Source organism: Nostoc sp. UIC 10890, assembly GCF_054786515.1.
Genome location: NZ_JBSGKF010000001.1, coordinates 3,530,145 through 3,587,815, shown reverse-complemented (window position 1 = coordinate 3,587,815; position 57,671 = coordinate 3,530,145). Strand labels below are relative to the sequence as shown.

The window sequence follows — 57,671 nt, the reverse complement described above, 5'->3', positions numbered from 1 at the left end:
GTACTTCAGATTCCCACCTCAGTTGCCTTATCAGAATCTTTTCCTGTTAGTAAGTTTTCTACATAAAGATTGCGATCGCAGGAATTGGAGATTTTAGATTAGATTGGTGATCAGAAGCTTTCAGCAGTCATTGGTCATTAGTCATTGGACAAAGCGCAAAATCTGTAGCAATATCCCTCAGGGTGCGCCGACTTCCGGCGATAGAGTAGGGATTCGTCGAGTCCGCATACCCCTGGGGAAAATTAAGCTAGCTACGCACATCGTTTTGTAGAGAGCGTCTGGCAACTCTTAGAGAGACGCTCTTGCTAGCTTGCTTAAGAGTAGAAATTTTGTCAGAGAGAACAAAGGACAAATGACAAGTTGCTACTAGAAAACCTGTACTCCTCAAGGCGGTTTACTATAAGGTAGCTTCATGCTGATAGCTAAAATAAACCTAAAATCTCAGAATCCACGTGCTAAATTTGTCTCAAAATGGGTGTTCTGTGTGGGTTGCTTCTTCAAGTGAAGGGCTACTAACGCCGACTGCTGTTGCCCTTGGCAAGTTTGATGGTGTTCATCTTGGTCATCAAAGGGTAATTCAGCCAGTCTTGCACGCTGGTAGTCACTTGTCAGTAGCCAGTAGTCCGCAGTCAAAGGAAAATCAACTGCCCAATCAAGAATATATCTACTCAACAGTTGTCACCTTTGACCCCCATCCACAGGAGTTCTTTACAGGGCAACCCCGGACTTTGTTAACGCCACTGGATGAAAAAGTCCAACAATTGCGATCGCTTGGCGTAGAACAACTAGTATTACTACCCTTTGACAAAGAATTGTCTGCTTTAACTCCCGAAGATTTCGTAGAAAAAATTCTTGTGCAACAACTGCAATGCCAGCAAATTAGTATCGGGGAAGATTTTTGTTTTGGCGAAAAGCGTAGTGGTACTGCCAAAGATTTGCAATTAATCGCCGCCAAGTACAATATCCCTGTTGCGATCGTTCCCTTACAAACTTATACCGGTGACTCCCCCACCCAAAGTAGTTGTGTTAGTAATACTCCAACTCAAGATGCCCGCATTAGCACTTCATTGATCCGCCAAACCCTTGAGCAGGGCGACATCGAAAACGCAAATCTACTACTAGGACGCCCTTACACCCTCATTGGTGATGTCGTTCAAGGTCAACAATTGGGCAGAACAATTGGCTTTCCCACCGCCAACCTTCAACTACCAAAAGAAAAGTTTTTGCCCCGCCAAGGAGTATACGCTGTCCGTGTTTTCACTCTCGATGAAACAACAGATACCGCTCCTAGTGAGAACTTGGGTGTAATGAATATCGGTAATCGTCCAACTGTAAACGGTACTTATTCATCTGCGGAAGTACATTTATTCGATTGGTCAGGTGATTTGTATGGCAAAAAACTGGTCGTGCAGCTAGTTAAATTTTTGCGCCCCGAACAAAAATTTCCTTCTCTCGAAGCCCTGAAAACACAAATTCAACTTGACTGCGTTGTTGCTAGAGAAGTTTTGAGTGCTTAGTGGGAACAATAGATAGGGCATTGGAAGAGGCAGAGGTGCAAAGGGGCAGAGGGAAAAAACTTACTGCAACTGCTCCTCTGCTCCCCTGCTGCCCCACTCCCCACTCCCCACTCCCCACAACGCATGAGAGAAAAAATCGACGCTCTAACACAAAATCTGGCTCTTACCATCGTTGGCAAAGCTGAGGCAATACGCTTAGTGCTAGTAGCCTTATTAGGTGGTGGTCATGCTCTCCTAGAAGATGTCCCCGGTGTTGGTAAAACCCTGCTTGCTAAATCTCTAGCTCGTTCACTGGATGGCAAGTTTCAACGGCTACAATGCACTCCCGATTTACTGCCAACAGACATTACTGGCACTAACATCTGGAACCCCAAAAGTGGCGAATTTACTTTTCTTCCTGGGCCAGTTTTTACCAATGTGCTACTAGCTGACGAAATCAATCGCGCTACACCCCGCACTCAGTCAGCGTTGCTGGAAGTTATGGAAGAACATCAGGTAACAGTCGATGGTGTCTCTCGTCCAGTTCCCCAACCCTTCTTTGTCATTGCCACTCAAAACCCTATTGAGTATCAAGGTACTTTTCCCCTGCCGGAAGCGCAAATGGATCGGTTTATGTTGTCGCTGAGTTTAGGCTATCCTTCCGAGGCAGAAGAACTCCTGATGCTGCAAAATCTTCAAAATGGTATAAAAGTTGCTGATTTGCAGCCTTGTATTACCTTGGCAGAAGTTCAAGAATTGCGTTACCTCTGCTCTCAAGTAAAAGTAGCAACTTCCTTGCAGCAGTATATTCTCGAATTAGTGCGGGCAACACGCCAAGATGAGGAAATCGCCCTTGGCGTCAGTCCGCGTGGCACATTAGCATTACAACGGTCTGCCCAAGCGCTAGCTTTTCTATCAGGGCGTGATTATGCCATTCCTGATGATGTGAAGTTTCTCGTCCCTCACGTTCTTTGCCATCGCCTTATTGCTAGAGGAGGACGCAATGCCAGAACTGTTGTTGAGCGATTATTGCGATCGGTTTCTATTCCTTAAGGTAACGTACTTCGATGAGCTAAAAAACAGCTATCCGAGATGGCGATAACTCTATTTCTTGCTAGCGATTAAACATGCTTTTTGTTCAGTGTTAATAGTGCCATAGTCGCTAGTAAAAATTGAGCCAATTTATTTCTTTTGAAGCGCAAAAACAAGCACTATTATTTCACTAATAACGCCCGCAAGCATTCCATACGCTGCTGAATTAGCTCCGCTATGTCTGGTAAAAATCAGACTGCCACATACTACTAAAGTAAAAGTTGCAGCAACTACTGTTGCCAAGTTGATCAGCCAGTTCTTGCCTTTGTGAATAAGTAGCCCTTGAAACGTATTTTGCAGTGCTAAGAGCAGGGGTAGAAATGACAGTATTTGTACTACCGGACGAGCTGCTTCCACAAGAGATGAATTATTTCCCAAAAACTGACCAAGTAGTAATAATCCTTTGTCTGTAAACCCAATAAAAATTGGTATTACAGTAAAACCCAAACCGACAAGAACCACAAAAGCAACAAGTGTTCGCCTGGAAGTTTCTTCATAAGTAGAAATTATCACTTGTTGAATCATACGTGTACCGTTAGCGATCGAAAGAAGTAGCCCCCAAGCAGCGGGCCATACAGCAAGTGCGAGGCTGCCATCGAATGAGCGGGCAACGAGACTCAGGAGTATTGCCCTTGCACCCCAAACAATAAGCATTGTTGAGGCTAAGGGAAGATAGTAAAAGGTTACTTCTTGAAAGGTTTGAGGCAGTTTTTTAGTCTCAGAATTTACTTGTTGGTTAAGAATAGAAATAGCACCAAGACGCAAACAAAACCATGTGACCAGTACTGCCTCAATGAGTATTGCTCCCATCATGGTAATACCTGCTAGCAATCCTCCATCTAACCTCAAACTTACTCCCACTGCCAGCGTTACAATTACCCAAGTCAATCGCGCTACACTTGCCCAACCTACAGCTATGCTCTTGTGAGCGCGGATCAGCAACCCTTGAAAGAATCGCCTCCAAGCAATTACGAAAGGCCAAAGGAACATTAATATAAAAGCAGTTCTTCCTTGTGCGGCAATTGATGAGCTAACGCCGAAGACATCAAGCAGTAACCAGTTATACAAAGGTTCCCAAGTGAGTAAAAGAAAGATACCACTAAGAGCTAGTCCCGCAATTACCGTAAACTGCCAAAGTGCGCGCCGAGATTTGGCTTGGCCTCCCAGTGCAGTTGAGGCATGAAGAATCATGATGATGGGGCTTTCTAGAAATACGGCAACTCCTTTGACTACCCCGACTCCGGCTAATGTCTCTTGGGGAAAGGCTAGGCGACTAAGTGCAGAGGTCTGAAGCGGATCGCCGAGAGTCATTGCCACATCAGTTAAGGAAAGAGGTATGAACTGGGCAAGTAACATCAATAGCGATCGCCCAGAAGCTGTTTTATTACCTTCCTGTTCTTGCTGGGGTGAGGTATTCATGAAAATTTTCAGTATTATATGATTATGATGAATTATTAAAAATACACAGGAGTTAGTGAGGCGATCGCATCATCAAGATGCTCTCCTTCTTTAAGGGTAAATCCATAACGGTTAAGCCAATGGTCATCGTAGATTGTCTCAAGATATCTGTCTCCTCGGTCTGGATTGATCATCAAAATCCGCGCACCTGCACCAAGAGAGCGCACCAGATGTAAACCACCAGCTACAATTGCCCCTGTGGAAGCACCAAGAAGCAATCCCTCACGACGGGCAAGTGCATGGCACACTGAGTAAGCGATCGCCTCTGGTATCACATAAGCACAATTAAGCAGCGAAAGCTCCAGATTAGGTGGAAAGAACGATAATCCAACACCTGTCATCTTGTATGGTTTTGCTGGCGTTCCCATAATGACTGAACCCTCAACATCAACGCCAACAATGCGTAGTCCTGGAAATCGCGGTAGAAGATAACGAGCTATTCCCATTATTTGTCCTGCTGTGCTAACACCGACGACCACGGCATCAAGGTTGGAGGAAAAGTGAGCTTCAATCTCACGCGCAGTGTAGTATGAGTGTGCCTCAGCATTCAAAGGATTCAAGTGCTGACATGGATACCAAGCATCAGGAATGGTCGCGGCAAGCTCACGCGCTCGTTTCATTCTTGCCTTCTGCATCGAGCCTGATTCATCTGCCTCATGTAACGGTACATCTACAAGTTCTGCACCGTATGCTTTCAACATTCGTCTAAACGGTGGAGCAGTTTTTGCATCGACAACAATAATGACTCGATACCCTCGCACTGCTCCTACCATAGCCAGACCAACGCCGAAATTTCCTGAACTTGACTCGATAATCGTACCACCAGGCACAAGAAGCCCTTCTTCTTCCGCACGAGTAACGAGGTAGACTGCATTTTTCTCCTTAATAGAACCTCCAGGATTACAGCTCTCTAACTTCAAGAAACATTCTGAGACAACACATACAGGAGAAATATTCTTGAGTTTTACAATCGGTACATTTCCTATTGCCTCGGTAACATCAGAGGCAGTAATCTTTTTCCATTTACCATGATTTTTCCATTGACAGTTAGAAACGTTCTCGAATGATGAAGATTTTGCAAGCTGATTCATATTTACCATCCAAAAAATTTAAAACCTAGTAAGAATTATCAGGGCTGAATGAATTTGCTCATTGGAGCGGATTTTTGCAATATCACTACTACATTCTTTTCTTGACGTTCCGAATTGTAGTGACTATTGCTTATATAGCTAATCACAAATTAAAAGTGTTTCAATTTGTCCAAAAGTAAATATCAATTCGGACTTGGCGATAACTACCTGAGCAAGCCTTTAAGTCATGTCCGCAAAAATATTGATATCCATTATGGAATCAACCTATTTTTTATCTTGAATGATAAATATGAAATCAAGATGAAATTTTCTATTTTGTTTTTAATAATTTTCCAAGTTCAGTATTCATAACGTGTTTTTGTCATCTAATTGACTTCTCGTTATTGTATAACTTGAAGAAAAATTCAGATTCAGAAATCATAATTATGGGAGCATCCTTCTTTGGTGAAAACATCAAATAGCGAGTGTTCTGTTGAGGTAAGCACAACGAACAGAAAGTACTGAATTAACGTTGTCAACTTTCCATTGCGCTCCAGAATTTTTCATCCTTGTACCAAGAAGCTTAATAGCAAATTCCACGAATATACCCTATTTTGGCAAGTTATCTACTGAGTCTTTTTTGTCTGATTATGTATCCGATAAGACCCTAGTCTGCTGTTAGGTCTTGCATAGCTTAATCATAATTTTTAAGAATTTCATTCTAATTTCATAAACTTCTGTCAACCTATTTATAGGGATATCCCTATTGCAAACTATGATTACATCACAAATTTACAACGAACCTTTAACTATTCAATTTGATATGAGGGTGCTGCTAGTCGAAGATGAGCCGGATTTAGGGGCTGCTATCAAGCGCACCTTAAATCAACAAAAGTACTTAGTTGATTGGGTAATGGATGGTAATGAAGCATGGGCTTACTTAGAAAATAGCTCGGCACAATATACAGTCGCAATTCTTGATTGGATGCTTCCAGGAATTACTGGTTTAGAATTGTGCAAAAGACTGCGTAACAAAGTAAATCCTCTTCCTATCCTGATGCTAACTGCTAGAGATAGAATGGAAGATAAAGTAGCCGGACTAGATGCAGGTGCTGACGACTACTTGGTAAAGCCATTCGGTATGGTAGAACTACTGGCACGATTGCGGGCTTTGCAGCGTCGCTCTCCGCATTTCCAACCTCAACAATTGACTGTTGATAACTTAACTCTTGATTATGGTAACAGTACAGTTGTCAGACAAAATACTACAGGTGAACAACAAAAGATTCCTTTAACTAATAAAGAATTCCAACTATTGGAATATTTTATGAAACACCCCAACCAGATTGTTACTACTGAACAAATTCGCAATCAAATTTGGGAAGTTAATGCTGAATCCACTAGCAACGTAGTGGCGGCGCAAATACGTTTGTTACGTCGCAAACTCACCAATAGCCACTGTGCTAACTCAATTGAAACTTTGCACGGTATGGGATATCGTCTTAATCTCAACAATGAATCAGAATAAGCTGTTTCGACTCACCCGTATTCGGTTGGCTCTGTATTATGCCATCGTTATGGGTTTAATTTTAAGCCTATGTGCCTTCGGTTTTTATCGATCTGTGTTCCATGCCCATGTGATGGCTTTAGACAGTGAAATCGAGTCTGTAGCGGGAACATTGCACGACAGTATCGAACTAAAACTACAGTCACCTGGACGTTTAGAACCTTTGGCACATAAGTTATTCCCAAATCTAGATAACTGTGCAACTGGAGCTACTAATTGTATTCAACAACAGCCGCATTCTAAACGTCATCTTCTTGGTATCGTTACTAAGACTAGCTACTATATACGTTTTTTTGATATTTCTGGAAAATTGATTGCTAATGCTGGTTATTATCCAAAGGGATTACCTGACGTTTTTAATCAAAAAACTTGGCAATTTCTTAAAGACAGCAAAGGCAAAGATTACCATCAGATTACTCTAGCACTGCATACTCAAAATTATCAAGACTGGGGATATATGCAGGTGGGGCGAAGTCTGCAAGAGTTTAATCATTACTTGGATAGTGTGAAATTAGTTTCGGTATTAGGGCTGGTAATTGCAATGGGTATGATTGCTGGTGCTAGTTGGTGGTTATCAGGATTAGCTATGCAGCCAATTTATCAATCCTATCGACAAATTCAACAGTTTACAGCAGACGTAGCACATGAATTACGAACGCCTTTAGCTGCAACAGGTGCAACAGTGGAATCAGCACTTTTAATGTCACGAATAGACGAAGAAGATACAAGGGATATTTTGCAAACTATACAGCGTCAGAATCAACGGATAACTACTTTAGTTGTTGATTTATTGATGTTAGCACGTTTAGATAGACAAGCCCAAAAGTTACAATGTGAAGTTTGTTGCCTAAATGATATTGTTAGCGATTTAGTTGAGGAGTTTGAAGCGATGGCAAATGCCGCAGAGGTAAAGCTGACATCTTTAATACAAGTGCATCAAGCTCTGAATATTATAGGTAATGCTGACCAGCTTTATCGCTTGTTTTCTAATTTAATTGTCAATGCAATTCAATACACATCCAGAGGAGGAGAGGTAACAGTTTTTTTAGATCGCAATGACTATAATGCTGTAATTAAAGTTCAAGATACAGGCATTGGTATCCCAAAACACGAACTGAATCGAATTTTTGATCGCTTTTATCGGGTGAGTAGCGATCGCTCCCGCAGCACTGGTGGTTCTGGATTGGGATTAGCTATTGTTCAAGCTATTGTTCAAGCACATCAAGGTAAATTGAATGTACAAAGCGAGTTGGGTCAAGGTAGTACTTTTACAGTTCAATTACTTTTGGATGTTGCTCCACTAAGGAGCGTAGGCGCAGCCCAACCTAAGCATCGCTCTATCTCTCTATGGAAATTAATGTATCGCAATTTACGTAGTTATAAATAAAAATTTTTACCTAATTTATAGATTTTTTATCTTTCGTAGCTATGAATGAGCAGTACATGGTTTCTGTTTTGGCAGTAGCTTTCCAATACTCAACACTCTGTTAGAATCCAACTGTCAATAGGGTTTGAGGCACGCTAACCCTGGACATTTATATTACTGTTATCGATATTAAAAATGTGTTGCTTGACAAAACTACTTACACAAAATTTGAAACACAGCCAATACTGCGTAAGTCTTATGATTAGCACAAGCGCCACTTTTAAATATTTGGGAATGTGAGGAATGTCAATTTTTGTTAAGCGCAAAACCCGCGATGCCTACGGCGGGCTACGCCAACGCCAAGCACTACAGCCAAGCGCGGAACGTGAATTCAAACGCCAATTTTTCGGTTTACTTTTGGTAATTGTAACCTGGAGTCTAGCTATGGGCTGGCTTCTAGCTTTAGCAACTAACGCCCAAAGTGCGACTCCTCCCGCTGAAATTGGCACTATTGACGTAGTACCTGCACAATACCAACTGGGGCAAGAACTGTATTTGGAAAACTGCGCCACATGCCACATCGGCATACCACCAGCAGTTTTGCCTACCCAAACTTGGAAAAATCTCCTGCAAGACTCGCAGCACTACGGCGCACAACTCAAGCCTTTAGTTGATCCGCCGCGTATCTTAGTGTGGAAATATCTTTCGACTTTTTCCCGTGTGCAGCTAGACGACGAAGAAACACCCTATCGCCTCAACAACTCACGTTATTTCAAAGCTTTGCATCCAGGAGTTCAACTACCACGTCCTGTCCAGATTGGCAGCTGTGTCAGCTGTCATCCCAGTGCTAGTGATTACAATTTTCGCCGCTTGACCGCAGAATGGCAGTGAAGAGTGAAGAGTGAGAAGTTGAAAAACTCCTCACTCATAACTCCTAACTCTATTCCCCACTCCCTCTCTGGCCCCATCTGGGGGCAAAATGATACTATGAAGAAAGACTAAATATAAGATAAGAGTTAAAACCAATCAGTTTACTAAGATGATTGGCTAATTTTTCTCCTGTTTTTGAGGTAATTCTCATTTCACACCCATCCACGACCAAGACGGTTGGGCTGGGTTAAATGTTTATAATCAATGCCGACCTTTTAATCCCCATCCCCTTGATTCAGTTCTATAATCTGCCATGCTAAAACTTCTGTTGGGCGACCCCAACGCTCGTAAGCTTAAAAAATACCAACCTTCTGTTACTGAAATTAACCTTTTAGAGGAAGAAATTAAGGTTCTTTCCGATGATGAGTTAAAAGGTAAAACCGTCGAATTTAAACAACGGCTCGCTAAAGGTGAAACTCTAGATGATATATTGCCAGAAGCTTACGCCGTTGTCCGGGAAGCAGGACGGCGAGTCTTAGGCTTGCGGCACTTTGATGTCCAACTCCTTGGCGGTATCATTTTGCACGTGGGGCAAATTGCCGAGATGAAAACTGGTGAGGGTAAAACACTAGTCGCCACCTTGCCAAGTTACTTAAATGCCCTCACTGGTAAAGGTGTACACGTCATCACCGTGAACGATTACCTGGCTCGTCGGGATGCTGAATGGATGGGACAGGTGCATCGCTTCTTGGGGCTGAGTGTGGGGCTAATTCAGTCAAGCATGACTCCTAGCGAACGTCAGAAAAACTATGACTGCGATATCACTTATGTTACCAACAGCGAGGTCGGCTTCGACTATCTGCGGGATAACATGGCGACATCAATGGCAGATGTGGTACAACGCCCGTTTAATTATTGTGTAATTGACGAGGTGGATTCGATTTTAGTTGATGAGGCGCGGACACCACTGATTATTTCTGGACAGGTGGAAAGACCTACAGAAAAATATCTGCAAGCTGCTGAAATAGCATTCACACTCAAAAAAGACGAGCATTACGATGTAGATGAAAAAGCTCGTAACGTTCTATTGACCGATGAAGGGTTTGCAGAATCGGAAAATCTTTTGGGAGTCACAGATTTATTTGACCCAGAAGATCCTTGGGCGCACTTTGTTTTCAATGCAATTAAAGCCAAAGAACTTTTTCTTAAAGATGTAAATTACATCGTCCGCAATGGTGAAGTGGTAATTGTGGATGAATTTACTGGTCGGGTGCTAGCCGGACGGCGTTGGAGTGATGGATTACACCAAGCGATTGAAGCGAAAGAACACGTAGAAATTCAGCCAGAAACTCAAACTCTCGCGACAATTACTTACCAAAATATGTTCTTGCTGTATCCAAAACTCGGTGGAATGACAGGAACGGCAAAAACCGAAGAACCAGAATTTGAAAAAATTTACAAACTCGAAGTTGCGGTAATTCCCACCAACCGCGATCGCAGACGGGAAGATTTATCTGATATGGTCTTTAAGACAGAATCAGGCAAGTGGGGGGCGATCGCCAGAGAATGTGCCGAAATGCACGAACTTGGTAGACCTGTATTAGTGGGAACCACTAGTGTAGAAAAATCTGAACTTCTGAGTAGGCTGCTGAAGGAATTGGCGATTCCTCACGAATTACTCAACGCCCGTCCTGAAAACGTCGAGCGTGAGGCGGAAATCGTCGCCCAAGCTGGACGCAAAGGTGCTGTTACTATTGCTACTAACATGGCTGGTAGAGGTACAGACATCATTCTGGGTGGTAACTCCGAATATATGGCGCGTCTGAAGCTGCGGGAATACTTTATGCCCCGGATCGTCATGCCAGAAGATGAAGATGCCTTTGGCGTGCAAAGAGCAGCTGGATTGCCTACAGGACATGGTGGTGGTCAAGGCTTTGTCCCTGGTAAGAAAGTCAAAACTTGGCGGGCTTCACCAGAAATTTTCCCGACTCAGTTGACAAAAGAAACAGAAAAACTACTCAAAGATGCAGTAGAAATTGCCGTGCGTGAGTATGGCGATCGCAGTTTACCGGAATTGGAAGCAGAAGACAAGGTAGCTGTGGCGGCAGAAAAAGCTCCCATCGATGACCCTGTAATTCAGAAATTGCGGGAAGCTTACAACCGGGTTAAGCAGGAATATGAACAATTTACTACCCGTGAACATGATGAGGTAGTGGGAATCGGCGGATTGCACGTAATTGGTACAGAACGGCACGAATCACGGCGGATTGATAACCAGTTGCGCGGACGTGCAGGAAGACAAGGCGACCCTGGAACCACGAGATTCTTCCTCAGTTTAGAGGATAACCTACTACGGATTTTTGGTGGCGATCGCGTTGCTGGGTTAATGAATGCCTTCCAAGTGGAAGAAGATATGCCTATCGAATCTGGGATGCTTACCCGCAGTTTGGAAGGCGCACAGAAAAAAGTTGAAACCTATTACTACGACATTCGGAAGCAGGTATTTGAGTATGACGAGGTGATGAATAATCAACGTCGTGCTATTTACGCCGAACGTCGCCGAGTCCTAGAAGGTCAAGATTTAAAAGAACAGGTAATTAAGTACGCTGAAAAAACGATGGATGACATCGTTGATTACTACATCAACATAGACTTACCCTCGGAAGAGTGGGAGTTAGAAAAGTTGGTTGAGAAAGTTAAAGAGTTTGTCTATTTGCTAGCAGATTTACAAGCTAGTCAATTAGAAGATATCACAGTCAGCGAAATTAAAGCCTTCCTCCACGAACAGGTACGAATTGCTTACGACCTTAAAGAAGCGCAGATTGACCAAGTTCAACCCGGACTGATGCGCCAAGCCGAACGCTTCTTTATCTTGCAACGCATTGATACATTGTGGCGAGAACACCTGCAACAAATGGATGCTTTGCGCGAATCGGTGGGATTGCGTGGTTATGGGCAAAAAGACCCGCTGATTGAATACAAGAGCGAGGGTTACGAACTCTTCTTGGATATGATGGTTAATATTCGTCGAGACGTTGTGTACTCGTTGTTCATGTTCCAGCCGCAGCCTCAACAGATGGCGCAAGCTTCGTCTGAGATGGTGTAAATAGCGAATATCTCACGCAGAGACGCAGAGGCGCAGAGGCGTTTTTGCGTCTTTGTTTTAGATTTATTCATCCGCTAGTTACAAATAATTAAATTCTGAATTGTGATACCAATTCTGTTTTGTTAAATCAAATCTAATTGCATTACATTCCCTTCAGAAAAACCGAGGCTGGAGTAAACTGGTTTACCCAATGGCGAGGCGTTAAGAACTACTCGCGTGCAACCGATCGCTTTTAAATATTCAATTGCTCTATTAGTTAAAGATTTGGCAATTCCTTGTCTGCGGTAAAGTTGTTCAACATAAACGCCCCAAATATATCCAAATTTACGGTGTTCATCTTTGAAAACATTCGGGTATAAACCGGCAAAAAGTTGACAACTTACAGAACCCACAACTGTATTATCAATCTCTGCAACAAAAGCCTTGTAAAACAAATCTCGACGCGCTTCTTCTATAAATTGGAGGGTAATATTCTGCCACTCAAAGTCGATATTACTCTCATCAACGCCAATATCTAGCCACATTTGATAAAAGTGTTGTGCAATCAGTGAATCTTCTTTGCAGGTGGCTTCTCTGATAATGATATATTTTTCTGTCAGCATAATTTCCAACGAATTTTTGGAACTCACACAAAACTCCTCCCCAAAGTTGGGGAGGAGTTTTTTAGTATCAGCTAAAAACTGGCAGTTTCACAGATATGATTTCAGACTTTCTGTGCAGTTACTTCTTCCGGCTTTTCTTGAGTTTGCAAAGATGCATACAACCTATTAAGCGCATTTACATAAGCTTGCGCGGATGCCACGATGATATCTGTGTTCGCTGCATGACCAGAAAACACTTTAGATTCATAACGTAGACGAATCGTGACTTCACCAATGGCATCAATACCAGCTGTTACTGACTGCACAGAAAACTCAATCAACTCGTTGGGTACATTCACCACACGGTTGATGGCCTTATAAACTGCATCCACTGGCCCAGTACCGATCGCAGCATCGGTTAATTCTTCACCTTCTGGGGTACGCAGGGTAACTGTCGCAGTAGGGCGGGCGTTGCTCCCGCAGGAAACTTGCACCAATTCTACCCGGAACAAATCGGGTGCTTGTTGGATTTCATCGTTAACGATCGCTTCCAAATCCCAATCAGAAATTTCTTTCTTTTTATCTGCTACTTCTTTGAATCTAACAAATGCTTTATTTAACTCGGTATCTGACAGTTCAAAGCCTAATTCTTTCAACCGAGTCCGGAAAGCATTTCTACCTGAATGTTTGCCCAAAACTATTTGATTGTCTGTTAAGCCAATCAATTGGGCATCCATAATTTCGTAGGTGAGTTTGTTTTTTAACACCCCATCTTGGTGAATCCCAGACTCATGGGCAAAGGCATTTGCCCCAACGATCGCTTTATTTGGTTGTACCAACATTCCCGTCAAATTGGAAACTAAGCGTGAGGTTTTGTAAATTTGTCGGGTGTCAATATTTGTCAGGGATTCTTGAGAATCTTCTGGTCTGCCGAGATAAGGGTTAAAGTATTGTCGCCGCACATGCAACGCCATTACCAATTCTTCTAGTGATGCATTTCCGGCACGTTCGCCAATGCCATTGATTGTACATTCTAGTTGCCGTGCGCCGTTTTTGACGGCTTCTAAAAAGTTAGCAACTGCCAAGCCTAAATCATTATGACCGTGAACAGAAATAATCGCTTGGTCGATGTTGGGGACATTTTCGATAATGCCCTTAATCATGGCTCCAAATTCGCTAGGAGTTGTGTAACCTACAGTATCGGGAATGTTAACTGTTGTTGCACCAGCTGCGATCGCTCGTTCTAACACTTGATACAGAAATTCTGGATCGGTACGAGCCGCATCCATCGGTGAAAATTCGATATCTGTCATGAAGGACTTGGCATAGGCTACCATTTCTTCTGCGATCGCTAACACTTCTGCCCGTGACTTCCGCAACTGATACTCTAAATGAATATCAGAAGTCGAAATAAATGTGTGAATCCTGGCATTAACTGCTGGTTTTAATGCTTCAGCAGCCGCTTCAATATCTGCTTTAATGGCTCTTGCCAAACTACAAACTACCGGGCCATTTTCTATCCCAACAACTTGAGCAATCTTCTTAACTGCTTCAAAATCTCCGGGACTAGCAAAAGCAAAGCCGGCTTCAATTACATCTACACCCAGACGCGCTAATTGTTTCGCAATAACTAGCTTTTCGTCTATATTTAAAGTCGCTCCTGGACACTGCTCTCCATCTCGCAATGTTGTATCAAAAATGATGATTCGATCGGTTTTGTTTGTCATTTGCCGTTTGTTGTTTAGTGTTTACGTGTAGCTCAATATATCTTCAACCTTAGTTTTTCTTTTACTCTTACTTTTGTAAATAATTGCTAAGGATATTAACCTTCAGTTTTTTCTATTTGATCTCTGATATCATTTAAATCTATATATCTATCAGTAGCGTTGCGTAACTCTCTCGCGATCATTCCTTCAGTTGATACTACCGTAATATGTGTATTTTTTGAGCGTAATAGTTCGATTGCTCTTTCAAAATCCCCATCACCACTGAATAATACTACTCGGTCATACTGGTCAACTGTATTAAACATATCTACAACAATTTCAATATCTAAATTCGCTTTTTGTGAGTAGCGACCGGAAGTATCATCATAATATTCTTTAAGAATTTTAGTTCTGACTGTATATCCTAGACTAATTAGAGCATCTCTAAAACCTCGCTGATCTTGCGGGTCTTTTAAGCCAGTGTACCAGAAGGCATTAATTAATGTTGTTTCTGATTGCTCATGTTTGAAGTATTCTAAGACTCGCCGCGGGTCAAAAAACCAGCCATTTTTTTGTTGAGCATAGAACATATTGTTTCCGTCTACAAAAATAGACAGACGATTCATTGGAGAACCCATACAAATTTACACCTAATAATATATATGAATTTAGATGGAACAATAGATTATAGCAATTTTCAAATGCCTTGTTTGCTAATATCTATAAAGTAGCTCTTTATCTATAGCTTTTATCCTACCTCTTTCAAGGCATAAAAACGGATGCAACATTGGAGTTGAGATCCTGGGTGCTAACCTTATTCACCTCCGACACTACAAGAGCCACCCGATGATCAAAATCTACCAATAAAATTGACCCAGTAACAGCATTCATCGCTGCATAACACTAAAGTTTACTCCTAAAGAGGTATAGCATAGACTTAAGGTAGGATATAAGTTAATGCCCATCTTTAGGTGAAGCTTTCAGTATCAGGACACGCTTTGTGGGGAGTACCAATGTTGCGCCAAAGACAGAAGACAGTATTGGGACAGCTTTGGGTAAAGCACCCAGTTAGAAGCGTACTTGTTGATTAGGTTAGAGTGAAATCTCACCACAACCAAATGCACAGGCAGAGGATATCCGGCTCTGATCTGTGAGACAATCACTAGTTGTAACTCATTCAACAAAAAAAGAATAATTTAAGTGGTGTTTGAGTAGAAATCTCTTGGGGGCTAGCTCTGCCAATAGAAGTTTGTTGGTGAATAGAAGATACTTTACAAATGTATAAGATTATCATTTAAGTCTTATTTCAATGTGCTTACACTAAAACGTGGTCTGAATAAATAAAAGTGTTGGACTTAAATCAATTAGTAACACGACATGGCAGAAGAACCTACATCTACCTTAACTAAAAACTATGTCTCTGCTGCAAATAGACACTCAAGTAAACCGACAAAAGTAACTTCGACTGCATCGGTTCGCCAGTCCCGGTGGATGGTTCGCTTAGGTCATCTCCTCGCTGGCGCTTGGGTAATGGGGGCAGCAGTGGTGAGTGCTTCTGGTTGGGAAGTGGTTCAATTGCTGGATAATCAGGTGTTTTCTGGCTTTATGCAAGTGCGTGGGCCGATTGTGCCTCCAGAAGATATCGTAATTTTGGCAATAGACGATCAGTCAATATCAGTTCCCGAACAGTACTATAAAACAGATCCAAAACAGTATGCCTACCTAGAAACACTGAAATCTTTTCCTTATCAGCGTGCTGCTTATGGCCAGGTAATCACAAAATTAGTCAAAGCAGGTGCCCGCTCTGTAGCTGTAGATGTAGTTTTTGACTCAGCAAGCAGTTATGGAGCTAATGACGATCGCCAACTTCAGGCAGCATTGCAAAAATATGGTCGCAAAGTTACCTTAGCAGCTATCTATGAAAATTCTGAAACGCACCAAGGGTATTTTACGCAGCTGACAGACCCACAACAAATGTTTCGCACCGGGTCAGTGTCTATTGGCTCAGTTAATTTTCCCTTAGAAGTTGATGGAAAAGTTCATCGATTAGCGAGTGAGTTTCCCAAGTTATTAGGTGAAGATAATTTATTTAGCAAGAAGCGGCTATCCTTTGGTGAAGCAGCGCTGAGGGCAGCACAAGTAAATTATCCCCGACCAAAGGGCGATCGCATTTATTTTTGGGGGTCTGCTGGTACATTTGAGCAAATACCCTTTTGGCACGTATTCGACCCAGAAAACTGGAACACTTATTTGCAGCAGGGAAAGTTCTTCAAAGACAAGATTGTGCTGATTGGTGCAACAGATAAGTTAAACAATGATTATCATCCAGTCGCCATTAGCAGTAACACTCAACCCATGTCAGGCGTGGAAATTCACGCCAATGCGATCGCAACTTTGATGACAGGTAAAGCGATCGCTCAAGGAATTAAAAATCCACTATTGCGGGGTTTGTTTGTGCTAATTCTAGTTGGCAGTACAGCCTTGATGATTAAAAGACGCAAGCGTAGCATCAATAGATTTCTGTATAGTCTCGCCCTGTCTAGCACTTGGTTAGTAATTAGTTATGGGTTCTTTGTCTATAGTCAGTTAATTTTTCCCACTACAGTCCCAGCATTAGCGATCGCGATGACCGGACTTTGCTACCTGGGAACCTCAGTAATGAGGGAAAGCATCAGAAAACGCCAATTAGTAGATATTTTTCAAAAGTATAAAACTTCCCCCGTTGTCCAAGAGATTATCAGCCAACAATATGACTTACAATATCTAATCCAACAAAGGGATTTAGCCTTATCAGGAAAAATACTGGCTGGACGCTACAAAATTGTTAAAGTTCTCGGTTCCGGTGGATTCAGCGAAACCTACATTGCCGAAGATATCCAACGTCCTAGTAATCCGCGATGTGTTGTCAAACAACTCAAACCAGCAAACACTAAACCAGAAGGGTTACAACTTGCTAGGCGTTTATTTAACTCAGAGGCACAAACACTCGAAAGATTGGGAACACATGAACAAATCCCTCAACTTTTGGCGTATTTTGAAGAAGATGAAGAATTTTATTTAGTACAAGAACAGATAATTGGTCATCCTCTAAGTCAGGAACTAATCGCAGGTAGAGCAATTAATGAAATTGCAGCGATCAAAATTGTCAGGGACTTATTGCAAACATTAACATTTGTCCATGAAAACTACGTGATTCATCGGGATATTAAACCCAGCAATATCATCCGGCGACACTCAGACGGAAAACTGATATTGATTGACTTTGGCGCCGTCAAAGAAGTCAGCATCAAACAGCTTGATGAGCAAGAGCAAACCCCTTTCACCATTGGCATTGGTACTCAGGGTTACGCACCAAGCGAACAATGTTTTGGGCGTCCACACTACAGTAGTGATATCTATGCAGTCGGTATGGTTGGGATTAAAGCCTTGACTGGTATCGCACCCCGTGATCTAGAAAGAGATGCTGACGGTGAGATCAAATGGAGCGATGCCTACGGCGGTAAACTACGCACCCAAGTCAGTCACTCCCTAGCTAAGATTTTTAGTAAAATGGTACTGGATGACTTCAAACAGCGATATCAGTCTGCATCAGAGGCTCTTAAGGATCTTGAAGCTTTTGAAGCTTTTGACGATTTGAGAAGCACTCAAAGTAGATACCATATCTCAGAAGATGACTCATCAATGAATACTTTAGCCGAATTAGATCCTCCCACAAAATCTCCCTCAGAACCATTCTCAGAAACTCCTTGAACAGGAAGCGGGAACAGGGGTAAGCGGAGAAAATATTTTAAATTTCTCCGCATCTTCTTGAAGAAGTCGTGCACATGATTTTAACTTAACGACAGAAATTCTTCTCCTGCTGTGGGATGAATGCCTATGGTTTCATCAAAGTCTTCTTTAGTAATGCCTTTGCGAATTGCCACGCCGAGACTTTGAATGATATCTGCTGCGTGTTCACCCACCATGTGAGCACCCAAAACTTGCCCAGAATCAGCATTTACCACTAACTTCATAGTAGTTGACTGACTTTGTTCGATTAGCCGAGACAAGAGTGGTTGAAATTGGGTGTAATAGCATTCTACAGATTCACCAAATTTTTCCCGTGCCTCCGCCTCTGTCATCCCTACACTAGCTACTTCTGGACGACAAAAAACAGCAGAGGGTACATAATCATAATTTAGTTTTTGCGGCTTGTTACCAAAAACTGTATCGGCAAAAGCAATACCTTCTGCCTTAGCCACTGGAGACAATTGCACGCGGCTGGTGCAGTCACCCACAGCAAAAATATTTTTTTGGCTGGTGCGGCTATATTCATCTACTCTAATTGCACCATCTTCGCCAAGTTCAACACGGGCATTTTCCAAACCAAGATTTTTGGTATTTGGAGTGTAACCTGTGGCAACTAAGATGGTATCTGCTGTAATTATTTCCCGTTTCTTACCAGTAATAGTTAACAACAAACTCTCATCTGAGTATTTGATTTCTTGAACGGTGCTGTTGGTAAATAATTTAATTCCGCGTTGACTCAAACCCTGTTGTACCGCAGAGCGAATATCATTATCAAACCCCGATAAAATCATCTCGTCTTTTTCAATTACCGTCACCTGGCAACCAAAAGCGTGCATCATACTGGAAAATTCTACGCCAATGTAGCCACCGCCAATAATTGCTAAACGTTTCGGCAAATAAGGTAGCTGAAACATCTCGCGGGATGTGATGGCATATTCGATACCAGGGATTTTGGGCTTGAGGGGTTGTCCTCCCACAGCAATTAAAATTTTGTCTGCTGTAACTTTGCGTCCATCAACATTGATAGTATGGGCATCGATGAAAGTGGCATGGTGAGAAATTAATTCAATCCCAGCTTTGTGCAATTGCTGAAAATAGGATTGGTTAATTGTGTCAATATGCTGATGTACTGACTTAATAAATAATGTCCAGTCAAAGTATGTTTGACAGTCACTCCACCCATAACTGTGCGCTATTTTATTTTGCAGGGCGAAGTCAGCGGCGTAGACAATCAGTTTTTTCGGAACGCAACCGCGATTTACACAAGTCCCACCGAGGGATTCTTGTTCGGCAATAGCGACACGTACACCGTAACTAGCTGCTTTTTTAGCTGCTGCCAATCCCCCAGGCCCAGCACCAATGACAAACAAATCGTAATCAAATGTCATAAAAATCTGTTCCTTTTTCACTTTTTGGAAAGCAGAGCTATTTCATCCCTTATAGTTATTCAGACAAAACTTAATCTACTGTCTTTGGGTGGACAAATTGAGATCAAACCATCTTGATATGTAGCAGATTGCTGCTTTACTAGCAATTAGATTCAAAAGGAACAGCGTAACCTAGGCATCGCTCAATTATTACTAAGTTATATTACATTATCTTGCCAAATAAGCATCTTGTCTATTTTACAAGAGGTATAAGTGCGATCGCTTTGGGCGGGTGTGCGATCGCGCTTGGGGCAGCAGCCATATTGAAAAACTGGAGATGTGTTGTTTACACATGGTTATGGGGAATTTTGCATTTCCTGTGCATCCCTTGTCATTCCCAAGCGCTCAAAACTATTAATAGCCTGAGTTGACAATTCACAAGCTTTTTGTGCACTTCCCCACCTTCTCTCCCAACGGGCAAGAGAACGTTGATAACGAGCCAAACGCCGCTTATTATTGCTGCTTTTGGCAACAGTTAAGCCTTGAATTAATAGCTTTTGAGCTTCATCGCGATCGCCTTGTTCAATGGCAATATCAGCAAGCCAATTTTGAGCAGAATTAATCACCCGATGCCAATGAATTTTTTCTGCACTTTTCATCACATCTTGAAATAGCTTCTTAGTTAACAAATATTCACCTTCTGAATAAAAGATTTCAGCCCGATGGTAAAGCACGGGAATAAAATAGCGGATGTGCTGTCGCTCCTCTAGATTCGCCTCAATCACCAATTTTTCTTCTACCGCTAGCCAGTGGCGTGCATCTGTATAATTATTCTGTCGGATTCGCAGTCTAGCCACACTTTCGGCTAAGTCAGCTTGAACGCATGAATCTGCATGATCGCGTAAAACCCATGCCCGCTGCAATATTTCGTCTGCTTGTGTGAGACTTTGGGGGGAACACTCCCGAATTAGCAGCCAGGTTTTGCGGATCATGAATTTTACTAAAGATGACCATTCACCACGTAGTTCTGATTGTTCTATTAGCCATTGCAACCAATCGAGGCGATCGTCCCAATAAGCATAGAGATTGGCGTAGTGGTTTAAGAGCAACCACAAATCCCTAACTTCTGCATAATGGTCTTGGTTTTTACACCAATAAAGTACTGCCCTGAGATTTCCTTCCTCTTCCTTTAACCTGTTGTAATGTATCCATTTTTCCCAATCTTCTCCGCCGTAACTGTAAGCAAAATCTAGATACCATCTCACCCAATGCATCCGTGCTTCTCTCTCAAAATCTGGGTAAGCAGCTAATTGTGCTAAAGCATACTCACGAGTCAGAGAAAGCATCTCGTATCGCTTAGTCTCTGGGTTGAGATTCACTAACGAGAGTTGCTGCAAACGTACCAAGCCATTACTGACAGAATCAGGAGTAGATGTCAGTCCAGCAACTTCAGCCACAGCCGCTTGGATAGGAGCGTCAGGAAAAATTGCCAGTGACATGAGTAACTTGTGTGGTGGCTGTCCCTTCGTACCTTGCACAGATTGATCAAAGCAAAAACGAGCCACATCGCCTGTAGCGGAGGCTAACTGCTCCAATACGAAGTTCAAAGAGTAGCCACTGGAAACTTGACCAAGTGCGTAGACAATAGCCAGAGGGATTCCTCCAGTGCGATCGTAGAGCAAGCTAGAATCTTCATCTTGGATAGTTATACCTTTTTCTTCAGCTTGTTGCTGAATCAACTGCAAACCATCATTCAGGGGCAAGTTTCGCAGACTGATTGGCAGCAGGGCAATTCGTTCGCGGGTAGTAATTACTACTTTGACGCAAATGGGCAAATTGTAGAGAAATTCTATAACCTCATCCCTGTCCTCTATAGTTTCCATATTGTCCACAATCAGAAGCGTTCGCTGTTTAGAAAGACATTGGCGTACACGCTCAAATTGGTCATTGGGAGGAGATTGAATAATAGTAGAGTCGTTTAAGGCATTGGCAATCACCCGAAAAATCTCGCGCAGGTTTCGCTGTCCTTGCTGCCGCTGCAAAATCATATCGGGAATCAGTTCTTGTTGTTTGGCTGAAGTGAAAATAATTGCATCAAATTTAGGTGCATCAGAACTGTTTTCGTTACTAGCTTCTAAGCACAGGTAAGCAGCTGCTAACACCAGCGCCGTTTTGCCTACGCCACCAATGCCATGAACTGTAATCATGTGAGCGCCATGCTCTGGCGAAAGGCGTTCCAGTAGCTTTTTCATATCTGCCTCGCGCCCAATAAATTCTGTGTAGGTCGGTGATGGCAGATTGTGGGGAATAGAGGCGCTTTCGGTACTAGATACAGCAACACCTCTGCGATATCCATGTCTCTCTAGAATGTAAATAAGGTTACTTGACTTAACGCTGTTATTTGGTTCTCCAGTCAAACTTTCAATATCTCGATAGATATTGCTCAATACTACTCTCACACTACCGTTTTCCCTACACAAATCCTCACTTATCTTCGTCAAGCTATACCCGCAGAGCAATCCAAGTAATAGGTCTTTCTTAGTATTTTGTCTGTATCGCTCTTGAATTTTAGACTCCAAATCAGTCAGTAAACGATCTATATCCCAATTGTGTAAAACCTTTTGATACCAGTCTTTAGACAGATTCCCACCCTCTGACTGCTCTGACATATATATCACCCTATTAGTTTGTTGTGAAATGTTGTATTAGCAACATTTTAACGAACAAAATTTTTACATATCGTATCAACAACATTTAACCGACAAAGCATTAACAATTTTTTAACTTTGCAATTGCTGTTAGTAGTGAATGTTAGTAGATTAATCTCTAAAGCGATTTTTGTCTTTAGTAGGTAGGGAGTTGCTCTAGATAATGTCGGCTTCTAATCTCTAAATCTTTACCAAACTGTTTTTTCACAAATTACTCAATAAAACTATGAAAAATACAACAATCAACTTCTTAAATATCTTGTTTGGGCTAAAACAATCTCGGCGTTATTTCCCAGAAGAAAAACAAGTCTGTGTATTCAATAAACGTCCCATACTGTACCGAGGCTTTTCGCCAAACTCCGTACAGGAATCAATCAATGAACTGCAAGAACAATTACAAGCTAAGGGTTTTCTCTCAAATACAAGTGGTAAATTTGACTTAGAAACAGAAGAGGCCGTAATAAAATTTCAGGAAGCCAATAACCTTCAGGTAGATGGAGTCGTTGGGCCACTGAGTTGGGCTTGCTTTTTCTACCCAAGGCTTTACCGCAATCAAAAAAATATGTCCCCAAAATTACAGGATGCTGTTAATGAACTGCAAACTATCCTCAACGAAGAAGGATTTTTCAAAAAAGAATCTGATGGTTATTTTGGTAGAGAAACTGAAAGAGGTGTTAAACGCTTTCAAAGAACCTATGGACTGAAAGATGATGGTATCGTTGGGGCTGCAACTTGGGCTGTACTATTGGGAATGCGCCAAAAAATAGACAACAAAAGCTTTCTCCAATTAGTTTATTCTATACCATCCAAGTCTTGGCTTTTATGGGAGCAGTTTTTAATGATTTCTTTCATTTTACTGGGTATTTATTATAGCCCCATATCAGGAGATGATCCTGAATGGAGGAGGGCTTTAGCAACTGCCTATGGACTCACCTGTATAGTACCTTTTCTCTTGGAGTGTTTACCCCTGAAGCCATCGAAGCAGCCAAGTTTACCGCTTTTGCGATACGCTCCCTATGTTTTAACTGGTATCTTTTGGAAACCAATTATCAATTTCATGGGGGGATTATTTAATTAACCATTCGGTAGTTGAATATATGATGAGCGATCGCTATGTTATTCTGTATCAAAAAAAGTGCGATGTCTACGACGGGCTGCGCCTACGCACATCGAAGATACCCTACTCTTACCCATCGCTGAAATAGAAAAACGACCATTCAAAAATTACATCGCCTTCTTCTTTGCGTGAGCTAAAAATCAAACAAAGGCGGGTGCGGGGGTTGAACCCGCTAATCCCCACAATGGTGGAGACGTAACCGATAACCCTAATTCTTCGTCCCCGAAAGGCAAGTTGCGAACAAGGATAACCCGCCATGAAGTATGAAGGATAAAGTGTTTCATTCTTTACCCTTCAGCAATATCTACAATTCACCCGCAGCAAGCATCTGAATGATCCGAGGCGTACCTGGGTCGAATCCTGCCAAATCCCAAGACAGCGAATCTTCAGGATCTACCAAAGTAATCTGGTAAGGTGTCAAGGTGACATACACCGCCTTGACGTTAGGATTTACCTTTTTGCGATACTGCTTCAGTGCTTGACTTGGATGCTTATACCCAGCCCAGCTTTCTGAGTCAGTCCAAAAGCAGACAACATCTGCTTTGAACTTATTCTTAATCATCCAGTCGTAAGCTACAGATGCATCTGTTCCACCGAAGTTTTGATTGCTAGCTTTGCGAACCGCAGAACTAAAACTATCTTTGGCGGTGATACCCAATTCACGGAATTCGGTAGCAAAGCCGCGAATCATGTAGTTTTTCTCTGCTTTTGCTGTCACCAGTGCCATTGTGGTGGCAATTTCACAGCAAGTCAATCCCATATCTGCAACCATACTACCCATAGAACCAGAAACGTCTACGGCGTGCATGAACACTTTACCTGTGGGTTGGACAACATCAAAAGACAGTTCAACCGCCTTTTCTAAAATGTCCACAATTCGAGGAACTGGATTCCAAGTTTTCTTACTGCGTCCTAATGTTCCACCAGATTCATAAGTTTTGAGTGCTTTCAAAACATCAATCGGATGGATGCGACCTTTACGCAGATGTTCTCTACGATTAAGAACTGCTTCCACTTGCAGCAAATTAGCGTTTTCATCGGCTCGTAACACACCCAGTTCAGTTAAAGAACCCAGGTTACGTAACATTGCACCTATTGGCATTTCCTGAAATAGCAGCTGCCAAGCAAGCTTATCCATTTTGCCCACAGGTGCAGCCATTTCGTGGGTTAAGCGTCCTTGGGAAATAGCTTCATGGGTTTGGGTGGGATTCCGCTTGAGCCACTCATACCACCAAATCTGCGCTAAGGCCTCTGAGGGAATGTCTGTTGGCAATTCTTCCCAGCCTCTAACTACCCACTCAAATAGTTGACGGTGATTTTCTGTAGGCGGTTTGACATGGAACAACCGCAAGGCATCTCGGTGGGAGAAGCCCTGACGCTGTTGATATTTCAACAGTTGATAAGCCAAGCCTTTGACATCTTCCCTTGAGAGCCAAGTTTTACCAGCTTCCCGCACTACTTTGCCAAATCCCCGCAGAGATTTGGTGTAGTTCAACCATTCGTAGAAGTGGCTACCAGTGCGGACAATTTGCGGGAAGATTTCGCCGAATGCCTGTTTTGCTTCTGGTGCTTCACCCATCGATAGCAATACCAAAGCCAAGATAGGCGCACTGTTATTGATGGCGCGTCCATCGCTAGCATACAAAATTTCTTCTGCCACACGGCCGGGATTCTCAGCAACAGCAAGTCTGACAACTGTCACAAAATCCTCAGTTAATTCCTGTTTACCAGCGTAGTAAGTGCTTTTTGCTGTGCCAACTAAAAGACAGCGACGCAGCATTTTCCAAATGCCGGCATCAAACATAAAGCCACCAGAACGTCCCTGAACCATTTCGGCTTCTCGTCCGGGGATAGGTTGATTTTGGGGTGTAGTTGTTTTCTTTTTAGTGAAAAAATTGTAATTCATCGCTTCATCTCCCGGCCCTTGCGGGCAAAAATGAAAGGTGGCAGAGCAGGAATCGAACCTGCGACATCCGGCTTAAGAGGCGATAACCCTAATTCGTCGGCCTTTTCAGGCAAGGTGTGAACAAGGATATTTTTCGGCGCTCTACCAACTGAGCTATCTGCCACATGAAAATTAAAAACACAAAATTTACTCTGGTGGAACAGGATTTGAACCTGCAACCTATGAATTAACGATAACCCTCGATTCGTCGGCCTTTGCAGGCAATGGGTGAACAAGGATGTTCATTGCTCTACCAGATTGAGCTTACCCACCAGATGAAAATTCAAAATTAAGTTTTGGGTGGCGGAGCGGGATTTGAACCCGCGACCTCTCGAACCCTAATCGATAACCCTAATTCGTCGGCCTTTGCAGGCAAGGGGTGAACAAGGATGTTTAGCGCTCTACCAAACTGAGCTATCCACCACATGAAAATTAAAAATTAAAAATTAAAAATTCAGGACTAGATTTGGTGTAGTGGAGCGGGAATCGAACCCGCGACCTCCCGCTTGGCAGGCGATAACCCTCAATTCTTCGGCCTTTTCAGGCAAGGGGTGAATAAGGATGTTTAGGCGCTCTAACCACTGAGCTACCCACCACATATAAAGTTATGAGTTAAGAGTGAGGAGTTATGAGTTAAACATTTAAAATTTGTCACTCAGCACTCTATTTTGCTGTAGCGAAGTAGGATTTTTACCTACACCTCCAGAAGTTTGATCAAGGGTGTTTTTGTTATATGCGATAACCCTCGATACGTCGGCCCTTCCGGGCAAGGTGGGCGCTCTGCCATTTGAGCTATCCGCTACTGGTGAAAGCTAACTCCCTAATGAAAGTTGACTTGTATTATTAATGTAGTATATGTATTATTTGTTGTCAAGAGGGTGGCAAGCTAATTTATAGAGTTGTTGATTGAGTTGAAAATACTCTTATTCTCTCTGGGAAAAAATTCTGCGCGTAGTTTACCGCCGTAGGCATCGCAGACCAAAGCCTATAACACCTACTGAAGAAAGCTTTTGCCGGCAATTTTGCCGCAACTTTGCCAAAAGATACAAAAAAGTGTGCCAATTTTTGCCAATATAATAATATTATTTCTCAAAATTCACTTGGCAAAAATCGGCATGAGTGAGAAACCCATAGAAGATAACGGCAAGGCTTTTCTCGTTCTACTTTTGCCCATCTCGTTTTTGATTATTTTCCTGGTTGCCACATGGAGAATTTTACTGGCGCTAATTGTGCTGGTAATTGGCTTCAAGCTTTGGCAGGAATATCAATGGCAACAGTGGACTCATCGAGTTAACCCCATTTTTCATCAGTTAGTTCGCGAAAATCAAGGCAGACTTACGCCAATGGACTTGGCAATCAAGGGCAATTTTCCTGGAACAACGGCAAAACGCTACTTGGATGGTAAAGCCTCGGAATTTGGTGCCAGTATAGTCAACTCTGAAGAGGCGGGGCAGTCTTATTACTTTATAACTGCCAGCATTATTGGCAATATTCTTGACAGTAGTGAGCCTGTTAAAGAACTTCCGGCTCAAGCAGTTACTAAAAATGCGCGATCGCTCTTAGCACCACCGCCAACACCAACCCCACAGGAGGAAGAACCAGAAACCGAATCACTCCCACAGCCAACTCATGAGGAAGCTAAACGATCGCTGGAAAAACAATTAATTTTTGGCTCTCTGATCCAATCTGAACTTGCTAAACGGCTAAATGTCTATTCCAGCACGGTTTATAAACGGCGAAATGATCCAGAGTTTCCAGAGTGGAGTCGCAGCAAAGACCCTGATGGCATTGCCTGGACATATTCGGAAAAAACTAAGGAGTTTTTCCCAGTGGAGGAAGAAGGGTAAAACAATTCGTAATTCGTAATTCGTAATTCGTAATTAGAATTTTGGAATTTTTGTTTGTAAACCCACAGCTTCGTTGATGGAATTTAATCCGTTTTGTTCTAGTAGGACAAGCAAACCTGCTAGAATCCGGCGTACCATCAGTGGCCCTTCGTAAATCCAGCCGGTATAAACCTGAATCAAACTAGCACCAGCAGTAATTTTTTCCCAAGCATCTTCTGGGGAAAAAATGCCACCAACGCCAATAATTGGGATTTGTCCTTGGGTTTGCTGCCAAATAAAACGAATTACCTCAGTGGAGCGATCGCGCAATGGTTCACCACTAATTCCGCCAGCTTCTTCCTGGGGTGATTTGCCAGTTTGGTCAATCACCTGGGTTTTCAGTCCATCACGGCTGATGGTGGTGTTAGTGGCGATAATTCCTGCCAGTTGGTAGGTTTTAGCAAGAGTTATAATGTCAGCGATCGCTTCCCATGATAAATCTGGCGCTATCTTGACAAAAAGTGGTTTTTGTGGAGTATTTTCTTGTTGTAATAAATCTAAGATGGCACTGAGCATAGAAGCATCTTGGAGCGATCGCAACCCTGGTGTATTAGGAGAAGAGACATTAACAACAAAATAATCTCCCAAATCCTTGAGTAAGCGAAAACTATCGAGATAATCCTGTGCGGCTGCTTCTAGGGGAGTCACCTTAGATTTACCCAAATTTATCCCTATGGGTATTGAGCGGATTAACTCCTGTTTTTCATGTGCTAATCGTCCCGCCATTGCTGCTGCACCAAGATTATTAAAGCCCATCCGATTGAGAGCAGCTTTATCCAACGGTAGGCGAAACAAACGAGGACGCGGATTTCCTGGCTGTGCGTGAAAAGTTACAGTTCCTAGTTCCGCAAAGCCAAAACCCAGATTAGGCCAAATGCCAGCAGCGACTCCATCCTTATCGAAGCCAGCTGCTAACCCTACCGGATTTGGGAAGTTTAGCCCAAACAAATTTTGTTCTAGGCGTGAATCGTACAGACATAAAGATTTTTGTAAGCGTTGGTTTGCCCAACTACCAGGGGTTTGCGATAGCCAGCTAAAAGTGCGAATCGTCTGCTGGTGTAACCACTCTGAATCGGTTTTTACTAGATTGAACAAAAGCGGACGAATAGCAAGTTGATAAATATCCATTTTAACTAATTCTGCGGAATGTCTATACGGTGGGGTACTTCACTCCTTAAACACTACGCGAATTCGGTAGACCGCCGCGCTTCCTCTTTAGCTTGTCGGAGTTCGTCTTTAGCTTCTTGGAGTTCGTCTTTAGCTTGTCGGAGTTCGTCTTTGACTTGCCGTGCTTCCTCTCTAACTTGTCGGAGTTCTTCTTTAGCTAGCCGCACTTCTTCAGCAATCTGCCGGATTACTTCCGCAGAATTTCTCATTTCTTCAGCAATCTGCCGCATTTCTTCGGCAGAATTTCTCATTTCTTCAGCAAGTTGTCGCTGCTCCTCTTGTGAGAATCTGACATCTTCAGCAGACTCTCGCTCCTTTTCTTGTAAGAGCCTGGTATCTTCAGCAGACTCTCGCTTTTCCTCTGAGACTTGTCTCTGCTCCTCTAGAGCATCGGATGAAGTTTCGCCCATTTCCCTAGCACTCCATAATCTAACTTCAACCAATTCGTTACTTAGAACTTTCAGCAAACACCCGTGGCAATATTACTCAGGGTTCTTTTCTGGGCATCTTATATATTACAAGTTATGTTAACCAATAAATCAGATGGGGCAGCCGCAAAAACCTATAGCCGCCGAACAGCAGATCCTCTCCTTGGGACGTGTCCTCCAGAGCCTCAGAGAAGAAGATGATGTTGACGTTCTGATTGAAACTACTATTTCTTATCTCAAGGAAGAGTTTGACTACAGACTGATTTGGATTGCTCTTTACGATCGCCTAAATCACATATTATTCGGCAAAGGCGGCATTACACCTGATCATGACACGAGCTTTTTACGCCAAAGGGTTGTTCTGAGTCCTGGAGATTTATTAGAGCAAGTGGTGATTGAACAACATCCCTTGGGTATAGCTGATTTACAAACTGAAATCCGCGCTGCCGAATGGGGAAAAATTGCCGAAAAACTCCACATTCAAGGAACGATTATTTTACCAATTCGCTACAAAGACCGTTGCTTAGGCTTGCTGTTACTGGGTTCAGAACGCTGGGGGTACCTACTGACAGGAGAAACAAAAGCACGTTTGATGATGGTTTTAGGTGAACTGGGAGCGGTGCTTTATCAAAATGAGATGCATAAGCAACAAAAGCAAACCAAGCGAACTGACGAGCCATTATTAGAATTGCTGGAAAATTTACGCACCCTCAGTAACCTGAATCAAAGACTTGAAGCAGCGGTGCAAGCAACTCATAAATTTGTCTCCCCCAACCGAACAAATGTTTACTGGTTTGAGCGGGAAGGGCGTTACTTTTGGTGTCGAATGAGCAATCAGCTAGTCAAAATCGATCGCAATTCTAGCAGTCAGCAATCAGCGGGAATGACTGTACAGGAGTTGAGCGACTTTTATTATGCTTTGGCAGTTAACCAAATTGTCTCAATTGGTGATGCACGCAGTTCTTTGAAGAGTCATTTTACGGCAAAATTGCTGCAACGGCTGAAAGTGCGATCGCTCCTGGCCGCTCCGATAATCTGGCAAAAGAACTTAGTCGGTTTTCTGGCGGTGGAAAGTAATGAACCCCGCATCTGGACGGACACAGACAAAAATTTCGTCCAAGGTGTTGCTGGTTTAATCTCACTAGTTGCACCTACCGAAAGTATGGAAAGCACCATCAAACAGATTCAAGAAGATGCCCAACTGACTAGCCAAGTTGCTCAAGGTATCTATAGCGAACATGACCTTCAAGAAACTTTACACAGCTGTGCTAAAAGAGTTTTAGCTCGACTAGGTGCTACCCGCTTTTTGCTGTTGCAGTATGACTCTGAACAGAATAATTATCAATTTATTTACCAAAGTCAGCCTCATAATCGCCGACCCTTGACATTTAGCCTCAATATTCTCAAAGAATTAGATGGGCAGCTTTTGCAACGTTCAACTCAAGCTGTGGAGATTGAAAACTTAGATGAAGATTTACGCTTTTTTAACTGGCGTCCCTCGTTATTAGAGAATGGTGTGCGATCGCTACTTATTTGTAAATGCACTCACGGTCAAATACCAGCACCACTTTTGGTCATCACTCACGAAACCCATCGTTCTTGGACAACTCTGGAAAAGGAGTTGCTGTGGGCTGTCAGTCAACAGATTGGCGTAATTGTTCGTCAGTGGCAATTACACAACCGTACCACCCAGCAGCAAAAAACTTCCCAGGCATTTGAGCAATGCCTACGCATCCTGACACAATCCCAGAACAGCATCGAGGTCGAAAAAAAGCATTTAGAACGTACAGCACTCGAACAAATAGCATCAATTTTGGGTTGTCCCTTAGCAGTAATGCTATCCTGGTCGCCTGGTGAAAGGTGGGCAGAAATTATCCCTGGAGTGGTTGACAATAGCCTATTTGGAATTGTTTCCGATGCATCTATTTCTATTCAGTCTGAAGCCTTAATTCAGTGGGCACTTGCGACAGAGAATTACCTGACTTTGAAGGTAGATAATTTACCCCCGGAAACTCGAAAATGGTTGAATGTTCCAGACAAAAGTCAAATTTTGGTGATGGCATTACGTACCAATGCTGATTATGAAACCACTGGTGTAGTCTTGTTAGTAGACTATCAAGAGCGTCGCTGGTCAGAACAAAACCTCAGTGCGACTGCAACTCTGATTTCTCTGTTAGCTTGGTGGCGTCGTGAAAAGCAAATTACCCGACTTTTAGAATCTACAACAGAGGAATTACGACAACTCAACTGGTATAAACATCGTCGCCTAGAGGAAATTCAAAGAATAACGGCGCTTTCCCTTAAACAAATACATGATTTGGGGATTCCTGCTAATGAACTGACTCAGATGCGCTATCAGCTATTGCTGCGGCAGTTAGATCATACAGCCACCTCCATGAGTGGAATGCTTAAACTTGAGCATTGGCAGCTACATATTAGTTGGGAAACTATGCCCATAGCCAGTTTACTGAAGCGATCGCTCGAACGCATAGAAAATCAACTTAAACAACAAAAGCTGTGGATTGGTGTACATGGCTTAGGACAACCCATTGACGAGCAAGAATCACCCAAGAATTCTTCATTAGTCAGAGGCGTTCCTAGCTCCAGCGCTCAATCTTCAATGGCGATCGCTGGTGATATTGTCAAAATTGAATTAGTTATCCATGAATTATTGGTTACTGCTTGTAACCGTTCTCAAAGCGGCGGCAGAATTGATATTTGGTGTCGTCGTTTAGATGCGTCAAAACCCTCAGAGACAAAGCATTCTTCTACAAGTGGAGGCGCTGATCATCAGACATCGCTAGAACTGTCGATTACATATAATGGTGCGATCGAACCACAGTTATTAACAGAACTACATGATAATACACTCAAGGATGTCCTTGCTCCCTCCAACCTCGACCAACCGCCAGCCTTACATCTGCTAATCTGCCAAAATCTCATGCAGGAACTAGGAGGAGAGTTGAATTTCTATCAGTTACCAGATAATCGAGTAGTTAGCCGGTTGCTGTTACCGTTAGTTGGTAATGATTCATAGTTTTGGGTTTTCAACCTGCTAGGGTGCGCTCTGATACTGAGTTTGCTGTAGGTTAGGATCGATCGCTAGTTCAATTTTCATCAAATCAAAGGCGGATATCATTTCAACCTATGCGATCGCACTCAGATGACGGGAAAAGGCGATCGCAAAATATAATAGCCATCATTACCAATGCTCTATAACCAATCCATCCACATAATCAAAATCTGAATCATCGGTCACAATCACCCAACCATGTTCCAGACAATGCGCTGCAATCCAAACATCATTCATAGGAATTGGTCGTCCTTTGCGCTTCAAAGCCGAACGAGTTTGAGCATAGATAACTGCCGTTCTCTTTTCCACAGGCACAACCGTACAAACTTCCATAAACTCCAAATATCGAGGAAGATTTTTCAACGGTCGAGTCGAGTTATCAGCCCCAAATAGTAACTCTCCCGCTACTACCACCGACAAAAATATTTCTGGTAACGCCAACACCCTTGAAACAACATCAGGATCACCATTCAAAAAACGTATTGCAACAGAAGTATCTAATGCAATCTCACCACTCATTTAAATCAACCTGACGACAATCAGCTTGAATTACTTCCTGTAAATTAGCTGCCTCATCATCACTCAAAATACCAGCAAATTTCGCTAGAGGATGATGATTACGCGTTGTCTGAAGCCGATGCAAAAAATCTAACATTACTTTAATTAACTCATCTGGAACCTCTGCAAGTTCTTGGATAAGCTGCTCGCGGCTAGTCATACATTTGCACTCTTTAGCAAAGTTTATCGTCTAATATTATAACGAATCATCAATTACACAGGTTTAGCCTAGGCGTAGCCCGTCGCAGACATCGCAAAAATTTGACCAGCCAAATACTCATGGCGGAGTTCGTTTTTGCTTTCTGCTTTTAAATATTCGGCAACCAAAAAAAATGCGAATCGGCGATCGCATAACTTTAAATCTGGTTTCTGGCTATCTCTTTTTAGGAGAGAGTTCAAAAATAAGTCTAAAGATAGATTGACAATATATTTATTTACCGAAAATATCCTTCCTTTGTAGCAAACTGGTTATAATTATCTTCCATCTCCCTCAGAAATTAAATTCTCATCTACACAGTATTTATATGGGACGTGTTCGTTCTAAATCTGACCTACCCACAAAAATCTGTCCGGTATGTCAACGTCCTTTCACATGGCGTAAAAAGTGGCAAGATTGCTGGGAGGATGTGAAATACTGTTCAGAACGTTGTCGTCGTCGCCGTTCTGAAGCGCAAACTTAAAGGGACTGGGGAATGGGGACTGGGAACTGGGGACTAAGAACTGGAGAATGGGGAATGAATTCTTTCCAATACTCAATTCCCGATACCCAATCCCTGATACCCAATCCCCAATCCCTAATAAAACCAACTGCAACACAGACGCAAATAGCGCAAGAGATTAATGGAGTTACAGGTGCAACCTAAATTAATTATTCATGGAGGGGCTGGTAGTTCTCTCCACGGTAAAGGAGGATTAGAGGCGGTGCGCCGATCGCTCCATACAGTAATAGAAGAAGTCTATTCTCTACTATTGTCAGGAGTAACTGCCTCAGAGGCGGTGGTGCAGGGTTGCCAAATGCTCGAAGACAATCCCCGCTTTAATGCTGGTACTGGTTCAGTACTACAATCTGATGGGCAAATCCGCATGAGTGCTTCTTTGATGGATGGTGCATCAGGGCGGTTTAGTGGTGTTATTAACATCTCACGGGTGAAAAATCCCATTGATTTAGCGCAATTTTTACAAAGTTCCCCAGACCGAGTGCTATCAGATTTCGGTTCGGCTGAGTTGGCGCGGGAAATGCAAATTCCTAGCTATAACGCATTAACCGATTTGCGGTTACAAGAATGGATACAAGAGCGCCAAGATAATTTTAAAAGCACAATGGCTGGCGTGGTAGCAGAACCCGAACTTTTAGAAACCAGCAATGCCGGACGCGGTACCATAGGTGTTGTAGCTTTAGATACTTATGGTAAACTAGCTGCTGGCACTTCTACTGGTGGTAAGGGCTTTGAGCGGATTGGACGAGTAAGTGATTCTGCCATGCCCGCAGGTAATTATGCTACTAGTAATGCTGGTGTAAGTTGTACTGGGATTGGGGAAGATATCATTGATGAGTGTTTAGCTCCCCGGATTGTAGTACGTGTCACTGATGGTATGCCCTTGAAGGATGCTATGCAGCGCTCCTTTGGAGAAGCGCACCACAATAAACGAGATTTGGGAGCGATCGCCTTAGATGCCAGTGGAGCGATCGCTTGGGGAAAAACTAGCGAAATCTTACTCGCCGCCTACCACGACGGCGAAAAAGTTGGTGACACCTTGGAGTGGAATGATAATGAATTGATTGGCTATTGTTGAATCAGTTCCAGTGCTTCGGCTAAAGTTTCTTGCTTGTCAACCATTTCAGCTAATTCTTGGGCTTCATAACGCCCCTCAAAAGCTTCTAGCGCCGCTCTTTTCAGTGCTACTTGATATCCTTGTTGCAGAATATCGATTAATTCTGCTTGATTCAAGTAAAAACCACCGGATTTGCGGCGCTTGTTTATTTTATTGATTTCCCGCACCGTATTTTCTATCGAAACATCCCACGAGCGAGTAGAACGTTTTTCAGCCTTTTGTTTAATTAAATGAATGAGCAGAATTACACCATAACTATCAATTTTATTGATTTTGTCACTGAGGCTCATTTCTTCTAACTCATCCACCAACAGCAGCGCCTCATGGATTTTGCCTTGTTCTAGAAATTGCCTCAGTTCTAGCAATTCTTCCATCTGCTAAGTCACCTCAAAAAGAGCGCGTGGCAATCCTGACTGGCGAATAATAGAGCGTAAAGTGCCAACACGAAGCTCATCATAATTAGGAACAGGAACAGTTAGAGTTGAGTCTTCTGTTCGCTGCTGCATAATAATATGGCTACCGCGCTGGCGTACTTGCACAAAACCATGCATCTCTAAAATTTGACACACTTCCCCACTCGAAAGAACTCGCAGCTTACCCAATATTTACCTCTAGGCGCGTAATAAAAACTTCTGTAATTAGCCGATCTTGGACTTCAGAGGGGTCAGCTGTCTCAAAAAATAATTCCAATGCTTCAACCAAATTACTGCGTGCTTCTTCGATGGTGTCACCTTGGCTAGCAATATCTAATTCTGGACAAAGCGATACATAGCCCTTTTCTTCACGCTCAATAATCGCGGTAAGTTGTTTTGTTTTCCTCATCTTTTACCTTTAGTTAAATCAGCTAATCTGATGATTTAATTATCGCTTTATTGGCTTTTCTTGCGCCAAGCTGGTTTCACTACCTGACGGCTACGGGCAATCACCAGAGAATTATCAGGCACATCTTCTGTGACTGTAGAACCAGCTGCAATATAGACATCATCTCCCAAGGTGAGTGGAGCCACTAAAACGCTATTAGCACCAGTTTTTGTGCGATCGCCTATTTTGGTACGATGTTTCTTTACGCCGTCATAATTGGCAGTAATTGTACCGGCACCAATATTCACCTGATTGCCGACAACGGTATCACCTATATAGGACAAATGGGCTGCATTTGTGCGATCGCCTAATTGCGTATTTTTTAATTCCACAAAATTCCCCACGCGGCAACCAGCACCCACCTGTACCTGACCGCGCAAATGAGCATAGGGGCCAATTCGGCTTCCTGCCTGCACAGTGCTATTTATTACTACTGAATACTGCACTGTGACATTTTCAGCCAACTGGCTATTTTCAATTAAACTCCCCGGCCCAATGTGACTTCCTGTTTGAATCACAGTATTTCCCCGTAGATGAGTTTGGGGTTCAATAATGACATCCGGCTGTAATTCTACAGTTTCATCAATGGTGATACTTGTGGGATCGAGGAGGGTTACACCCGCTAGCATCCATTTTTCCTTGACTCGTTTTTGCAAAATTTCGGATGCTGTTGCCAGTTGCAAGCGATCGTTGATACCGAGAATTTCTTGGTAATCTTCCACATCCACTGCCATAACTTTTCCTACCTGAGTTACGGCATCGGTGAGATAGTATTCTTTTTGGGCATTGTTTGCCTGTAGATGGGGAAGCACTTTTGCCAAATCTGGCCAGCGGAAGCAGTAAACTCCAGCGTTAATGCGGTGATTTTGTCTTTGGGCAGCACTACAATCCTTATGTTCGACCATTTGCTGCACAATATTTTCATCGTTACAAAAAACGCGCCCGTAGCCCGTGGGATCAGGTAGGTGGGAGGTAAGAATGGTGGCGGCGTTTTGATTTTGGGCGTGAGTTTGTAACATCTGCTTGAGGGTTTGGGTGCGTATCAACGGTAAATCGCCGTTAAGTATCAACAAATCCCCTGTGTAGTCTTCTAAGTGAGGCAGTAATTGCTGGATGGCATGACCTGTACCCAATTGCACAGTCTGTTCGACAAACTCCAAACTGGGAATTAAATGCATGGCGGCTTGCACTTCCTCAGATTGATATCCCACAATCACGATTCGCCGTGAGGGTGAAAGTGGTTCTACACTGTCGAGAACTCTCTCTACTAGCGATCGCCCACCCAAAGAATGTAAAACTTTCGGTAAGCGTGATTTCATCCGTGTGCCGCGTCCCGCCGCTAGAATTGCTACAACTACCATAATTAGCTATCAGCTATCAGTGAAATTGTGATTAATGCTGTTGGTACTTTGAATACAGGCTCAAATCATACCAGCTAATTATAGAAGACTGAAATTATCAAAGGAGTCAGAATTCAGGAGTCGGGAAAAATTGACTCAGCAAAGGTACAAGTTACAACAATAGCTAGAAATTCAAATTATTCCCTACTCTCTTTCTTTTCCATGACAAGAGCGAATAAACTCTGCAAACTGCTGCATTAGTTTGGGATTACGCCAACCAGAATCAGTTTCTTTTTGCATCACTGAAAGTGCTTCTGCTGATGTAAAAGCTCTTTTGTAAGGTCGTTCGCTGGTTAGGGCATCGTAAATATCAATTAACTGAAATACTTGCGCCAGGTAAGGAATATCATCCCCATTGAGTTTATCAGGGTAGCCTGAGCCATTCCAGCGTTCGTGGTGATGACGAATAATTGGAATTACACCCCGCATACTGCGTAGTGGTTGGCAGATTTTTTCCCCAATCAAAACGTGCTGCTGCATGATTTGCCAATCTTCGGGGGTGAGTTCGCCTTTTTTCAGCAGCACTGCATCGGGAATACCTACCTTACCAATATCGTGGAGATAACCACCCCACTTTAAATCTCGAATTTGGTAGCGTGAGAGGCTGAGGTATTCACCAAAAAATTGTCCCAGTTTTACTAGGCGTTCACAATGATTGCCCGTATTGGGATCGCGACTTTCAATGGACATGGCAATGGAAAACAGTACTTGTTCAGCATGGTCTAAATCTTCGTTCAGACGCTTTTGCCGCACCAAGGATTTTACACGCGCCGACAATTCCACTCGATCAAAGGGTTTGGTGAGAAAATCATCTGCACCAACTTCAATTCCCCGGATTCGCGATCGCCTGTCATTTAACGCTGTAATAAAAATCACTGGGATTAGTCTAGTCTGCTCATCCTGTTTAAGCAATTGGCACACTTCAAATCCATCCATTCCCGGCATCATCACATCCAGCAAAATCAAATCTGGTTGTTTTTGAGTTACCAATCCCACAACAATGGAACCACTGTCCGCCTCAATCACTTCGTATCCTTCCATCCCCAAGAGGGCAACAGCAGTCATCCGACTGGCGGCATGATCGTCAACAACTAAAACCTTCGGCGGATCTAAATCAAACCCATTCACCTTAGAACCTTTGGCTTGTAGTGTTCTAGAAACCAGTGAATCATCACCACAACTAACATCAGCTTTTATCCAAGAAGACAGTGCTTGGCTATCTTCAAGCATAATGTCTCCTTGAGATAAGCCTAAAGAATAACTCTCCGCATTTTGCGATCCTACGGTATTATTTAAACCTATACTCTTCACTATGTTAATGGGGTTTGACCCACTAACAATTTGTTCTGTAAAGCCTGTATGGTTGGATTTCCATTGAATCACAAAGGCACTCCAAGTTTTTGCACAAGTTAACAGTGTTAGATTTCAAAAAAAATTAATATTCGATTGTATCTGAGCCAGAGTTTTCATAGAGATTATGTATGATATCAAACTGCCTATCTGAGTTTTTCGCAGTATGTATCTTTTATGTTACGAACAAGGTGTATCTTGTTGTCAAATTTTTTGCTCCTAATTCCAGTATGATGAATTTTCATAAATGTTAAATCAGGTTTTTTACGGAGATTATTTAACCTAGCAGCGTCAGAAAACGTTATAATCTAACACTTTATATTGAGATATCGGGTTTTGAGTGTCAAATCTTTATTGTAATTATTATATATACATATTTTTACTTACTTAGTTATAGCAACACTCAATTACTGTCAATGCTAATGTAATATTAAATACTACCATAAAAACAAGCTAATTGGCTTGTAAAAACTCGTTGCCTGAGTATGTAAATAAAGAAATCAGAAATTTTGCCAAAAAATGTTTACTTTTGTGGAATTAAGGACTAAAGATGAGACTTGTAGTTGCTCAGGTGCAGCCCGTCGTATACATCGCAACCGAACTACAAACTAGTTCCCAAAAAATCTCTACTTTGTTTTCCTAATAGCCACCTTTTTCGCCAATGGGAGGTAGGTTCCAGCGAAGAGATTTCTTGCTCTTGTTGTCGCCGCATTACTATGACTTTGGTTGGATCGCTCAATTGAGGATCGCGATAAGGAATAGCAGCACGAGTTAGCAAGTGTTCTTTTTCAATTTGTGAGAGGGGCAGAGAAGACTCTTTGGGTGGACTAACTTTTGCTCCCCCACCTCTTGCGTGCAATGCCACAGTACCAGGCGATCGCCTTCCCACGGGTGGAGTAGAACCTATGATCAAGCCAGCAGATAAAAGCGCTATGCGTACAGCAGCAGCACAAGAATAGGTGGCTAATAAACCATCTGGATGTAAGCACAATGACAGCTGTTTAATAAATTCAACAGTCCATAATTGAGGACATTGAGGTGGTGAAAAGGGATCGAGGAAAATAGCATCTGCCCAAAAACTCGATTGATGTACTAGCTTTATCGTAGTTCTAGCATCGCCAATTAGTAGCTTCGCTTTTAGGCTAGGTGTTTGCACTTGATGCTCAAAAGCTAGCTCTTGCAACATTTCAATATAGTTACAGTTCCAATTGTCGAACAAGTGATGAGCGATCGCAGCTTGTGGTACAGCTGGATTTAGTTCTAAACCGATTACTTCCACACAGCAACCAGGATTCACTGCCCAAATTGTCTGCAAAGCAGCAGCCGTGTTATATCCTAGACCATAACAAATATCCAATAGTCGTAATACTGGTTTTTGCGCTGCTATAGCCAGTTGAGTCGGTTCCACAAACTTGGAAAAACTCTCCTGCTGCGCTCCATAATGGCTGTGAAAGGATTCACCAAACTCTTGAGAGACAAAGGTGAAAGAACCATCTGCTGTGAGCTTAGGTGTAAAATTCTCTAAGTCTGACATCTTACAAAAAAAACTAAATAATGACCAATGCCAAATTCCCAATTTGTTGTTTCGCCAACTTGGCTGTTTGAACATCTAGATGATCCGCAAGTCGTTATTGTGGATTGTCGCTTTTCCCTAGCCGATCCACAACTAGGACAACAACAGTACCAGACAAGTCATATAAAGGGGTCATATTACCTAGATTTGAATCAGGATCTTTCTAGTCCAGTGGGTAAGCATGGTGGAAGACATCCTTTACCTAACTCTAATGATATAGCGAAGAAATTTGCGGCGATTGGGGTAAATTACCAAAAAACTTTAGTTGTAGCTTATGATGATTCGCGCTTTGCCTTTGCAGCTCGTCTGTGGTGGCTGTTGCGCTATCTCGGACATGAGCAAGTAGCAGTAATGGATGGAGGCTTTACTGGATGGCAAAAAGCTGGGTATTCTGTTACAGATGTTATTCCTCCCGCCCGAATGGGTACGTTTGTAGCTCAAGTACAAACAGAAAAGGTGGTAGATATTACAGCGGTGAAAAGCCGGAAAGATAGCCACGAGGTAGTATTGGTAGATTCAAGAGAAAGCGATCGCTACCGAGGAGAACGAGAGCCAATTGATAAAATTGCTGGGCATATTCCCGGCGCAGTCAACTATCCCTGGCAAGAAGTCACAGATTCTTCCGGCTACCTACTTCCTCAAGAGGAACAACGCCGTCGCTGGGAAAAGCTAGAAACAGCCGAAGAAATCTTCGTATATTGCGGATCTGGCGTTACTGCTTGCGTAAATTTACTTTCTTTAGAATTAGCTGATATTACCAAAGGTAAACTTTATGCAGGCAGCTGGAGTGATTGGATTAGTTATATGTAGTAATTAATGATTATTTTTTAACAAATAACAAATAACAAATGACAAATGGCAAATGACAAATGGCAAATGGCAAATGACAAATGACAAATGACAAATGACAAATTTCAAAACCGACCTAATTGTAAACTGTAATTAATACTGAAGAACCAGCCATCAAAATCAATGTTTTCGGCGGTTGAACTACCCAAACTTGCTCCAGCCTGTAAATTCAGATTACTAGTCTCGGATATTCGGTAATTCAAGTGCCCGAATAGCCGATGAAATTGGTCTTCTCGATCGCGCTGTGTAAAGTCTGAGAAGTTTCCCTGGTAGTTAATACCAACCTGGAGAGGCTTTTGCAAGTAGTAGTTCAGAGACAACCAAAAGGTATTGATTATCCGATTACGACTTGGGGGATCAGCAAAATTTACACTCAATTCGTAAAAGCTATCTAGGGTTAATCTTGAAGTTAAGGGATCTCGCCGTCCTAAAGACAGTTGTAGGGAATTCTCATTTAAAAAGCGATCGCCAGCTTTAAAGCCATCTGGGCGATCGCTGTTGTTGGCATAAAATAACTGTTGATTGCTCCAAGTGATTTCTCCATACATTCGCTGGGATAGATGCTGGTAAAGACTGAGATTAAATCTCACCTGGTTGTAATGATATTGTGACTGATTTATGTAACGAATGAGATTGCCATCAATTGAGGCGTTTAAATAAGTCTTAGATGTCAAAGGGAAATATGCAGAGGCTAGTGTCAGTCCAGAAATAATTAAACCATCTTCTATGGGACTATCATCTGAGGAAAAAATATTAGTAGTCTGAAAGTAGCCTACACGCCCCTGTAGGTAGCCTATGGGTTTAAAATTCTTAGGTATGATGGGTTGTTCTATGGGTGGTAGCTGCTGTTCTAGGGGTCGTAACCGCACCCGCAACCCCAATTCGCGATCGCTATCAGACTCAGGTGGTTGTTTTGGCGATCGCAGCAGTTCTATTAGCCTCTCTAGCCTTTGAGAATAATCTATCTCAGGTGTCTTTAATAGTCGCTCTTTTGAGTCTGAAGGAGATGTTGGCAAATTACTTGGCTGCGATTCTAGCTGTGGCGGGTCATTTTGCCTTTGAGCATTTTCAAGTTCTTCAGTTTGGACTGGAGTTTGAGGTGTTTCTGGTGTTTGCTGTGTCAGATTCAACGGCATCTGAGAGTCTAAAAAATGCGACTCACTCGACTGCTTGCACAAATATTTAATTGCCTCTTGTTCCAACTTCTGACATAACCGTTGATAATTTACTTGTGTGCTTACTAAACTGTTAGGACGCGAAATATCTGTATTTGCAGATTCTGCCGCATCTACTCTAATGCAACACCAGCTTCCACCACTGGATGCTAATAAAATACAAAAAAACAAATTTTTCCAGTTTTGGAGTCGCATCTGGTTAGATCGCGTTGATCGCATTTGGCAAATGTAGACCCATAAGCTGTACCGGAAGTTCCGATTCCGAATAGACAATTGACTGCATCTATTTTAGCCTTGTAGGTATATACTGAAACTACAAACTAAAATTGTTGCTTTTCGGATTTTTTCCTAGATTATTTTGTAAAACTGAAATGCCCCGATCAAGTTTATGCTGAAATTTAGTGAAATATAGCCAGTGAGTAATCTCACAAAAAATTCCTAGCAACTTCTTCTCCTGCATAACTGATAACCCTTTGGCTGAAATGATTAGAGAGAATTATATGTAACGTACTCATTATTTAATTGTTGATATCAAATACTAGTATTTAAATCTGCTACAGACTTTATTACACACTAATGTTAGTTTCATAATGAAAAATTAAATCAACTAAGTACATATTAGTAATCTGATTTTATTCCTGAACTTACTTGCGTAGAGAGGGAGCAGAGAAGAGAAAAAAGTAATAAAATAATATAAATATCTATAGATTTTTCTTAAAAACCAAACATGATTCATCTAGTTTACTTATTATCTCCTCTATGTTATTAGAAACTAAATAAAAATTCAAATAAATTTACCTAAAAAAATCCTATAAAAATTAGCATTTAGATTAAAGATTTAATTTTTTTGATATTAGTTGAAGCTCAAAAATTATTAACCTATGTTTTATAAATCGTTTCCATTATTGGTGATTAGTTTATGGGCAGCTATAGTACTGCCTTTGCCAAATCGGGTAAGCGCCATAACTCCTCTAACGCGAGCAGAGATTCAGAACCTCCGTAACATCGTACAACTGATACCGAAAGATAAATTGAAGAAACGTCCTGCACGCAAATTAGATGCAATAACTCCTGGGGACGGGTTGTCAACTGGTAGAGCTTCCCTAGCAGATTTGCGTTTCAATGACGGCTCTTTGGCACGAGTTGGAGAACAGGCGTTATTTCAATTTTTGCCTAAGACTCGTGACTTTAAACTGTCAAATGGGACTGTGTTGCTGCTCATCCCACCAGGACAAGGACAAACACGTATACAAACACCAAATGCAGCAGCAGCAATTCGTGGTTCAGCATTATTTGTGCGCTACGACCAACAAACAGACACCACTATTGTGGGTGCGCTAACAAATAGCGGCATTGAAGTTTCTAACAAGGAAGCTTCTGAAACTCAGGTGTTGGAAGCAGGGCAAATGGTGATTATAGTTAAAGGGAAATTTGATAGGTTATATGATTTTGATCTGAGAAATTTTTATGAAACGAGCCAACTGGTTCGAGAACTTGATTTGAACAGGCAAAATCCTGTACCTACGCCTGATCCTGCAATCATAAGTGTTCAAGCTGAAACTGTTGAGGCTTTGGAAGCACAGCCACCGATAAAAGGCGAGGGAGTATTTGAAATGAAGCTAACTCCTACACCCGATACTCCAGCTGAGACAACACCCAAAGCCTCAACTGAGACAAAACCCGACACCTCAACTGAGACAAAACCCAACGCCTCAACTGAGACAAAACCCAACGCCTCAACTGAGACAAAACCCAACGCCTCAACTGAGACAAAACCCAACGCCTCAACTGAGACAAAACCCAACGCCTCAACTGAGACAAAACCCAACGCCTCAACTGAGACAAAACCCAACGCCTCAACTGAGACAAAACCCAACGCCTCAACTGAGACAAAACCCGACACCCCAACTGAGACAACACCAGTCACCCCAATTGAGACAACATCCGACACCCCAACTGAGACAACACCAGTCACCCCAATTGAGACAACACCAGTCACCCCAATTGAGAAATTACTCAACACCCCAATTGAGAAATTACTCAACACCCCAATTGAGACAACACCCGACACCCCAATTGAGCCAACACCTGTAACTCCAATTGAAACAACACCCGACACCCCAATTGAGCCAACACCTGTAACTCCAATTGAAACAACACCCGACACCCCAATTGAGCCAACACCTGTAACTCCAATTGAAACAACACCCGACACCCCAATTGAGCCAACACCTGTAACTCCAATTGAAACAACACCCGACACCCCAATTGAGCCAACACCTGTAACTCCAATTGAAACAACACCCGACACCCCAATTGAGCCAACACCTGTAACTCCAATTGAGACAACACCCGACACCCCAATTGAGCCAACACCTGTAACTCCAATTGAGACAACACCCGACACCCCAATTGAGCCAACACCTGTAACTCCAATTGAGACAACACCCGACACCCCAATTGAGCCAACACCTGTAACTCCAATTGAGACAACACCCGACACCCCAATTGAGCCAACACCTGTAACTCCAATTGAGACAACACCCGACACCCCAATTGAGCCAACACCTGTAACTCCAGTTGAGACAACACCCGACACCCCAATTGAGCCAACACCTGTAACTCCAGTTGACTCTCCAAGCACATAAAAATACTAATGGGGGTACAAGATAGATGCTCTGCAAACGCCGAACACGGTTTGTTTTATTAATATTGTGTAAATCCTGATGGAACTTAGCTGTTACAACGCAGCAGTTAAGACTTATACCCCACACCAGAGGCATAACCATAACAAACAATTGTAGTTACTCCCTCTACAGCAATCACAGCAAAAAGTGATATTCCCTACGACGAGATAACATCTGCTAACGCTAGATTAAATCAAGGACAGGACTTATACAGGGTTCACCAGATATCCTTATATAGTTCAATCACATTCTGTGTGTAAGTTCCCAGGAACTGATTTGTTGCTAAAGAGAACATAAATTTATGACTTTTGATTACGACCTGTTTGTGATTGGTGCGGGTTCTGGAGGTTTGGCGGCTTCCAAAAGAGCGGCTAGTTATGGCGCAAAAGTGGCGATCGCTGAATATGATTTAGTTGGTGGTACTTGTGTGATTCGCGGTTGCGTTCCCAAAAAACTTATGGTCTATGGCTCTCACTTTCCTGCATTGTTCAGTGACGCTTCAGGCTATGGCTGGAAAGTGGGTAATGCTGAGTTTAATTGGGAATATTTCATTACATCTATAGATAAGGAAGTTCGGCGACTGTCCCAACTACACATCAGCTTTTTAGAAAAAGCCGGAGTAGAACTAATTTCTGGTCGCGCCACATTGGTAGACCCCCACACCGTAGAAGTTGATGGACGAAAAGTTACGGCGGAGAAAATTTTAATTGCTGTTGGTGGGCGTCCTGTCAAGCCAGATTTACCAGGAGTGGAATATGGCATTACCTCCAACGAAATCTTTCATTTAAAAGAACAACCAAAACACATCGTCATTGTTGGCGCTGGTTATATTGGCACAGAATTTGCTTGTATTATGCGTGGTTTGGGTTCTGAGGTGACACAAATTACCAGAGGTGAAAAGATTTTGAAGGGTTTTGATGAGGATGTCCGCACAGAAATTGAAGAGGGAATGACGAATCACGGAATTCGGCTGATTAAGAATAATGTGGTGAAAGCAATTGAACGTTTACCAGAAGGGTTGAAACTGACTTTATCAGGAGACGATCAAGAACCAATAATTGCCGACGTATTTTTAGTGGCGACAGGTCGAACTCCCAACGTAGATGGACTGGGTTTAGAAAATGCTGGGGTTGATGTTGTCCCTAGTTCTATCGAAGGGCCTGGATATGAAACTACAAATGCGATCGCAGTCAATGAATATAGTCAAACTAGTCAACCAAATATTTTCGCTGTTGGCGATGTCACTGACCGAATCAGTTTAACTCCCGTGGCCATTGGCGAAGGTCGCGCTTTTGCCGATAGTGAATTTGGGAATAACCGCCGCGAATTCAGTCACGAAACTGTTCCCACAGCCATATTTTCTAATCCCGAAGCCGCGACAGTCGGCTGGACAGAAGCCGAAGCCCGCGAGAAACTTGGTGATGCTGTTACCATTTATCGCAGTCGCTTCCGGCCCATGTACCACAGCTTGACTGGTAAGCAAGAGAAGACAATGATGAAGTTAGTGGTTGATAGCAACACTGATAAAGTGCTAGGCGCTCACATGGTAGGTGAAAATGCAGCCGAGATTATTCAAGGTATGGCGATCGCTGTGAAAATGGGCGCAACTAAAAAAGACTTTGACGCTACTGTGGGTATCCATCCCTCAGCCGCAGAGGAATTTGTCACAATGCGTTAACTAGGTCATTGTCCTTTGTCTTTTGTCTCTTACTGTTTAAGCTAAAACTAATGACCAATGACAAATGACTAAGGACGACCCTAACGGTAAAACTTGGATGTTTACTCAGTATATCTACTTGCACGGCTTTGCTTCCAGCCCTAATTCTGCCAAAGCGCGAGATATAGGCGATCGCTTTTCCCAAATTAAAACAAAGCTGAAAATTCCCGATTTGAATGCTGGCGGTTTTTCCCAGTTGACCATCACTCGTCAGATCAATCAAGTTGCCGCAGAATTCAGTAATGATTCTACGCCAGTAACGCTGATTGGCTCAAGTTTGGGCGGTTTGACCGCTGCCCACTTGGGTCAGCAATATTTACAAGTACAGCGTCTTGTGCTACTAGCACCAGCTTTTGGGTTTTTATCTCATTGGTTGCCCAAGCTAGGAAATGAAGAAGTGCAGCGTTGGCAGCAAGAAAAACATATCATGGTCTACCACTATGGGGAAGGCCGATCAATTCCTTTAAGCTACAATTTCGTGACAGATGCCGCCCAATACCAAGAAAAGCTTTTGCAACGTCCTATCCCCACCCTAATTTTGCATGGAAAAAAGGATGAAGTTATCCCCATCGAAGCCAGTCGTGACTTTGCACGTTCAAATCCTTGGGTGGAGTTAGTCGAACTCGACAGTGACCACGCTTTAGGTAATGTTATGGAAGAAATTTGGCAGGCAATTCACCTCTTTTGCCAATTACCTTGAGGCTGTAAAATATTAAACTCTTATATAACTAAATGTCCTTAGTAATTTGTCCTTTGTTAGTTACCAATGACTAATGACTAATGACCAATGACTAATAACTAAAACTATGCTTCCCTTCATCCGGTCAGATTTAGCACAATTTAGTGCGTACAAACCCCACCCCAGCAGCGATACAGCCGCATCTGTCCCCACACAGTTTGATCGGCTGGATACAAATGAAAGCCCCTACGATTTACCACCTGAGCTAAAAGAGAAGCTGGCCTGGACGTATCAGCAAGTAATTGAAACAAATCGTTATCCCGATGGTGGACATGAAACACTTAAGGATGCGATCGCTGAGTATGTCAATGAATCAGCCGCTCTCTCATCATCTTTGTTTACTGCTGCCAATATTTCTGTTGGCAATGGTTCAGATGAACTAATCCGCTCTTTATTAATCGCCACCTGTCTAGGAGGAGAAGGTTCAATTCTCGTTGCTAATCCCACTTTCTCTATGTACGGTATTTTGGGACAAACTTTGGGCATTCCTGTAGTGGCAGTGGGTAGAAATGAAACCAATTTTGAAATTGACATCAGCGCCGCACAGTCCGCCATCGAACAAACTCAAAATCCTGCCATTCGCGTAGTTTTCGTAGTACATCCCAATTCACCGACTGCCAATAGCTTAACTGCGGCAGAGTTGGCATGGCTAAAAAGTTTACCACAACATATTTTGGTAGTAATTGATGAAGCTTATTTTGAATTCAGTAAAAATACTCTAGTACATGAATTAAGTCAACACCCTAATTGGATTATATTACGCACTTTTTCTAAAGCCTTCCGACTAGCAGCTCTCCGTGTCGGTTATTGCGTCGCTCATCCCGAAGCGATCGCCATCTTAGAAAAAGTTCGCTTACCCTACAATCTCCCCAGCTTTTCCATCGCAGCAGCATTAGTTGCTTTACAAAACCGCACACTGTTACTTGAATCAATTTCCCAAATACTGACTGAACGAGCTAAACTCATCGAAATTTTATCCCAACAACCAGAACTACAAATTACTCCAAGTGCTGCCAACTTTATTTATCTGCGTCTTCAACCAAATGGCTCTCATCCGCAAGATACTGCTTTAAAAACTTTCCACCAAAAACTTAGGACACTCGGCACTCTTGTGCGACACATTAGCGGAGGATTACGAATTACTGTTGGGACAATAGAAGAAAACACCCGCACCGTAAATCGAGTACAAGCTGCTTTGGCAAATTTGGAATCTTAGCAATTAGTTCAGTAATTAAATCTGCTGTCCATCTCACTACCCAAACGGCGTACTATTCCCACTGTTTGTGGCAGCACACCCACTAAAAGAGCAAAGGCAACATCCGGCAGAAGATGCACTATTTCTGGTGGGAAGTATTGTTCAAATTGATCAAGAATTTTTTGGACTCGCTGCCCAGGCACTGGGTTTTCTGTAATTTGTTTAATCAATCGAATCCACTGTCGTCTAATCAAGTAAGCCTTCTGGCGATCCTCATTAGATTCGGGAGTTAATAAAGACAGATTACCTATAGGCAGTGCCCTTTGGCAATCACAATCATAATCCCCACCCACAGCAGCCCCAGGCCCAGCAAACTCTGCATGGTAGCGCTTAAAGAGTATTAATCCATTTCGTCTACGACTATTGACGATGAAGACTTCTCCACTGTGCAAACGTGTCAGGATATCCAAACTTTGCGATTGCTCAGTTCCGTCTGACATGACAAGAGAGTCAAGGAAACTAGTTTCAGGGTAATAAGTTGATACCATAGAGGTCTGATAGCGTCGATGCTGTTCGCTATCCATGTTTTTTAAACTTTCAACGAATGTGGTAGTAGTATGCACTTCAAAACAAAACTAGTTGTTATATCAAATCAGGTTTTTGAATTCTTTTATTATCAAGACCTTTCTGGCCAATTTAACTAAAATAGCAATAGATAGGCGTTGTTTCAGCAATTGAGTGATTATATTTTATGAGATATAACTAGATTTGTCTGTAAACTATTGGAGTGTTTTATTAAAGTTTTTATAAAGATGAATAACTTAATTACAAAGTTATTATGAGGAAGTGGTGATTTTGTTAAAATTAATTTCGCAATATGCTGCTATTATAATCCATTTATTTATATCTAAGATACTTTAAAATATTTGTTAATAATAAATCCAAAATATAATATTTTCAAATATTAAAAATTTTTACTGAAAACATACTTTTTTAATATGACCGAGAGGATTTTTTGTAATAAAGTATAAATCAAATATTTTTCCTAAAAAGAATTATCAAAAGCTATTTACTCGCTTCGTAAATTAATATATTTATTTTAGCTGTTATCTAGATATTTCACTAAATCTTGGCTAGATTTTTAAGTAGATTCATTTGTGTTTAATTAACAAATCAATTGCAATACAAAAATTGACAATTGCTAAAATCCGATTCGAGATAATCTAGTCAGCACTTAGGTGCTTATGCAATAACATCTGGCTTGAGCGTTTGAGAAAAAATGTATTCCAATTAGATTCAACTTTATGTACCCGGTATCCCAGCTTGAAATAAAGCTGTCTTGCTTGATGGTTATTTTCTAAAACATGGAGATATAAGTCTTGAAATCCCCACTCACGAGAGACTTTTTCACAGCTAGTCAGTAATCCTGAAGCCACACCATGTCTACGGTATTTTGGATGAACCGCTAAATTAGATAAGTAAGGAAGACCTACGCCAACCTGGTTCCATGAATCACTGTAACGTACACCCAATTCCACACTTCCCACTAAGTTATTAACTTCACCACTAGTAGCTTCAAAAGCTACTAAACAAACATGACGGGGCGCAGGTGATGCCATCCGATGCCTTAAGTCTTCGTAAATACCCAGACGTAGTAATGGGAAAGCCCATCCCCATATACCGTTGTGGGAATGAAAGCTTTCAGTAATAATTTGGGCAACACCAATCAAATCAGCAGGTGTAGCCGCACGAATTTGGAATTGGTAGGAAGCTGGGTTGATTGGCTGTTGGTGGTATGGGTAAAAAAACCGATATTTCAAGGCTAGTTTAGTATTGATTTTATTCAACGAAAATTTTATCAAATATCCTAAAACCAGATTTAAACTGAATGAGAACTTAAGGGTCGCCCAGGAAACTCAACTGACCTGAGATTGCTAATTCGCTTTTGCTTGTGGATCAAACAAAGTTTTACACTTTAGTTTGGGATTTTTTAACCTGTATTTTTGAAAGACTGTTAGGAGTTACAGTTTCATCATTCCATAACCTTAAGTTCAGTAAGTTCAGGTGCATCACCTGTTTTAGGTAGATAAGTGATCAGATTGTTACATCTTTAAGGTGGTATAGCTTTGGGTGAGTGGGCAGAGACATAGCATAACTTGTCCATAGGCAGCATCTACAAAATTGTTAAGTAAGTACACCATTAGTAAACTCTGGTTTCAAACCACCCTTGTTTGCAGTACTGAACCTGTTTTTGCAGTTGCCGCTACATCGAGACTACTTTTCTACAGAGTGGTAGGAATAGGCTGTACAGCTAGTGGACAAGAATCTACAAGGCTCCCTAATCCCTAATCTCTGACTCCTCAACGACTACCACTTGTCTTAATGATAGTTCTGATTGCTAAATTAGAAAGAGGTATTTGTCTAATAGTATACTTTGGCTTTAAATATTATTGTTTTAATTTTGTTGGCTCTACCATGACTACCATAAATAAAATTTACCTGCAAATGTTAGTACAACTGCCGCAGAGGGAAAACTTAATATGCAGCTTCATCTGGATTTTTCAGCTAGCTATGAGCGCTGTATGTAGTATCAGACATTGCTCACAGGAGGTGAAGGAAGATTTGGCAAGCAACCATCGACTCTGTAACACTAAAACAGACTATGAAAGCAATTACACTGCACCAAAGCAAACGGTAATCGGCACAAGCCATTGAGACGAATTCCTGTGAGTAAACGCTCCTACACTCAGCAGTCATGTAGCCAAGCAGCTTTATTGGTCGAAATGCTCTGCTATTACCTGACTCAGAACAATCCTTACCTGATCAGATTATTCTTTATCCGACTGCCGTTGCAGCAGGAAAGCGGTGCATGAAATCCCAAGCAAACAGTAAGCCTAAAATTTTGGTTGTCGATGATGAGCCAGACAACCTTGACTTGCTTTACCGTACTTTCTATCGCGACTATAAGGTGCTAAGGGCAAACTCTGGCCCTGCGGCACTCGATCTGCTGGCTCAAGAGGGAGAGGTCGCGGTGATCATCTCCGATCAGCGGATGCCGATGATGAGCGGTACAGAATTTTTGAGTCTGACAGCAACTCAATATCCAGATATTATCCGGATTATTCTAACTGGCTACACCGATGTCGAAGACCTGGTGGAAGCAATCAACGCTGGTAAGGTATTCAAATATGTCACCAAACCGTGGGAAGCCGAAGAACTCAAAGGAGTGGTACGCCAAGCTTTGGATACCCACAATGTTCTCAAAGCCAGAACCCGCGAACTTACCCGCACACTCCGTCAAGAATCGCTGCTGAATACCGTTACAAATACGATTCGCAGTGCTTTAGACTATAGACAAATTTTGCAAGCAATTGTAGATACAGTGGGTCATATGTTGGAGGTGGATGTCTGTCTGTTGCGTCCCTTCCAAGATGAGCAGTTGGCGGATAAAGGATTCATTTACCAGAAGGCTGTTTCTGAAGAAGCTCTTGAGCAGGGGAACGGGGGAGCAGAGGAACAGGGGAGCAGAGGAGAAGTTTCAGTAAGTCTTTCCTCTATGCCTCTTTTGGCTCAGACGGTGTGGGAAACCCGTGAAGTCCAGGTGATTCATGATGTGATCGATGATGAGCGTATTCACGGTAATACTCCCGAACTGCGTGAGCGTGGACAAGCTTTTGCTGCTGCTGACATTTGTTCTAGTTTAGTTGTGCCATTGATCTGCCAACAAGAACTAATGGCAGTACTAGCACTGCACCAGTGTTCTCTACCTCGCTTCTGGGGAGATGATGAGGTGCAGTTAGTGTTGATGGTAGCGGATCAGGCAGCTTTGGCTTTGTCTCAAGCTTATGCTTACGAACAAGTACGTGCCCTTGCCAAGCGAGAAGCTCTAATTAATACGATTACTAGCGCGATTCGCTCTAGCTTAGATCCCCAAGATATCTTTGCGGCGATCACTCAGCAATTGGGACAAGCTTTACAAGTCGATGGCTGTGTCCTGTCTTTGTGGACAGAAGAAGATGAATTTGTTGAGTGTGTGGGCTTGTATGACAGTTTTCAATATTCAGAAAATTTGCGTAGGCACAACCCGTCGCAGGCATCGCCAGTCTCAGACAAGAATTCAAGTAGTAATAATCACCTCTCAACCCAGAGATTACCTTATTCTCAAGCATCCATACAGGAGAATCCCATCCTCCAACAAATGCTACAGACACATGAACCTGTAGTAATTGGTAACGTGAGCCATTCTCCTTCAGATGTATGGGGTTTTGATTTACCTTTAAAAATGCCAGCGCGATCGCTAATGTTCGTGCCATTATTGGCTGATGGTAAATGTATCGGTAGTATTACTTTGCATGAAGGCAAAAAAATACGTCAGTGGGTGTCATCTGATATCGATTTGGCGAAAGCAGTAGCAGCTCAAGCAGCGATCGCTGTGCAACAATCACATTTGTATCAAAAAACTCGCCAACAAGCTGAACGCTTACTGGAATTAGATAAACAAAAAACCGAATTTTTCCAAAATATCTCCCATGAATTTCGCACACCCATCACCTTGATTCAGGGGCCTTTAGAGTCAGCTGTGGCGGCTGGTGAGGGATTATCTTACTCTCAAAGTGCGATCGCCCTGCGTAACTCTCGCCGCTTGCTGAGACTGGTAAATCAACTCCTCGATTTACAACGCCTGGATGCGGGAAGAATGCAACCTAGTTTCCATCCCTGCGATTTAGTTGAATTTGTCAGCCAAATTGTGGAATCTTTTCGTCCCTACTGTGAGAAAAAGAGACTACATCTCGTTACCCAGCTAGATGAATGTTCTACGGTGTACTTGGACATGGAAAAATTTGACAAGGTGGTTTATAACCTTCTGTCAAATGCCATGAAGTTTACCCCTGAAGGTGGCACGATCAGTGTCAGACTAAAATCTGAACATAATCGTTGCATATTGCAAGTACAAGATACTGGAATCGGCATTGTTCAAGAACAAATTCCCCATCTATTTGAGCGCTTCCGCCAAGCTGAAGGTTCAGCAAACCGATCCTATGAAGGCAGTGGTTTGGGTTTAGCCTTAGTTAAAGAATTGGTAGAATTACATGGTGGTCAAGTCACCGTGGAATCAGTTTACGGCGAAGGCACTACCTTTAGTTTATGGCTTGTGACTGGAAATGCTCATTTACCCGCACAGCAAGTACTAGAAACGTCAACAGAACTGAATACAAGCCGTGCTAGCGTAGAATTAGCTGATTTAGAACTGGTAGAGTCAACAACAGACCATATTGAAGATATTACAAGAAACTTTGCCCCCAGTATTGATACTCAAGACTCAGCACTTAAGACTCAGCACTCAATTTTAGTTGTAGATGACAACCCGGATTTGCGAACCTATGTATCTGAGATTTTCCGCCGCAATGGCTATCATGTACAGACGGCTCGTAACGGTCATGAAGGGCACAGTAAAGCTAAGGAAATTATACCCAGCTTGATTGTGACTGATTTAATGATGCCCTTGGTCAGCGGACTTGAGATGATTCAGATGATCCGCAATGAGGATAAGTTAAAAGGAATACCAATCATTCTGCTGACAGCGAAAATAGATGAGGAAACTCGCATTGAAGGTACAGAACATGGTGCGGACGCTTATTTAGCAAAACCATTCAACGATCGGGAACTATTGGCGGAAGTTCGCAATCTTTTAGCGTTGAAAGAAAATGAACGACGAATTGTGGAGTTAAACACTTATCTAACAGAATCGGTGCTAAAACGCTTTTTACCAGCTGTCTTGGTGCAAAAAGCCGCAACCGGTGATTTAACGTTAGATTTGCGCCCAGAACCACGCTTAATTACAGTTCTGTTTAGTGACATTGTGGGTTTTACACAGCTAGCAAATACTCTCAGATCCCGGCGAGTAGCAGAGTTGCTAAATGAATATTTAGAAGCCATGACCAAGGTTGTCTTTAGTAATGGCGGCACTGTAGATAAATTTATGGGAGACGCTATCTTAGCTTTATACGGAGCGCCGGAAGAACTAACCCCTAACGAACAGGTACGTCGTGCTATTAATACAGCCAGAGCAATGCATCGTTCACTCGCGGAATTGAACCAACGCTGGCAAGACCAAGGTGTATTCGATGGTCACAAACTTACTAGCGTCCAGTTCCGGTGTGGTATCCACCAAGGTACTGCTGTTGTGGGGATGTTTGGTAGCGCTGAACGTGCCGATTATACTGCTATTGGCCCAAGTGTGAATATTGCTGCTAGATTACAAGCTGCCGCTGTTCCCGGTACAATCCTGGTTTCTGCTGCCGTGGCAGATTATTTACAGGAAGGAGAAATTACTAAAGGTAGTCCGCTAGAACTTAAAGGAGTAGATGAAACAGTTTTGACTTTCGCTGTTACACCAGAGATAATGGTTAATCGCTAAAATTTAGACTGGTATTTGAAAGCATTATCAATGAATAAGAGTGCCTAATCATATCCAGTTTCTATAATATGACACCATCGGTTGCAGACAAAACTCCAATTCCAGCCAAAGTCTGGAGGCGACACACCGATCCACCAGGTTTGTGGATTTCTGTCGTTATAGGTTCAGTCTCTCTGCATTTGCTGGCGTTCTGGCTGATGCGCTCATCTAATGCAGTTAGCCTGTGGTTTCCCCAGCAAAGTCAATCTGCTGTTCCCATTGAATTGATAAACATTGCTCCCAACACAAAATCAATAATCAAATCAAAATCAACAGCCAAAACAGTTTCGCCAAAGCCAGTATCCTCAGCTAAAAAGTCTGTACCAGCACGTTCACCACAAACAACACGAACTACGCCCAGAAATCAAGATTTTGGCGCAATAAATTCTGCTGATAATCTTCAGCGAAAGAGCCGCATTGCAGACTCTCGACCTAATAGCCAACCCTTTAGACAACAAACAGTTCCTAAACCGACACCGACACCGACAGCCACACCAATACCGACAGTCACACCAACACCGACACCGACAATTCCAGTCGGTAATCTACCTTGGAACCGTCGTCAAGAAATCAAATTGGGAAAGGGAACACGACTACCACCAGGTATTCCAGCAAATCCACCAGTTTCGGAACCTGAAAATAGGGAAACTCCACCAACTCCCATAGGAGAAACTTCACCAACTCCAACTAGGGAAACTCCACCAACTCCCACAGGAGAAACTTCACCAACTCCAACTAGGGAAACTCCACCAACTCCCACAGGAGAAACTTCACCAACTCCAATTAGGGAAACTCCACCAACTCCCACAGGAGAAACTTCGCCAACTCCAACTAGGGAAACTCCAAGTACTCAAGCTCAGGGAGCATCGGTAGCAATAGTAGCTCCTTTACTCAGAGATGAAGTGAGTAACTTGATAAAAGCAGGAAGATTACGACAAGATGCTTTACCCGACGTTATCGCTTTATACAGGGGAAGCAATACAAAACAATTAGACTCAAGTTTTCTTGTCCGCAATTCTGGACTTGAACCAGCACAGCTCTTGGCTAGCTTAATAATTGATAACAATGGCAACTTTCAACAGGCTGTAGTTCTAGAAATAGAACCAGCAACACTGCAAAGTGAAAAAAACACATACGAGCAAGTTCTGAGCGAAGTTTTCAAAACAGAAAACTTTATTGCTGCTCAGAACAACGATCGCACAAAACCAGAATTGAGCAATCTGTATGTCAGGATCAAAATCCAACCAGCCAATTCCAACTAAATGCTTGAATTTTTACAAAAACTGTGTTAAATTTATAGGGTTGGAAATACGCGGGCGTAGTTTAGTGGTAAAACTATAGCCTTCCAAGCTATTAATGCGGGTTCGATTCCCGCCGCCCGCTTAGAAAAATTCTGAAATTAACTAGTTCAAGCAGTAAATCTTGGCTTGGTAAAGTAACCAGTTAAACTGCAATTTAAAATTTAGCAACAGGTTAAAGAAGGAAGATGTTCTTCAACCTGATTTGCAGTTTGACTACCTAACTGTTGTTTGATAGTTGCCAGCACTTAATCGCGTTTATGATCTCGGAGTCAGCAGCCTAGAGATCGCTTAATACGTATTGATTTTTAAATTTAGCATTGTTGCTGCTAATTGAGGTTTTCTAGCCGAATGCGTGGATCGGCTGCTTTGAGCAGCAAGTCGGCGATTAAATTGCCAACAATCAACAGCACTGCACCCATTACTAAGCTTGCCATTAATAAATATAAATCTTGAGCTTGTAAAGCCTGTAAAGCTAATCTCCCTAAACCGGGCCAGTTGAAGAAAAATTCGGCAATAAAGGCACCATTTAATAAACCAGCTAATTCAAAACCCAATAAGGTAATCAAGGGATTTATGGCGTTGCGGAGTGCATGAACGTATATAACGCGGTTTTCTGGCAGACCTTTAGCACGAGCCGTTTGGATGTAATCTTGACGTAGCACATCCAATAATTCGCCGCGAGTGATGCGTTGTAAACCAGCAAAACTAGTAATTGAGAGGGCAATAGTCGGTAAAATCATGTGCCAGCCGACATCTAAGATTCTGCCAAACCACGATAGTTCCGAGTGATTGATGCTAGTCATACTACCGACTGGGAATAGCGGCGAGGTGATTTGGGCTAAAACCAGCAGTGCTAAGGCTGTGATGAAACTGGGAAAGCCCTGTCCAGCGTAACTGATCACCTGTAGAATGCGGTCTGCTAGCTTATTTTGGTTAACAGCGGCAAAGATCCCTAAAGGGATGGCGATCGCCCATGTGACAATTAAAGATGCGATCGCTAATAGCAAAGTCGCTGGTACTCGTTCCCATAGCAGCGACGATACTGAACGTTGATAAATAAAGCTCGTGCCAAAATCTCCTTTTGTCAAGATTCGCCACAGCCACAGCCAAAATTGTTCTAGCCAAGACTTATCCAGACCAAACTGCTGCTTGATTTCCTCAATTCTTTCTGGAGATATCTTCGGATTTTGCCGTAGCGTATCTACATAATCACCGGGAGCGAGTTGAATTATGAAAAACGATAAAGCTGACGCCAACAACAAAGTTAGTAGTGCCTGCAATAGCCGCTTTACCACATAAATAAAAGTGTCGCTCGTGACTAGCCTGATGAGCCAATCTCGACCTGTCTCCAAGGAAATTCTCGTAGATGTCATTTGTCTTTTGTCCTTTGTCCTCTGTCCTACCCTGCGGGAAGCCCTTCTGGTTCAGCAGTCGCTCATGGGGGAAACCCCCAAGACCGCGCTGCTTCACCGCTGGCGCGTCTATGTTATTTGTCCTTCGTCATTTGTCAGTTGTTTTCTACTGACTAATTACTAATGACTAATGACCAATGACTAATGACTAATAATGACTAATATTCAATTACAGAGATAATCGGTACGTCTGGTAGGTATTTACGCCCTTCTAAATCCCGTAGCTCGATAATAAACCCAAAACCTACTAGTTCGCAGTCAATCTTCTGTACTAACTTTGCTGTGGCACTGGCAGTTCCGCCTGTGGCAATCAAATCGTCCACAATCAAAACTCGGCTACCTTGATGTAAAGCGTCTTGATGCACTTCTAGGCAATCTGTACCATACTCTAGTTCATATTCAATTGAGTGAACGGCTGCTGGTAACTTACCTTTTTTGCGGACGGGGATAAAACCAGCCCCTAATTTATAAGCCAGAGGTGAACCAAAAATGAATCCCCTCGACTCCATACCAATGACATAATCTGCTGTTATTCCAGCTTCGTTGCATTTTTGTGTTAAAAAGTCAATAGTGTAGCGCAATCCCTCTGGATCGCGAAGCAGCGTAGTAATATCCCGAAATAAAATTCCGGGTTTTGGGAAATCTGGGATGTCACGAACGAGAGACTTTAAATCCATAAAATGGGGAGTAGGGAGTAGGGATTAGGGAAAGTTAGGAGTGAAGAGTGAGGAGTTATTAATTTAAATTCATAGCTATGCCAGTCCCCAGTCCC

46 protein-coding genes, 5 tRNA genes and 1 pseudogene (1 of these 52 only partly in view) are annotated in these 57,671 nt (G+C 42.5%); 23 read left to right on the top strand and 29 right to left on the bottom strand.

The features are described 5' to 3' along the window. The 3 genes from ACWATR_RS14650 to ACWATR_RS14640 all read left to right on the top strand — a co-directional run. Positions 1 to 66: the final stretch of an MBL fold metallo-hydrolase gene (locus tag ACWATR_RS14650; protein ID WP_435021059.1), read on the top strand. The gene continues 831 nt to the left of window position 1, outside the view; 66 of the gene's 897 nt are visible here — the last part of the coding sequence; its start codon lies off the left edge, out of view; the stop codon is at positions 64 to 66. A gap of 386 nt (positions 67 to 452) precedes the next feature. Continuing rightward, positions 453 to 1,517 (top strand): bifunctional riboflavin kinase/FAD synthetase, encoded by a 1,065-nt coding sequence (locus ACWATR_RS14645; RefSeq protein WP_460333487.1) that lies wholly within the window; start codon positions 453 to 455, stop codon positions 1,515 to 1,517. 123 nt (positions 1,518 to 1,640) lie between these two features. Further along, positions 1,641 to 2,549 (top strand): AAA family ATPase, encoded by a 909-nt coding sequence (locus ACWATR_RS14640; protein ID WP_460333484.1) that lies wholly within the window; start codon positions 1,641 to 1,643, stop codon positions 2,547 to 2,549. A gap of 129 nt (positions 2,550 to 2,678) precedes the next feature. Here the strand turns inward: ACWATR_RS14640 and ACWATR_RS14635 are convergent, their stop codons facing one another. The 3 genes and pseudogenes from ACWATR_RS14635 to ACWATR_RS14625 all read right to left on the bottom strand — a co-directional run. Further along, positions 2,679 to 4,007, bottom strand: coding sequence for a hypothetical protein (locus ACWATR_RS14635; protein WP_460333481.1), 1,329 nt, complete (start codon positions 4,005 to 4,007; stop codon positions 2,679 to 2,681). Positions 4,008 to 4,042: 35 nt separating this feature from the next. Next, positions 4,043 to 5,137, bottom strand: coding sequence for a cysteine synthase family protein (locus ACWATR_RS14630; RefSeq protein ID WP_460333478.1), 1,095 nt, complete (start codon positions 5,135 to 5,137; stop codon positions 4,043 to 4,045). A gap of 453 nt (positions 5,138 to 5,590) precedes the next feature. After that, a pseudogene (locus ACWATR_RS14625) lies at positions 5,591 to 5,716 on the bottom strand (ISKra4 family transposase); the annotation flags it as partial. Between the two features lie 175 nt (positions 5,717 to 5,891). On the opposite strand from ACWATR_RS14625, the gene rppA reads away from it, so the two are divergent. The 4 genes from rppA (at position 5,892) to secA (ending at position 12,025) form a co-directional block, all read left to right on the top strand. Beyond that, positions 5,892 to 6,644: a two-component system response regulator RppA gene (gene rppA / locus ACWATR_RS14620; RefSeq protein ID WP_460333475.1), complete on the top strand. Its 753-nt coding sequence runs from the start codon at positions 5,892 to 5,894 to the stop codon at positions 6,642 to 6,644. Next, positions 6,631 to 8,070, top strand: a complete 1,440-nt coding sequence (rppB, locus tag ACWATR_RS14615) for a two-component system sensor histidine kinase RppB (RefSeq protein ID WP_460333472.1) — start codon at positions 6,631 to 6,633, stop codon at positions 8,068 to 8,070. Before rppA ends, rppB begins: the two co-directional genes overlap by 14 nt. Before the next feature lie 282 nt (positions 8,071 to 8,352). Next, the gene (locus tag ACWATR_RS14610) at positions 8,353 to 8,940 is read left to right on the top strand and encodes a cytochrome C (RefSeq protein ID WP_460333469.1); all 588 of its coding nucleotides are present in this window, start codon (positions 8,353 to 8,355) and stop codon (positions 8,938 to 8,940) included. Between the two features lie 292 nt (positions 8,941 to 9,232). Beyond that, positions 9,233 to 12,025 carry a preprotein translocase subunit SecA gene (secA, locus tag ACWATR_RS14605; protein ID WP_460333466.1) on the top strand — a complete coding sequence of 931 codons (2,793 nt, stop codon included), beginning with the start codon at positions 9,233 to 9,235 and terminating at the stop codon, positions 12,023 to 12,025. A 122-nt stretch (positions 12,026 to 12,147) separates the two neighbouring features. Here the strand turns inward: secA and ACWATR_RS14600 are convergent, their stop codons facing one another. The 3 genes from ACWATR_RS14600 to ACWATR_RS14590 form a co-directional block, all read right to left on the bottom strand. Beyond that, positions 12,148 to 12,627: a GNAT family N-acetyltransferase gene (locus ACWATR_RS14600; protein WP_460340434.1), complete on the bottom strand. Its 480-nt coding sequence runs from the start codon at positions 12,625 to 12,627 to the stop codon at positions 12,148 to 12,150. A 101-nt stretch (positions 12,628 to 12,728) separates the two neighbouring features. After that, a complete protein-coding gene (locus ACWATR_RS14595; protein ID WP_460333463.1) occupies positions 12,729 to 14,333 on the bottom strand; it encodes a 2-isopropylmalate synthase in 1,605 nt (534 codons plus the stop codon). 95 nt (positions 14,334 to 14,428) lie between these two features. Next, positions 14,429 to 14,950 (bottom strand): LabA-like NYN domain-containing protein, encoded by a 522-nt coding sequence (locus ACWATR_RS14590; protein WP_041565194.1) that lies wholly within the window; start codon positions 14,948 to 14,950, stop codon positions 14,429 to 14,431. A 739-nt stretch (positions 14,951 to 15,689) separates the two neighbouring features. Between ACWATR_RS14590 and ACWATR_RS14585 the strand changes: the two genes are divergently transcribed. Then, complete coding sequence (locus ACWATR_RS14585; RefSeq protein ID WP_460333460.1) at positions 15,690 to 18,062, top strand: CHASE2 domain-containing protein; 2,373 nt, start codon at positions 15,690 to 15,692, stop codon at positions 18,060 to 18,062. An 80-nt stretch (positions 18,063 to 18,142) separates the two neighbouring features. On the opposite strand, the gene gorA is transcribed toward ACWATR_RS14585, so the two are convergent. Together gorA and ACWATR_RS14575 are read right to left on the bottom strand one after the other, a co-directional pair. Next, a complete protein-coding gene (gene gorA, locus ACWATR_RS14580) occupies positions 18,143 to 19,489 on the bottom strand; it encodes a glutathione-disulfide reductase (protein WP_460333457.1) in 1,347 nt (448 codons plus the stop codon). Between the two features lie 335 nt (positions 19,490 to 19,824). Further along, positions 19,825 to 22,137: an AAA family ATPase gene (locus ACWATR_RS14575; RefSeq protein WP_460333454.1), complete on the bottom strand. Its 2,313-nt coding sequence runs from the start codon at positions 22,135 to 22,137 to the stop codon at positions 19,825 to 19,827. Between the two features lie 265 nt (positions 22,138 to 22,402). On the opposite strand from ACWATR_RS14575, the gene ACWATR_RS14570 reads away from it, so the two are divergent. Beyond that, positions 22,403 to 23,254 (top strand): peptidoglycan-binding domain-containing protein, encoded by an 852-nt coding sequence (locus ACWATR_RS14570; RefSeq protein ID WP_460333451.1) that lies wholly within the window; start codon positions 22,403 to 22,405, stop codon positions 23,252 to 23,254. A gap of 343 nt (positions 23,255 to 23,597) precedes the next feature. On the opposite strand, the gene ACWATR_RS14565 is transcribed toward ACWATR_RS14570, so the two are convergent. From ACWATR_RS14565 to ACWATR_RS14545, 5 genes are all read right to left on the bottom strand, one after another. Continuing rightward, positions 23,598 to 25,199 carry a TROVE domain-containing protein gene (locus tag ACWATR_RS14565; RefSeq protein WP_460333448.1) on the bottom strand — a complete coding sequence of 534 codons (1,602 nt, stop codon included), beginning with the start codon at positions 25,197 to 25,199 and terminating at the stop codon, positions 23,598 to 23,600. Between the two features lie 37 nt (positions 25,200 to 25,236). After that, a tRNA-OTHER gene (locus ACWATR_RS14560) sits at positions 25,237 to 25,362 on the bottom strand. A gap of 28 nt (positions 25,363 to 25,390) precedes the next feature. Further along, positions 25,391 to 25,512 (bottom strand) — tRNA-OTHER (locus tag ACWATR_RS14555). Between the two features lie 23 nt (positions 25,513 to 25,535). Further along, positions 25,536 to 25,662, bottom strand: a tRNA-OTHER gene (locus tag ACWATR_RS14550). A gap of 43 nt (positions 25,663 to 25,705) precedes the next feature. Next, positions 25,706 to 25,835 (bottom strand) — tRNA-OTHER (locus ACWATR_RS14545). 518 nt (positions 25,836 to 26,353) lie between these two features. On the opposite strand from ACWATR_RS14545, the gene ACWATR_RS14540 reads away from it, so the two are divergent. Further along, the gene (locus tag ACWATR_RS14540) at positions 26,354 to 27,085 is read left to right on the top strand and encodes a hypothetical protein (RefSeq protein ID WP_460333445.1); all 732 of its coding nucleotides are present in this window, start codon (positions 26,354 to 26,356) and stop codon (positions 27,083 to 27,085) included. A 33-nt stretch (positions 27,086 to 27,118) separates the two neighbouring features. On the opposite strand, the gene ACWATR_RS14535 is transcribed toward ACWATR_RS14540, so the two are convergent. Continuing rightward, a complete protein-coding gene (locus tag ACWATR_RS14535; RefSeq protein WP_460333442.1) occupies positions 27,119 to 28,252 on the bottom strand; it encodes a quinone-dependent dihydroorotate dehydrogenase in 1,134 nt (377 codons plus the stop codon). A 53-nt stretch (positions 28,253 to 28,305) separates the two neighbouring features. Further along, on the bottom strand, positions 28,306 to 28,701 hold the full coding sequence (locus ACWATR_RS14530) for a hypothetical protein (RefSeq protein ID WP_460333439.1): 396 nt from the start codon (positions 28,699 to 28,701) through the stop codon (positions 28,306 to 28,308). A 133-nt stretch (positions 28,702 to 28,834) separates the two neighbouring features. Between ACWATR_RS14530 and ACWATR_RS14525 the strand changes: the two genes are divergently transcribed. Then, entirely contained in the window at positions 28,835 to 31,756 is a 2,922-nt protein-coding gene (locus tag ACWATR_RS14525; RefSeq protein ID WP_460333436.1) for a GAF domain-containing protein, read from the top strand. Positions 31,757 to 31,921: 165 nt separating this feature from the next. On the opposite strand, the gene ACWATR_RS14520 is transcribed toward ACWATR_RS14525, so the two are convergent. The 3 genes from ACWATR_RS14520 to ACWATR_RS14510 form a co-directional block, all read right to left on the bottom strand. Then, positions 31,922 to 32,311 carry a PIN domain-containing protein gene (locus ACWATR_RS14520; RefSeq protein WP_460333433.1) on the bottom strand — a complete coding sequence of 130 codons (390 nt, stop codon included), beginning with the start codon at positions 32,309 to 32,311 and terminating at the stop codon, positions 31,922 to 31,924. Next, positions 32,301 to 32,510: a hypothetical protein gene (locus ACWATR_RS14515; protein WP_460333430.1), complete on the bottom strand. Its 210-nt coding sequence runs from the start codon at positions 32,508 to 32,510 to the stop codon at positions 32,301 to 32,303. The genes ACWATR_RS14520 and ACWATR_RS14515 overlap by 11 nt, the downstream gene beginning before the upstream one ends. Positions 32,511 to 32,578: 68 nt before the next feature. Next, entirely contained in the window at positions 32,579 to 32,749 is a 171-nt protein-coding gene (locus ACWATR_RS14510; protein WP_460333427.1) for a hypothetical protein, read from the bottom strand. A 125-nt stretch (positions 32,750 to 32,874) separates the two neighbouring features. Here ACWATR_RS14510 and ACWATR_RS14505 point away from each other — a divergent pair, with 125 nt between their 5' ends. Genes ACWATR_RS14505 through ACWATR_RS14495 form a run of 3 tightly spaced genes read left to right on the top strand, consistent with a single transcriptional unit; the run spans position 32,875 to position 34,144 of the window. Then, complete coding sequence (locus tag ACWATR_RS14505) at positions 32,875 to 33,030, top strand: DUF2256 domain-containing protein (RefSeq protein ID WP_181932485.1); 156 nt, start codon at positions 32,875 to 32,877, stop codon at positions 33,028 to 33,030. Between the two features lie 54 nt (positions 33,031 to 33,084). After that, positions 33,085 to 33,213: a hypothetical protein gene (locus ACWATR_RS14500; protein ID WP_435020999.1), complete on the top strand. Its 129-nt coding sequence runs from the start codon at positions 33,085 to 33,087 to the stop codon at positions 33,211 to 33,213. After that, entirely contained in the window at positions 33,191 to 34,144 is a 954-nt protein-coding gene (locus ACWATR_RS14495; RefSeq protein ID WP_460333423.1) for an isoaspartyl peptidase/L-asparaginase, read from the top strand. The genes ACWATR_RS14500 and ACWATR_RS14495 overlap by 23 nt, the downstream gene beginning before the upstream one ends. On the opposite strand, the gene ACWATR_RS14490 is transcribed toward ACWATR_RS14495, so the two are convergent. From ACWATR_RS14490 to ACWATR_RS14465, 6 genes are all read right to left on the bottom strand, one after another. Continuing rightward, positions 34,135 to 34,557, bottom strand: coding sequence for a DUF29 family protein (locus ACWATR_RS14490; protein ID WP_460333420.1), 423 nt, complete (start codon positions 34,555 to 34,557; stop codon positions 34,135 to 34,137). The genes ACWATR_RS14495 and ACWATR_RS14490 overlap by 10 nt on opposite strands. 3 nt (positions 34,558 to 34,560) lie before the next feature. Beyond that, on the bottom strand, positions 34,561 to 34,752 hold the full coding sequence (locus ACWATR_RS14485) for a type II toxin-antitoxin system HicA family toxin (protein ID WP_435020993.1): 192 nt from the start codon (positions 34,750 to 34,752) through the stop codon (positions 34,561 to 34,563). 25 nt (positions 34,753 to 34,777) lie between these two features. Further along, the gene (locus tag ACWATR_RS14480) at positions 34,778 to 35,005 is read right to left on the bottom strand and encodes a type II toxin-antitoxin system HicB family antitoxin (protein ID WP_181932482.1); all 228 of its coding nucleotides are present in this window, start codon (positions 35,003 to 35,005) and stop codon (positions 34,778 to 34,780) included. Positions 35,006 to 35,052: 47 nt separating this feature from the next. Then, on the bottom strand, positions 35,053 to 36,405 hold the full coding sequence (gene glmU, locus ACWATR_RS14475; RefSeq protein ID WP_460333417.1) for a bifunctional UDP-N-acetylglucosamine diphosphorylase/glucosamine-1-phosphate N-acetyltransferase GlmU: 1,353 nt from the start codon (positions 36,403 to 36,405) through the stop codon (positions 35,053 to 35,055). Positions 36,406 to 36,588: 183 nt separating this feature from the next. Then, complete coding sequence (locus ACWATR_RS14470; RefSeq protein WP_460333414.1) at positions 36,589 to 37,827, bottom strand: HD domain-containing phosphohydrolase; 1,239 nt, start codon at positions 37,825 to 37,827, stop codon at positions 36,589 to 36,591. Between the two features lie 568 nt (positions 37,828 to 38,395). Continuing rightward, entirely contained in the window at positions 38,396 to 39,328 is a 933-nt protein-coding gene (locus ACWATR_RS14465; RefSeq protein WP_460333411.1) for a tRNA (5-methylaminomethyl-2-thiouridine)(34)-methyltransferase MnmD, read from the bottom strand. A gap of 27 nt (positions 39,329 to 39,355) precedes the next feature. Between ACWATR_RS14465 and ACWATR_RS14460 the strand changes: the two genes are divergently transcribed. Beyond that, positions 39,356 to 40,177, top strand: a complete 822-nt coding sequence (locus ACWATR_RS14460) for a sulfurtransferase (protein WP_460333408.1) — start codon at positions 39,356 to 39,358, stop codon at positions 40,175 to 40,177. A gap of 104 nt (positions 40,178 to 40,281) precedes the next feature. On the opposite strand, the gene ACWATR_RS14455 is transcribed toward ACWATR_RS14460, so the two are convergent. Next, entirely contained in the window at positions 40,282 to 41,586 is a 1,305-nt protein-coding gene (locus ACWATR_RS14455) for a porin family protein (RefSeq protein ID WP_460340431.1), read from the bottom strand. A 686-nt stretch (positions 41,587 to 42,272) separates the two neighbouring features. Between ACWATR_RS14455 and ACWATR_RS14450 the strand changes: the two genes are divergently transcribed. The 4 genes from ACWATR_RS14450 (at position 42,273) to ACWATR_RS14435 (ending at position 47,750) form a co-directional block, all read left to right on the top strand. After that, positions 42,273 to 44,039 carry a FecR domain-containing protein gene (locus ACWATR_RS14450; RefSeq protein WP_460333406.1) on the top strand — a complete coding sequence of 589 codons (1,767 nt, stop codon included), beginning with the start codon at positions 42,273 to 42,275 and terminating at the stop codon, positions 44,037 to 44,039. Positions 44,040 to 44,379: 340 nt separating this feature from the next. Next, positions 44,380 to 45,756, top strand: coding sequence for a glutathione-disulfide reductase (gene gor, locus ACWATR_RS14445; protein WP_460333403.1), 1,377 nt, complete (start codon positions 44,380 to 44,382; stop codon positions 45,754 to 45,756). A 97-nt stretch (positions 45,757 to 45,853) separates the two neighbouring features. Further along, the gene (locus tag ACWATR_RS14440) at positions 45,854 to 46,495 is read left to right on the top strand and encodes a YqiA/YcfP family alpha/beta fold hydrolase (protein WP_460340428.1); all 642 of its coding nucleotides are present in this window, start codon (positions 45,854 to 45,856) and stop codon (positions 46,493 to 46,495) included. A gap of 106 nt (positions 46,496 to 46,601) precedes the next feature. Then, positions 46,602 to 47,750: a histidinol-phosphate transaminase gene (locus ACWATR_RS14435; protein ID WP_460333400.1), complete on the top strand. Its 1,149-nt coding sequence runs from the start codon at positions 46,602 to 46,604 to the stop codon at positions 47,748 to 47,750. Positions 47,751 to 47,758: 8 nt separating this feature from the next. On the opposite strand, the gene ACWATR_RS14430 is transcribed toward ACWATR_RS14435, so the two are convergent. Continuing rightward, positions 47,759 to 48,313 (bottom strand): hypothetical protein, encoded by a 555-nt coding sequence (locus ACWATR_RS14430; protein WP_069071117.1) that lies wholly within the window; start codon positions 48,311 to 48,313, stop codon positions 47,759 to 47,761. 639 nt (positions 48,314 to 48,952) lie between these two features. Next, complete coding sequence (locus ACWATR_RS14425; protein WP_460333397.1) at positions 48,953 to 49,591, bottom strand: GNAT family N-acetyltransferase; 639 nt, start codon at positions 49,589 to 49,591, stop codon at positions 48,953 to 48,955. Between the two features lie 864 nt (positions 49,592 to 50,455). Here ACWATR_RS14425 and ACWATR_RS14420 point away from each other — a divergent pair. The 4 genes from ACWATR_RS14420 (at position 50,456) to ACWATR_RS14405 (ending at position 55,569) form a co-directional block, all read left to right on the top strand. Then, a complete protein-coding gene (locus ACWATR_RS14420; RefSeq protein ID WP_460333394.1) occupies positions 50,456 to 50,602 on the top strand; it encodes a hypothetical protein in 147 nt (48 codons plus the stop codon). Next, positions 50,599 to 54,147 carry a response regulator gene (locus ACWATR_RS14415; protein ID WP_460333391.1) on the top strand — a complete coding sequence of 1,183 codons (3,549 nt, stop codon included), beginning with the start codon at positions 50,599 to 50,601 and terminating at the stop codon, positions 54,145 to 54,147. Before ACWATR_RS14420 ends, ACWATR_RS14415 begins: the two co-directional genes overlap by 4 nt. Before the next feature lie 68 nt (positions 54,148 to 54,215). After that, positions 54,216 to 55,448 (top strand): hypothetical protein, encoded by a 1,233-nt coding sequence (locus ACWATR_RS14410; protein ID WP_460333388.1) that lies wholly within the window; start codon positions 54,216 to 54,218, stop codon positions 55,446 to 55,448. Positions 55,449 to 55,498: 50 nt separating this feature from the next. After that, positions 55,499 to 55,569: transfer RNA gene (locus tag ACWATR_RS14405), tRNA-Gly, on the top strand. 244 nt (positions 55,570 to 55,813) lie between these two features. Here the strand turns inward: ACWATR_RS14405 and ACWATR_RS14400 are convergent. Continuing rightward, on the bottom strand, positions 55,814 to 56,860 hold the full coding sequence (locus ACWATR_RS14400) for an ABC transporter permease (protein ID WP_460333385.1): 1,047 nt from the start codon (positions 56,858 to 56,860) through the stop codon (positions 55,814 to 55,816). 197 nt (positions 56,861 to 57,057) lie between these two features. Next, the gene (locus tag ACWATR_RS14395; protein WP_181932468.1) at positions 57,058 to 57,576 is read right to left on the bottom strand and encodes an adenine phosphoribosyltransferase; all 519 of its coding nucleotides are present in this window, start codon (positions 57,574 to 57,576) and stop codon (positions 57,058 to 57,060) included. Positions 57,577 to 57,671: the final 95 nt, after the last annotated feature.

Bases quoted from the DNA above. Each gene is read 5' to 3' on its own strand.
- ACWATR_RS14640 (WP_460333484.1), top strand. From the start codon at position 1,641: ATGAGAGAAAAAATCGACGCTCTAACACAAAATCTGGCTCTTACCATC.
- ACWATR_RS14635 (WP_460333481.1), bottom strand. From the start codon at position 4,007: ATGAATACCTCACCCCAGCAAGAACAGGAAGGTAATAAAACAGCTTCT.
- ACWATR_RS14630 (WP_460333478.1), bottom strand. From the start codon at position 5,137: ATGAATCAGCTTGCAAAATCTTCATCATTCGAGAACGTTTCTAACTGT.
- rppA (WP_460333475.1), top strand. From the start codon at position 5,892: ATGATTACATCACAAATTTACAACGAACCTTTAACTATTCAATTTGAT.
- rppB (WP_460333472.1), top strand. From the start codon at position 6,631: ATGAATCAGAATAAGCTGTTTCGACTCACCCGTATTCGGTTGGCTCTG.
- ACWATR_RS14610 (WP_460333469.1), top strand. From the start codon at position 8,353: ATGTCAATTTTTGTTAAGCGCAAAACCCGCGATGCCTACGGCGGGCTA.
- secA (WP_460333466.1), top strand. From the start codon at position 9,233: ATGCTAAAACTTCTGTTGGGCGACCCCAACGCTCGTAAGCTTAAAAAA.
- ACWATR_RS14600 (WP_460340434.1), bottom strand. From the start codon at position 12,627: ATGCTGACAGAAAAATATATCATTATCAGAGAAGCCACCTGCAAAGAA.
- ACWATR_RS14595 (WP_460333463.1), bottom strand. From the start codon at position 14,333: ATGACAAACAAAACCGATCGAATCATCATTTTTGATACAACATTGCGA.
- ACWATR_RS14590 (WP_041565194.1), bottom strand. From the start codon at position 14,950: ATGGGTTCTCCAATGAATCGTCTGTCTATTTTTGTAGACGGAAACAAT.
- ACWATR_RS14585 (WP_460333460.1), top strand. From the start codon at position 15,690: ATGGCAGAAGAACCTACATCTACCTTAACTAAAAACTATGTCTCTGCT.
- gorA (WP_460333457.1), bottom strand. From the start codon at position 19,489: ATGACATTTGATTACGATTTGTTTGTCATTGGTGCTGGGCCTGGGGGA.
- ACWATR_RS14575 (WP_460333454.1), bottom strand. From the start codon at position 22,137: ATGTCAGAGCAGTCAGAGGGTGGGAATCTGTCTAAAGACTGGTATCAA.
- ACWATR_RS14570 (WP_460333451.1), top strand. From the start codon at position 22,403: ATGAAAAATACAACAATCAACTTCTTAAATATCTTGTTTGGGCTAAAA.
- ACWATR_RS14565 (WP_460333448.1), bottom strand. From the start codon at position 25,199: ATGAATTACAATTTTTTCACTAAAAAGAAAACAACTACACCCCAAAAT.
- ACWATR_RS14540 (WP_460333445.1), top strand. From the start codon at position 26,354: ATGAGTGAGAAACCCATAGAAGATAACGGCAAGGCTTTTCTCGTTCTA.
- ACWATR_RS14535 (WP_460333442.1), bottom strand. From the start codon at position 28,252: ATGGATATTTATCAACTTGCTATTCGTCCGCTTTTGTTCAATCTAGTA.
- ACWATR_RS14530 (WP_460333439.1), bottom strand. From the start codon at position 28,701: ATGGGCGAAACTTCATCCGATGCTCTAGAGGAGCAGAGACAAGTCTCA.
- ACWATR_RS14525 (WP_460333436.1), top strand. From the start codon at position 28,835: ATGGGGCAGCCGCAAAAACCTATAGCCGCCGAACAGCAGATCCTCTCC.
- ACWATR_RS14520 (WP_460333433.1), bottom strand. From the start codon at position 32,311: ATGAGTGGTGAGATTGCATTAGATACTTCTGTTGCAATACGTTTTTTG.
- ACWATR_RS14515 (WP_460333430.1), bottom strand. From the start codon at position 32,510: ATGACTAGCCGCGAGCAGCTTATCCAAGAACTTGCAGAGGTTCCAGAT.
- ACWATR_RS14505 (WP_181932485.1), top strand. From the start codon at position 32,875: ATGGGACGTGTTCGTTCTAAATCTGACCTACCCACAAAAATCTGTCCG.
- ACWATR_RS14500 (WP_435020999.1), top strand. From the start codon at position 33,085: ATGAATTCTTTCCAATACTCAATTCCCGATACCCAATCCCTGATACCC.
- ACWATR_RS14495 (WP_460333423.1), top strand. From the start codon at position 33,191: ATGGAGTTACAGGTGCAACCTAAATTAATTATTCATGGAGGGGCTGGT.
- ACWATR_RS14490 (WP_460333420.1), bottom strand. From the start codon at position 34,557: ATGGAAGAATTGCTAGAACTGAGGCAATTTCTAGAACAAGGCAAAATC.
- ACWATR_RS14480 (WP_181932482.1), bottom strand. From the start codon at position 35,005: ATGAGGAAAACAAAACAACTTACCGCGATTATTGAGCGTGAAGAAAAG.
- glmU (WP_460333417.1), bottom strand. From the start codon at position 36,405: ATGGTAGTTGTAGCAATTCTAGCGGCGGGACGCGGCACACGGATGAAA.
- ACWATR_RS14465 (WP_460333411.1), bottom strand. From the start codon at position 39,328: ATGTCAGACTTAGAGAATTTTACACCTAAGCTCACAGCAGATGGTTCT.
- ACWATR_RS14460 (WP_460333408.1), top strand. From the start codon at position 39,356: ATGCCAAATTCCCAATTTGTTGTTTCGCCAACTTGGCTGTTTGAACAT.
- ACWATR_RS14455 (WP_460340431.1), bottom strand. From the start codon at position 41,586: ATGCGACTCCAAAACTGGAAAAATTTGTTTTTTTGTATTTTATTAGCA.
- ACWATR_RS14450 (WP_460333406.1), top strand. From the start codon at position 42,273: ATGTTTTATAAATCGTTTCCATTATTGGTGATTAGTTTATGGGCAGCT.
- gor (WP_460333403.1), top strand. From the start codon at position 44,380: ATGACTTTTGATTACGACCTGTTTGTGATTGGTGCGGGTTCTGGAGGT.
- ACWATR_RS14440 (WP_460340428.1), top strand. From the start codon at position 45,854: ATGTTTACTCAGTATATCTACTTGCACGGCTTTGCTTCCAGCCCTAAT.
- ACWATR_RS14435 (WP_460333400.1), top strand. From the start codon at position 46,602: ATGCTTCCCTTCATCCGGTCAGATTTAGCACAATTTAGTGCGTACAAA.
- ACWATR_RS14430 (WP_069071117.1), bottom strand. From the start codon at position 48,313: ATGGATAGCGAACAGCATCGACGCTATCAGACCTCTATGGTATCAACT.
- ACWATR_RS14415 (WP_460333391.1), top strand. From the start codon at position 50,599: ATGAAATCCCAAGCAAACAGTAAGCCTAAAATTTTGGTTGTCGATGAT.
- ACWATR_RS14410 (WP_460333388.1), top strand. From the start codon at position 54,216: ATGACACCATCGGTTGCAGACAAAACTCCAATTCCAGCCAAAGTCTGG.
- ACWATR_RS14400 (WP_460333385.1), bottom strand. From the start codon at position 56,860: ATGACATCTACGAGAATTTCCTTGGAGACAGGTCGAGATTGGCTCATC.
- ACWATR_RS14395 (WP_181932468.1), bottom strand. From the start codon at position 57,576: ATGGATTTAAAGTCTCTCGTTCGTGACATCCCAGATTTCCCAAAACCC.